Below are 57124 nucleotides of genomic sequence, written 5' to 3'. Positions count from 1 at the left end.
CCTGGACGAACGTGATGCCGTCGTTGTCGACGAGGCTTCTGACCGCCGACCGCAGCCGGTCCAGCCCGCCACGCCCCCGCTCCGACACGCATTCGGCGAGGTCTTGCCATGCGGGGCGGATGTTGCCTCCCGCGTCGACGAACTCGTCGTAACCGGTGGCCGCGCCGCCCCTGACGTCGAACAACGCCTCCTGCGCGCGTGCCGAGCGGTAGCCGGCCAGCACGTCGTCGGCGTCGCCGACCGCAGGGGGCGGCTCGGGTGAGCCGCTAGCGCGAAGAATCATCAACGCAGAACGGTACGCACCCGGCGCAGGTCCAAGATCCCCGGCGCGCCCACATCGGTGGACTGGCGGGCCTGCTTCTCGCGGATGTCGGACATGTCGACCTGTCCCGGGGTGAAACCGGCGGCTTCGAAACGCCTGCCGCGGCGGGACTCGGCCTCGACGGCGTTGACGGGCGGCGTCTCGTATGACCGTCCGCCGGGATGGGATACGTGGTAGGTACATCCGCCGCGGGACACGCCGTTGGCGGTGTCGACGAGTTCGAATCGCAGCGGCCCGTCGACGGTGATGGTCGGATGCAGGGCACTCGGCGGCTGCCACGCGCGGTAGCGCACGCCGCCGACCTGGACGTCGGGGTTGTCCGTGGCCAGCAGTGGGATCGGGTAGCCGTTTGCGGTGACGACGTAGCGGTGCCGGTCGGCGCCGATGAGCCTGACCTGGATGCGCTCCACCGATGAGTCGACGTACCGGGCGGTGCCGCCGGCGGTGGACTCCTCCCCCAGGACGTTCCACGGTTCGATGGCGCCGCGCAGTTCGATCTCCACACCGTCGAACACGGCGGTGCCGATGCGCGGGAAGCGGAACTCGGTGAACGGGTCCAGCCAACTGGTGTCGAAGTTGATTCCGTGCGCCCGCAGGTCTGCGGCGACGTCCGCGATGTCGTGAATGATGAAGTGGGGCAACAGATATCTGCCGTGCAGGTTGGCGCCGTGGCGGATCAGCGGCGCGTGCAGCGGTTCGTCCCAGAACCAGGACACCAGCGCGCGCACCAACAGCGATTGCACCATCGCCATCTGGAAGTGCGGCGGCATCTCGAAGCCGCGCAACTCCAGCAGGCCGAGGCGGCCGCGCGCGCTGTCCGGGCTGTAGAGCTTGTCGATGCAGAACTCGGCGCGGTGGGTGTTGCCGGTGATGTCGGTGAGCAGGTGGCGCAACGCGCGGTCGGTCACCCACGGCTTCGCTGTTCCCGAATCGCGTGTCAGTCTTGCGATCTCGGCAAAGGCGATCTCCAGCTCGTAGAGCGAATCCGACCGGCCCTCGTCGACGCGGGGCGCCTGCGAGGTCGTGCCGATGAAGCGCCCGGAGAACAGGTAGGACAACGCGGGGTGACGCTGCCAGTAGGTCAGCATCGAGACCAGCAGGTCGGGTCGGCGCAGCAGCGGCGACTCGGCAGGAGTGGTGCCGCCCAGCGTGATGTGGTTGCCGCCGCCGGTGCCGCCGTGCGTGCCGTCGAAGTCGAACGATTCCGTCGACAGCCGGGACAGGCGGGCCTCCTCGTAGAGCGTCTCCAGCTGCTGGCGCTGCTCGGCGAAGCTGGCCGTTGGCGCGACGTTGACCTCGATGACGCCCGGGTCCGGGGTGACGGACATGGCCACCAGGCGGGGATCGGGCGGCGGGCCGTAACCCTCGACGACCACCGGGCAATCCGCCTTGGCGGCCGCGGCCTCGATCCGGGTGACGAGGTCCACGAAGTGCTCGAGTTCCTCTGTGGGGGGAAGGAATACATACAGCACACCGTCTCGGACCTCGGCGACCATCGCCGTCGGGGGCGCGCCGTCGGCATCCTCGACCGGCGCGGTCGCATCCTCGGATCCCGCATCCGAGGACGGCATCAGCGCGCCACGGCGTCTCGAGGGGTCGGCGTCGAACGAGGGGCGCGGTGGCCGCCAGCTGACCGACTTCAGCGGCAGCCGAAGGCCGGCAGGCGAGTCGCCGTCGAGCAGGACCAGCCGTCCGCGGCGCAGCCGCCAGTCCGCGCTCGCCCACCCCGTGTCGTCGTCACGCCGGTGCAGCGGCAGCACGTAAGCCGCAGCCTCACCGACGGTCTCGTCCAGGCGCGCCAGCAGCCCGGCCCGCGCGTCGGCGGTGTCGGCCGCCAGATCCTCGTCCGCTGCAACCGGGTCGCCGGCCGGTTGCCGCACCGAGTCGGCGAGCCGGCTCAGCGCGTCCTCGTAGGCTGGGCGCACCTGGCTGGCGGGCAGCCCGAGGCCGTCCGCGAGGTAGCCGAGGAGTCGCCGTCCGGCGTCGGACGGCGCTTCGACGGTCTGCGAATCGGTCGACCATGGGTCGGCGAGCAGAGCTGCGTTGGTCCACAGGGGTGATCCGTCGGCGCGCCAGTACAGACCAATCTGCCAGCGGGGCAACGGTTCCCCGGGATACCACTTGCCCTGGTTGCGCTGCACCAGCCCCTGCGGTGCCCATTGCGCCTTCAGTCGCGCGGCCAGCGCTGACGCCCGTTCCCGTTTGAGTGGGCCGTCGGCGTCGGTGGTCCACTCCGGATCGACCTGGTTGTCGATGGAGACGAACGTCGGCTCGCCTCCCACGGTGAGGCGGACGTCATTGGCCGCCATCCGCTCGTCGACCCGGGCGCCCAGGGACTGGATGGCGTCCCAGGCAGCGTCGGTGTAGGGCAGTGTCACCCTGGGGTCCTCATGTACCCGGGTCACCAGGTTGGAGAAGTCCAGCGTGGTCTCGCACGGCTCCGTCGCACCGGTGATGGGCGCCGAGGACGCCGGGTGCGGCGTCGCCGACAGGGGAATGTGCCCTTCCCCGGCGAACAGTCCAGAGGTCGGATCGAGCCCGATCCAGCCGGCTCCAGGGATGTACACCTCGGTCCAGGCATGGAGGTCGGTGAAGTCCGCGGTGGGACCCGACGGTCCGTCGAGCGCCCGCACGTCCGAGGTGAGCTGGACCAGGTATCCCGACACGAACCGGGCGGCGAGGCCCATCTGACGCAGGATCGAGACGAGCAACCAGGCCGAGTCGCGGCAGGATCCGATGCCACTGCGCAGCGTGAAGTCGGGGGTCTGCACGCCTGGTTCCATGCGCACGCTGTAGCCGACGTCGCCGTTGACCGCCCGGTTGAGGGCGACCAGGAAGTCGATCGTGCGGGTGCCTGATGCAACCGAGAAGTCCTTCACCCACGCCTGCGCCAAGTCGCCCGGCCCTGTCCCCTCGTCGGCCTCGTCGACCGGCCGCAGATACGGCTTGAGGTCCTCTGCCAGCGCCTTCGGGTACTCGAAACCGATCCGCTCGGCGTACTCCTCGATGAAGAAGTCGAAGGGGTTGATCACCTTGAGGTCGGCGATCAGGCCGACGGTGATGGTGAGGCTACGTGTGCGCGACGGGAACACCAGCCGGGCCATGAAGTTCCCGAATGCGTCCTGCTGCCAGTTGACGAAGTGGTCCGCAGGTTCGACGGTCAGCGAGTAGGCCTCGATCGGGGTACGCGAGTGCGGGGCCGGGCGCAGCCGGACGACATGGGGATACACCTCCACCAGTCGGTCGAACGTGTAGCTGGTGCGATGCTCCAGCGCCACCTTGATACCCATGGGTTGATCCCATCACAACCGATATGAAACCGCGCACCGCAGCGGGGTTACGTCCGGTGCGCGCGGCGGTGAACCCAGAGCACCACCACCCCAGCCACCACGATGCCGACCAGGTTGACCGCCAGCTGCGCGGCCGACTTGGCGGCCACGTCCCACTCGCCGATCGTCGCGGCGACCACGGCGAACCCTGCGGCGGGCACGGTGGTGACCGAGATGAAGACCCCAACCAGCGCTGCGGATTTCGAGGAAACCAGTGACAGCATCCCAGCGGCGCCTGCGAACATCGCGACCACGAACGACAGCGGACCGACCTGGAAGATGAAGTCGACCTCGTTGAGTTCCCGCGTGCTGTTGAGGTCTATCCAGCCGACGGCCTCGCCGGCCAGCACGCCGATGCCGGTGACGAGCATCGCAACGGGAAAACCGACCAACAGGGCGATATACGCACGACGGGCGAGGTAGAGCCGGCGGCGGACGAGTGCCACTGCGAGTGCGGCCAACGGCCCGAACTCGGGACCGACCACCATCGCTCCGACCACGGTCACCGGTGAGTCGGTGACCACGCCCACCGCGGCGATCAGGCACGCCAGGCAGAGGAACATCAGGAACGTGACGTTGAGCGTGGCCTCCTCGCGGGTCCGCGCGGCGAGTTCGTCCCAGATGACGGCGTCGGCGGGATCCCCTTCGGCCTCGTCCTCGGCACGGAAGGCCGCGGTCGACAACACCGTGTCGACGACGTCGAGTGTGATCGCTCCGCGTTCGCGCACACCGAGCTGCTTGAGCCGCTCCACGATGTCGTTGCCGGCCTCCCTGGCGATGTCGGCGGTGATCTCGTCGCCGCGGGGTTCCAGCGCGGCATCGCGGTGAAAGACGAGATGAGTCACGCCCGCGTGGCCCGTCAGAAGTTCGATCACCGGCTCACGCAAGTCCGCCGGAGCGATGACCCGTAAGTGCAGCACGCGCGCACGTTAGCGCTTCGCGGCGCGGTCACCGAGAAAGTGGTGACAAGTGTGGACGTTCCACACCAGTGTGTTGTAAATTCACACTCAGCGCGTTGATTACCCGCAGCGTTGCCCGAACGGCAAACCATATTTGTGAATTTTCCACACGATTGGTGGTTCTGAGCGTGGACGCGAAGACCCGCAGGGACCGCATCGAGCAGCGCGTCCGGGCCGACCGCGAAGTCGGCTACGCCGAACTCGCCGCGGAATTCGACGTCTCCGAGATGACGATCCGTCGGGATGTCGAGGCACTGGAGACCCTCGGCGTGGTCCGACGGGTGGTCGGTGGCGCGATCGCCTTGAAGGGCAAGGACACCGAACCCTCGTTCGCGACCAGGGTCGCCGACGCCGCGGACGAGAAGCGCCACATCGCCGACGAGGTCGCCGACCTGATCGGGCCCGCGGAGACCCTCATCCTCGACTCCGGAAGCACCGCGCTCGCCGTGGCCCAGTCGCTGCGTGGCCGCCGGCTGGGACTCACCGTCGTGACCCCTAGCGTGCTGGTGGCCCTGGCACTGATCGACGAAACGGACACCACCGTCGTCCTGACCGGCGGCGAGTTGCGGCCGGGGGAATTGAGCCTGATCGGTCCTGCCGCCGTCGACACGCTGGCCAACTACAACTGCGACACCTTCGTCATGGGCGTCGCCGGCATCGACGGCGAGCGCGGCATCTCCGACTACCACCAGGCGGAGAGCGCTGTGAAGCGGGCGGCGAGCCGACGCGCCGACCGGGTGATCGTCGCCGCCGACAAGAGCAAACTCGGCCGCGTCACGTTCGTCAGCATCGCTGCGCTGGCGCAGATCGACGCGATCGTCACCGACGGCGAACCCGACCACCCCACGCTGGTTGCCGCACGCAACGCCGGTGTCGACGTCATCTGCGTCGGCCACGCCTCGACGCCGGAGGTGGAATCGCTGTGAGCACCCACACCATCGGCGTCGACGTCGGTACCACCGGCACCAAGACGGTGCTGTTCAACACGGCGCGCGGCATCATCGCGCAGGCTTCCCGCGAGACGGTGCTGCACTCCTCGGCACCGGGCTTCGCCGAGGCCGATACCGACCAGTGGCACACCGGAGTCGTCGAATCCATCCGGGAAGTGCTGTGCGCCAGCGGTATCGACGGCGCGGCCGTCGGCGCCGTCGCGGTGTCCGGGATGGTACCTGCCGTGGTGCCGCTCGACCGGAGCGGAAAACCGCTGCGCCGCGCCATTCTTCAGAACGATGCCAGGGCGCATCAGGAGGTCGGGAAACTGGCGGCGGCTCTGGCGAGCGTCGACCTGGTCGCGATGACCGGTTCGGCACTGACCCAGCAATCGGTTGCCCCCACCGCGATGTGGCTGCGCGAACACGAGCCGGACGTCTACGCGCGCACGGCCCACTACGTCGGGTCCTACGACTGGGTGCTGACGGCGCTGGGTGCCGACGTCCACGTCGAACAGAACTGGGCCCTGGAGTCCGGCCTGTTCACCATCGACGGCGAGATCGCCGAGCAGGTGCTGTCGGCCGCCGGCCTCGACGCCGCCACGCTGCCGCCCGTCCACCGGCCGGGATCGCGGGTCGGCGACCTGAGCCGGGAGGCGGCCGAGGCGACCGGCCTGGCGGCAGGCACCGCGCTGATCGTCGGCGGCGCCGACCACGTGCTGTCCGCCTTTGCCGCGGGAGTGAACGCAGCGGGCGACGCCTTGGTGAAACTCGGTGGCGCAGGCGACATTCTGGTCGCCAGCGACACCAAGGTGGTCGACGAGCGGCTCTACCTCGACGCCCATCCCATGCCCGGGCACTGGCTGCCGAACGGCTGCATGGCCACCAGCGGCAGCCTGATCCGCTGGTTCCAAGCGCTGATCGGGGGCGAGGAACTGATTCGGCTCGACGACGAAGCGGAGGCTTCCGCACCGGCCGAAGTGCTGTGCCTGCCGTACTTCCTCGGCGAGAAGAGCCCATTGCACGACCCGGACCTGCGCGGCGTCTTCGCCGGGATGCACCTCGGGCACACCAGGGCGGATGTGTATCGCTCCGTGCTGGAGGCCATCGCGTTCGGCTTCCGGCATCACGTCGACGTGTTCACCGACATCGGCATCCGGCCCAGCCGGGTGATGATTACCAACGGCGGATCCAAGTCCACGCTGTGGAAGCAGATTCACGCCGACGTGCTCGGCATCGAGATGCGGCCCGTCCGTGGCCATCCTGGCGCCTCGCTGGGCGCGGCAGTGATCGCGGCCATCGGGATCGGCGCGCTCGACGACTGGTCGGATGCTGCCCGGTTCGTCGCACTCGACCCACCCGTCGTGCCCGACCCGACACGGCGGTCGATCTACGACGACGCCTACCGGACCTGGCGCGACCTCGGCGACGCGGTGACGCCGATTTCGCACGCGATGGCCAGAAACTCCAGGGAGATCCACGTCAAGTGAAAGGAACAGTGCCGCAATGACATCCACGACACCCCGGCGGAGGCGGCCATTCCTCGTCCGCCCCGTAGTCCCACTGCTCGCCGTGCTGGCGTTGCTGATCGGCGCCTGTGCGGGCAGCGGCGGCCCCGAACAGACCGAGGCGACCGGAACCGGAACGGTCCCCAAAGACGTCTCGGGCACGGTGCGCATCCTGATGGAGAACGTGCCCGACACCGACATCGTCAAGGCCATGGTTCCCGAGTTCAACAAGGACTATCCAAACGTCAAGGTCGACATCGAGACGCTCACCTACGACCAGATGCGCGACAAACTGGTGTCGTCGTTCCAGTCGCCGTCGGCGACCTACGACCTGATCATCGTCGACAACCCGTGGATGGTGGACTTCGCGAAGGCGAAGTTCCTCCAGCCGCTGGACGCCCGCATCGACAGCACACCGGATTACGACGCGGCGGACTTCTTCCCGTCGCTCACGCAGATCACCACCGTGGACGACGTCCACTACGGCGTGCCGTTCTACAACTACGCACTCGGATACCTCTACAACACCGACGATCTGGCGCAGGCCAAGCTCGAAGTGCCCAAGACCCTCGACGAGTTGGTCAGCACGTCGAAGGCGTTGAAGGTGGGTGACCGCGCAGGCATCGCGATGCAGCCGCAGCGCGGATACAAGATCTTCGAGGAGTGGGGCAACTGGCTGTTCGCCGCGGGCGGTTCCATCTACGACGCCGACGGCAAGCCCACCCTGAACACCCCGCAGGCCAAGCAGGCGCTGAACGCCTACATCGACACCTACCGCACGGCCGCTCCCCCGAACAGCCTCAACTGGGCCTTCGACGAAGCGTTCCGGTCGGTGTCCAGCGGCCAGGCAGCGTCGATGATCAGCTACAACTGGAACCTGCCCGCACTCAACGAGCCGGGCTCGGGGCCATCGGCAGGCAAGTACAAGCTGGCCGAAATCCCCGGCGGCAAGCAGGTTTTGGGCTCATGGAGCTGGGCCATCCCCACCAATTCCGGCGCCTCCGACGCGGCATGGGCGTTCGCGTCATGGCTCACCTCGAAGGCGCATGACGTTCAGCGCACCGAGAAGGGCGGCGCCGCGATCCGGCAGAGCACGTTGAAGGATCCGGCCGTACTCGGCGGACCGCTCGGCGCGGACTACTACAGGACCGTTGAGAAACTCCTCGCCAATGCTGCGCCGCTGAGCCAGGGCCCAAGCGGCGAAGAGATGATCCAGGCCGTCGGAACCGAACTGAACGAGGCGGTGGCGGGCACCAAGAGCGTCGACGACGCATTGGCTGCCGCGCAGGCCGCCGCAGAGAAGATTCAGGGCTAACCGCATGAAGCCGACCACCCCGCGAAGGGAGCGAAGACCATGGTGAAGTTTCACCACGGCATGGTCGCCCCCCTCATCGCACTCTTCGTCGGGGTGGTCGGTTTCCCGCTGGCATACGCGTTCTACCTCAGCATCACCGACTACAAGCTGACCAGTCACGGCACACCCAAACTGGTCGGCTCGGACAACTACGTCGCGACGCTGCAGAACGGCGCATTCTGGCAGGCGTTCGGCACCACCGCGACGTTCGTGGCCGTGGCGGTCGGCCTGGAGCTGTTGATCGGGCTTGCCATCGCGCTGGCGTTGCAAAAGCAGCGCTGGGCACGCGATCTCACGCGTTCGATGCTGCTGGCACCGATGTTCATCACCCCGATCGCGGTCGGGTTGATCTTCCGTTTCCTGCTCAACGATCAGATCGGCGCCATCCCGCACCTGCTACGGGCGCTCGGTGTCGACTACGACTTCTTCGGCCCGGGTCGGGCGCTGTTCACGCTGGCGTTCATCGACGTCTGGCAGTGGACGCCGTTCATGGTGCTGCTGTTGCTCGCCGGTCTGGAGTCCATCCCCCGCGAGCCGCTCGAGGCGGCCAGGGTCGACGGCGCCCGCGGCTGGTACGTGTTGCGCCGGGTGACGCTGCCCCTGCTCGCGCCGGTACTCGTCGTGGCCATTCTGCTGCGCAGTCTCGACGCCATGAAGGTGTTCGAGTACGTCTTCGCCACTACCCGTGGCGGACCTGGCACCGAGACCCAGACGCTGCAATACTTCGTGTACCAGACGGGGATTCAGTTCTTCCGCCTCGGCTCGGCGTCGTCGATGGCGTTCATCGTCCTGCTTCTCGTGTTGACGATCATCGTGGTCGCGTTCCGCCGGCTCGAGAAGGCGAAGCAGTCGTGAAGGACTCCCGGACGCTCACCGCCTGCCGCATCGCGCTGCTGTGGGCGGCAGGCATCGCGGTGTTCTTCCCCGTGCTGTGGATCGCACTCGCCAGCCTGAAAAGCCCTGAGCAGCTTGGTGATCCGTTCCTCCTGCAGTTCACACCCCGCCTCGACGCCTGGCGCAATGTGCTGACCTCCGGCATTCTCGCGGCCGCGGGTCGCAGCGCCGTCGTGGCGTTGACGACGGTCGCCGTCAGCGTCGTCGTCGGCAGCATGGGCGCCTACGCGATCGCCCGCTACCGGGCCGGTGGCACCGCCACCCGGTTCGGCATGCTCGCCGCCCAGGTGCTGCCGCCCGCGGTGCTGGTGTTCCCGTTCCTGACCATGGCCTACGCGCTGCGGCTCACCGACACGCTGGTTCCGGTGATCTTCGCGCATCTGAGTTTCGTTCTGCCCGTGGTCACCTGGTTCCTCATCGGATTCTTCGAGGCGGTCCCCCGCTCGCTCGAGGAGCAGGCGCAGGTGGACGGTTTCACTCGATTCCAGGCGTTCCGGCTGGTGGTCCTGCCCCAGGTCCTGCCCGGCATCGGGGCGGCGGCCATCTTCGGTTTCACGTTGTCCTGGAACGACTTGTTCTACGGGCTGATCCTGGCGCCGGGCAAGGCTGCCATCCTGCCCGTGGCCATCGCCGGTTTCAACACCTTCCGCGGCGTGCAGATCGGCTCGATGAGCGCAGCCATCCTGATCGCCGTCGTGCCCGTCGTCGTCGCAAGCTTCTTCATTCAACGCAGGCTGGTGCAGGGCATCAGCGGCGGCGCGGTCAAGTTCTAGAAAGTTGGTGATGCACCGCCCATGGCCACCGTTCGCTTCTCAGGCGTGAACAAGTCCTACGGCCCGATATCCGTCGTCGACGACCTGAACCTGGAACTGCCCGACGGGTCGTTCACGGTGCTGGTGGGTCCGTCCGGCTGCGGCAAGTCGACGTCGTTGCGGATGCTCGCCGGCCTCGACTCGGTGACCTCCGGGACCATCACGATCGGTGATCGGGACGTCACGCACCTGCAGCCGCGCGACCGCGACGTCGCCATGGTGTTCCAGAACTACGCGCTGTACCCGCATCTGACGGTGCGGGAGAACATCGCCTTCCCGCTGCGCGCCTCCAAGGAACCGCGCACCGAAGCGCTCAAGCGCGCCGACGAAGTCGCCGAATCCCTCGGGCTGGCACAACTATTGGGACGCAAGCCGAAGGACCTCAGCGGTGGTCAGCAACAGCGCGTCGCGATCGGGCGCGCCATCATCCGGCAGCCGTCGGTCTTCCTGTTCGACGAACCGCTGAGCAACCTCGACGCAAAACTGCGCGTCGAGACCCGCACGGAGCTCCTGCAGATCCAGCGCAGGCTGGGCATCACCTGCCTCTACGTCACGCATGATCAGGAGGAGGCGATGACCTTGTCCGACCGCATGGTCGTGATGCGCGAGGGGCGCACCGCCCAGGAGGGCACGCCCGTCGAGGTGTACGACACGCCGCGGGACACGTTCGTCGCGGCCTTCGTCGGCAGCCCCAAGATGAACCTGCTCGACGGCGAGCTCACCGACGGGATATTCACGCTGCCAAGCGGATTCACCGTGAGCGTCGAACGGGTGAAGGCCAGCGGCACGGTCACCGTCGGCATCCGGCCCGACGACCTGGTGCCCACACCGGCCGCGGACGCCGACGCGCGGGTGAAGCTGATTGAACTGCTCGGCCCGAGGGCGATCGTCACCATCGACGCCCGCGGCACCGAACTCACCAGCGTCGTCGAAGCGGCGCGGCTCACCGGCATGGCCGAGGGCACCCCCGTCGTGCTCTCGGCCCGACCTGGCGCCGTCCACGTCTTCGACGCACAGACCGGCCAACGCGTCGTTGGCGCCATCGATGAGAACGAGACGAAGAGGAACGAAGTTCACTGATGACCAAGACAGTGGTGGTTACGGGCGCGGGTTCCGGCATCGGCCGGGCGATCGCGATGACACTGGCGCAACGGCAGTGGCGGGTGGTCGTCACCGACGTCGACGGTGACGCGGCACGTGCCGTCGCCGCGGCGCTCCCGGCGGATGACGGTGCCCAGCACGAATCCGCTGTGCTCAACGTCAGTTCGCCCGCCGACGCGACCTCGGTGGCGTTCGACGTCACCGATCGGCTCGGTCTCGACGCCTGGGTCAGCAATGCCGGCATCTCGTTCATGCACCGGTTCCTCGACGCCCCGATCGAGCGCTACGACCAGACGATGGACGTCAACCTCAAGGGCGTGTTCGTGTGCGGGCAGGCCGCAGCACGCGCCATGGTGCGCAGCGGCACGGCGGGGGCGATCGTCAACACCGCCTCCATGGCAGGCAAGCAGGGCCGGGTGCCGTTCCTGTCGGACTACGTGGCGTCGAAGTTCGGCGTCGTCGGCCTCACCCAGGCCATGGCGTACGAGCTCGGCGAGCACGGCATCACCGTCAACTGCGTGTGTCCCGGCTACGTCGAAACTCCCATGCAGTCACGGGAACTCGAGTGGGAGGCGACGTTGCGCGGCACCACCACCGATGGCGTGCGCGCGATGATGATCGACGACACCCCGCTGCGACGCCTCGAACAGCCCGAGGACGTCGCGCTCTCGGTCGCGTTCCTGCTGTCCCCCGACGCCCGCTTCATCACCGGTGAAGCCCTCGCCGTCAACGGCGGCGCCTACATGGACTAGTCCGCGAATCCGACTGTCCCACACCACACCCGAGAAAGGCACACCGTGACCACCACCTGGCTCGACGAGGTCTTCAATACCCGCAAGCCCGTCATCGCCATGCTGCACCTCAACGCCCTGCCCGGCGACCCCGGATACGACGGCGCGGGAGGAATCGCTGCCGTCGTCGATCGCGCCCGCGAGGAACTGGACGCCCTGCAATCGGGCGGCGTGGACGGCGTGATGATCTCCAACGAATTCAGCCTGCCGTACCTGACCAAAACCGAACCGATCACCGCGATCACGATGGCGAGGATCATCGGCGAACTCTTGCCGGAACTGCAGGTGCCCTACGGCGTCAATGTGCTGTGGGACGGCCGGGCCTCGATCGACCTGGCCGTCGCCACGGGTGCGAAGTTCGTCCGGGAGATCTTCACCGGGGTGTACGCCAGCGACTTCGGGCTGTGGGACACCAACGTCGGCGAAGTGGCGCGGCACCGCGTCCGGGTCGGCGGTGCGGGCGTGAAGTTGTTCTTCAACATCGTTCCCGAGTCGGCCACCTATCTCGCGGCGCGCGACCTCGGGTCCATCACCCGCACGACGGTCTTCGCGACGCTTCCCGACGCGATCTGCGTATCGGGTGCAACCGCGGGCGCACCGACGGATGCCGACGCACTGCGCGTGGTCAAGGCAGCCGCGGGCGACGTGCCGGTGTTCGTGAACACGGGCGTGCGGGCCGAGAACGTGGCCGACCAACTCGACATCGCCGACGGCGCGATCGTGGGCACGTACTTCAAACGGGACGGCGTGTTCGAGAATCCCGCGCAGCGCTCGCGCGTGGAAGAGCTGATGGCACAGGCGCGAAAGTTCCGCGAGCAGCTAACCTGACGGCGTCGCCAGGAGCGCCAACACGGTGGCACATTTGCCATTTAGGGGCGGCAGCGCAAATAGCGTCCCGAGCGGGGAATGACGGGCATACGCTCGCCCCATGATTGCGCGACACTAGGGGGAAATCATGGCTGCAATTGGCTTCGTGGTTCCGGTCCTGCCTGGAAAGGCTCAAGCAGATCGTGACTGGTTGGCAGAGATGGGGGAAGCCCGCCGGGCGGAATACGAGGCGGTCTGGAAGAAACACGGCTTGACCCGGCACATGGTGTGGCAGCAGGAAACACCCAACGGGACCGTCGACGTCGTGTTCTTGGAGGCCGACGACATACCGACGGCCATGCAGGGCATCACGTCATCCGACGACGAGTTCAGTCAGTGGTTCCGCGACCGGGTGAAGGACGTCCACGGCATCGATCTGAAGTCGGATCCAACGCCGGTGTCCACACAGATCCACGACCACGGCTTCTAGCGGCGCGTTCGGCGGCCGGGCTACTGCGCGCGGCGAGTCCGTTCGTACCGGACGGCCAGTTCGTCGAGCGGCACGCGATGGCCTTCCGCGCAACGGATCTCGACGGTTGCCTCGGCTCCACAGTCCTGGTGGGTCAGCCGCAGCTTGGTGTCGTTGAGGTGCTTGCGGCCCCACTCGAACATGGCCCACACCACCGGCATGAAGTCGGTTCCTTCGTCGGTGAGCACATACTCGTCGCGGCTGCGCTGCCCGGGCTCGCGGTAGGGCCGCTTCGCCAGCAGACCGGCCTCGACCAGTTCGGACAGCCGGGCGGACGTGGCCGCCTTGGTGATGCCGACGCGGCGCGCGAAGTCGTCGAATCGCGTGGTGCCGTAGTACGCCTCGCGCATGATCAACATCGCCGACTTGGTGCCCACCAGCGCCATCGTCTTCTCGACCGGGCAGTGGCCGACGGCGGACCAGGTGGTGCGATCGGCGAGGGCGCCCTGCAGGACTGTCATGTAGATCACTCCATCGCTGGGTTGTTGTCACTAGACCTAGGTGTTACATCTAAGTATATAGGGCAGTACTCAGCGACGAGTTCCAGGAGGATTCCATGGCCGAATATTCGGACCGCGACGCCGTCATAGTTGGCGCCGTACGCACCCCCGTCGGGAAGGGCAAGGCCAACGGAGCGCTGCACGACGTGCTGCCCGCCGACCTGCTCGCCCACAGTCTGCGCGAGATCATCGCCCGCACCGGCGTCGACCCTGCGAAGGTCGACGACGTCATCGCCGGCGCCGTCACTCAGGTCGGCGACCAGTCGGTGAACATCGCGCGCAATGCGGTGCTCGGCGCCGGGTTCCCGGAGACGGTGCCCGGTACGACCGTCGACCGCCAGTGCGGAAGCAGCCAGCAGGCAATCAGTTTCGCCGCCCAAGGTGTCCTCGCGGGCTCCTACGACATCGTCATCGCGGCGGGTGTGGAGTCGATGTCGCGGGTGCCGATGGGCAGCGCGGTATTGCCGGGCAGCGACCCGTTCGGCAAGGCGTTCGGCGAGCGATACTCCGAGGGCCTGGTGCCGCAGGGCATCAGCGCCGAGCTGATCACCGCCAAGTGGGGCCTGTCGCGCACCGAGCTCGACGAGTTCTCCGCGGCCAGCCACGAGAAGGCCGCCCGCGCGACCAAGGAGGGCCTGTTCGACAACGAGCTGGCGCCGATCGCAGGCCTGTCCACCGACGAGACCATCCGTCCCGGCACCACCGTCGAGGCGCTCGCCGGACTGCGGCCCGCCTTCTTCAACGAGGCGTACGCGGCGCGGTTCCCGCAGATCAAGTGGGACATCACGCCGGGCAACAGCTCGCCGCTGTCCGACGGCAGCGCCGCGGTGATGATCACGAGCGGAGCGGTGGCCCGCAACCTCGGACTGAAGCCGCTGGCGCGCATTCACACCATGACGGTGACGGGGTCGGACCCGCTGTACATGCTGACCGGCGTCATCCCGGCGACGGAGAAGGTGCTGGCCCGCGCCGGCCTGACACTCGCCGACATCGACCTGTTCGAGGTCAACGAGGCGTTCGCTCCCGTCGTGCTGGCCTGGGCGAAGGACACCGGCGCCGATCTTTCGAAGACCAACGTCAACGGTGGCGCCATCGCGATCGGACATCCGTTGGGGGCCAGCGGTGCCCGCATCATGACGACCATGGTCAACGCGCTCGAACAGCGTGGCGGACGGTACGCATTGCAGACGATGTGTGAGGCCGGCGGCATGGCCAACGCCACCATCATCGAGCGGCTGTAGAGCAGCGATTTCGGCGTGTTCCGTCAACCTCAGCGTTACGGAACACGCCGAAATCGCAGGGGGTTAGGCGCGGTTCAGCTCGAACAGCGGAATGACCCGGCTCGTCTTGACCTGATACTCACCGAACGCCGGCGCCGCTGCGGCGACCTTCGGGAAGACCTCTTCGCGCTCGCCCGCCTGCAGCTCACGGGCGATGACGTCGTAGTCCTCCGTGCCCAATTCGATGTGCGCCTGCGAGTTGGCCCGCAGATTGTGCACCCAATCCGGGTGTGTATCGGCACCGCCCTTCGAGCCGACGATGATGATCTTGCCGTCGATCGTCAGGTACGCCAGCGGCGACACCCGCGGTTGACCCGACTTGGCGCCGGTCGTCGTCAACAACAACAGGGTCATGCCCTCGAACGGGCCGCCAACCTTGCCGCCATTGGCGCGAAACTCGTCGGCGACGCCAGCGTTGAACGCCTTGAAGTCTGATATCTCGGTCATGGCCCGATCAACCCGCCCCGGCCCGTCGCCTATTCCGGCGCCGCCAGCGACCGCAACGCGGGCAGCAGCCCATCGGCGATCATTTCAGGGCGCGGGCCCAGCGAGCCGACCCTCAGGATCAGGTGTTGTGCGCCGGCATCGACGTAGTGCCCCAGCCAGTCGAGGCACTCCTGCACGGAGCCGCCGCGGATCGCCTGCACGTGGCGCATCACGTCGAGAGGATGGCCGTAGTACGCACGCAGATACGCATCGAGTTCGTTGTCCGCGCTTGCCTTGTCGTCGGTGATGTTGACGGTGGCATATAGCGCTGGCGTGATCTCGCGCGCGGCGGCAGAGCGGATTTGGTCCCACGCGCGGCCGTACTCATCGGCGTCGGGCAGATACGGTAACCAGCCGTCATAGGTGCTCGCCACGCGCTCGATGACCTTTGCGGAGGCGCCGCCGGCCAGCCACACCGGCGGCCCACCCGACCGCGCCGGGGGCAACGCGTCGGCGAATTCTCCTTGGCCGTCCCACGTCCGCCGCCACAGGGCAACTGCCTCGTCCAGGCGGGCGCTGCGACCGCCGAATGGCATTCCCACCGCGTCGAATTCGCGGCGACTTTCCGGTAGCGGCGCTCCGGCTCCCAGCCCGAGGATCAGCCGACCGCCGGACAACTGATCGACCGTTGCAGCCTGCGCCGCGGCGAGCAACGGGTGACGCAGCGGCGCGATCATCGCGGCCGTCCCCAGCGTCACGCGTTCGGTGACCGCGGCGACGGCGGCGAGGATCGACAACGGCTCGGCACGCGTACGCGCCAACAGCGAATCACCGATCCACACGGAGTCGAATCCGGCGGCTTCCGCGGTCCTGGCGAAGTCGACGAGACCGCGCGCGTCGTGCCTGCCCGTCATCGCGGTCTCCCGGCTGGGCAACATGATCCCCACGCGCAGCGGGACTGTCATCGCTCGACGCGCTCCAGTTCGAAGATCGGGATGACGCGGCTGGTCTTCGCCTGAAATTCCGCGAAGCCGGAGACGGCCGCGACCTTCGGAATAAAGTCCGCGCGCTCCTCGGGCGACAATTCGCGCGCCGTCACGTCAAACGACTCACGGGCCAACTCCACGTGCGCATCAGGGTTCACGCGCAGGTTGTACACCCACGCCGGGTTGACGTCCGCGCCGCCGAACCCGGCGATGACGAACAGCTTGCCGTCGATCCGCCGGCAGGACAGCGGCGACATCCGCGGCTCACCGGACTTCGCGCCGGTGGTCGTCAGCAGCAGTATCTCGCCACCGCCGAACGCGCCGACCTTGCCGTCGTTGGTGCGGAACTCCTCGACGATTCTGGCATTGAACGTCTTGATGGCCTCGGGGTCGGGTCGTTCGGTCATGCCTCTTCAAGCTGCTTCGACATGGCGTCTATTCCGGTCAGGCGCGATTGAGCTCGAACAGCGGGATGACCCGGTTGGTGTTGGCCTGATACTCGCCGAAGCCCGGTGCGACGTCGACGACCTGAGCGAACACCGAATCGCGCTCCTCACGTGGCAATTCACGGGCGATGACATCGAAGGCTTCGGTCCCCACCTCGACGTGTGCCTGCGGGTTGGCACGCAGATTGTGCACCCACGCGGGATCGACGTCTGCTCCGCCGTACGACCCGATGATCAGCATCTTGCCCTCGACCGTGAACGACACGAGCGGCGTCATCCGTCGCGTGCCCGTCTTCGCACCGGTTGCGGTCAACAGAACGACGGTGGCGGCCTCGAACGGTCCACTGACGTTGCCGCCGTTGGCGCGGAATTGCGCGACGACGTCCGCGTTCATCGCGTTCAGTTCGTCGAGGTCGGGTTTGTCAGCCACTCATCCTCCGGTCGTCGGCACTGCGTCGGCGTCCTTCTTCGGCTTGGCGTCGATTCCGGATTCCTTGCGCTGCTGCGGGGTGATCGGCGCAGGCGCATCGGTCAACGGATCCACGCCACCACCGGACTTCGGGAATGCGATCACCTCGCGGATCGAGTCGACGCCGGCCAGCAGCGCGGTGATGCGGTCCCAGCCGAACGCGATGCCGCCGTGCGGGGGCGCACCAAAGGTGAACGCGTCCAACAGGAATCCGAACTTGTCCTGCGCTTCGTCGTGGTCGATGCCCATCATCGCGAAGACGCGTTCCTGGACGTCGCGGCGGTGGATGCGGATCGAGCCGCCGCCGATCTCGTTGCCGTTGCAGACGATGTCGTAGGCGTTGGCCAGCGCACTGCCCGGATCGGTGTCGAACGTGGCCTCGGATTCGGGCTTCGGCGCGGTGAACGCGTGGTGCACGGCGGTCCATGCGCCGGAGCCGACGGCGACGTCGCCCGCTTCGGTGGCCTCGTTGGCCGGCTCGAACAGCGGCCAGTTCACCACCCAGGTGAACGCCCATGCCGCCGGATCGATCAGGTCCAGTCGCTTGGCGACCTCGATGCGGGTGGCGCCGAGCAAGGAGCGTCCCGCCTTGGCAGAACCCGCCGCGAAGAAGATGCAGTCCCCCGGCTTTGCGCCGACGTGGGCGGCGAGACCGTCGCGTTCGGTGTCGGTGAGGTTCTTGGCGACCGGCCCGCCGAGCGTGCCGTCCTCGGCGACCAGCACGTAGGCGAGACCCTTGTGGCCGCGCTGCTTGGCGAACTCCTGCCAGCCGTCGAGTGTGCGCCTCGGTTGCGATGCGCCACCCGGCATGACGACGGCACCCACGTACGGCGCCTGAAACACGCGAAACGTGGTGTCGGAGAAGTACTCCGTGCACTCGACGAGCTCGACGCCGAACCGTAGATCGGGTTTGTCGGAGCCGAACCGCCGCATTGCGTCGGCGTAGTCGATGCGCGGGATCGGGGTGGGCAGGTCGTAGCCGACGAGCGCCCACAGCGCCTTGAGCACCTGCTCCGACACGGCGATCACGTCGTCGGAGTCGACGAAGCTCATCTCCATGTCCAGCTGCGTGAACTCGGGCTGACGGTCGGCACGGAAGTCCTCGTCGCGGTAGCACCGCGCGATCTGGTAGTAGCGCTCCATACCCGCCACCATCAGCAGCTGCTTGAACAACTGCGGGCTCTGCGGCAATGCGTAGAACGATCCCGGCTGCAGCCGCGCGGGCACCAGGAAGTCGCGGGCGCCCTCGGGTGTCGACCGGGTCAGTGTCGGCGTCTCGATCTCGACGAAGTCGTGGTCGGCCAGGACACCGCGTGCGGCGGCATTCACCTTGGAGCGCAGTCGCATTGCGTTTCCGGGGCCCTCGCGACGCAGGTCGAGGTAGCGGTATTTCAGCCGCGCTTCCTCACCGGGAGTCTCGTCGAGTTGGAAGGGCAGCGGCGCGCTCTCGCTCAGCACCGTCAGCGACGTCGCGTTGACTTCGATCTCGCCGGTGGCGATGTCGGCGTTGGCATTGCCCTCGGGTCGGGTCTCGACGATGCCGTCCACCGCGATGCAGAACTCAGCACGCAGCCGGTGTGCCTGCTCGAGCACGTCGACCTCGCGGAACACCACCTGCGCCACGCCCTGCCAACTTCCCGGGTCGCTGCGCTCCTGCCCTCCGGAACCGTCGCGGAGGTCGATGAAGATCACGCCGCCGTGGTCGCGCCTGCGCGCCACCCACCCGGCCAACGTCACCTTCTGGCCGGCGTCGGTCGACCGCAACGAACCGGCGGCATGGCTGCGCAACACGAAAACTCCCTGGGAAAGGCCTGAGACGAGGACTGCCACAGTGTAGTGGGGCGGCCTTGGCCGGTATTTTGGCGATCGTGGGTACGAGCATCGCGGTCGTCGGACCGGGCGCGATCGGCGCGACCGTCGCCGCGTTGGTGCACGACGCCGGCTACCCCGTGCTGGTGTGCGGGCGCACGCCCCGTGCGTCGATCGAGGTGAGGCCGGACGACGGCGATCCGATCGTGGTGCCCGGCCAAGTGCGGACCGATCCGAGTGGCGTCGAGGGGCCGGTCGACGTGGTGCTGCTCGCGGTCAAGGACACCCAGACCGCCGACGCGGCGGCGTGGCTGGCTCGACTCTGCGATGCGAACACCGTCGTGTGCGCGCTGCAGAACGGTGTGGAGCAGGTCGAGAGGGTGGGCCGGTACTGCCCCTCGTCGACGGTGGTGCCCTGCGTGGTGTGGTTCTCGGCCGAGACGCAGCCGCAGGGCTGGGTTCGGCTGCGCACGTCGGTGCGGCTCGTACTGCCCGATGACGAGGCGTCCCGGCAGCTGGCGCAGATCCTGCGGGGGCCTCGTCTCGTGGTGGAGAACCATCCGGAGTTCGTCGACGCGGCCTGGCACAAGTTGCTGGTCAATGCCGTCGCCGGGCTGATGGTGCTGACGGGGCGCAAGTCGGGAATGTTCCGCCGCGCCGACGTCGCCCGCCTTGGCCGCGACTACCTCACCGAATGCCTGGCGGTGGCTCGGGCGGAGGGCGCCGGTCTCGACGATGGCACGGTCGACGAGATCCTCGACATGTTCAGCGCGGCGCCCGAGGACCTGACCACGTCGATGCTGACCGACCGCGAGCACGGTCGGCCGCTGGAGTGGGACATCCGCAACGGCGTCATCCGCCGCAAGGCCGCGCAGCACGGGCTGTCGACACCGATCAGCGACGTGCTGGTGCCGCTGCTCGCCGCCGCCGGCGACGGCCCCGGCTGACGGGTAGACACCTGACCCTAGGCTGTCTACCCATGGCGAAGACCCATCCTTGTGAACCCGTCGGCCTCGACTTCATCGACGACGCCCCGTTCCGATTCGTCAGCACGGTGAATCTGGCCATCAGCCCCGAGCAATTGTTTGAGGTGCTCGCGGACGCCGAGTCGTGGCCGCACTGGGCGACGGTCATCACGAAGGTGGTGTGGACCAGCCCGGAGCCACGTGGCGTCGGCACCACCCGCACCGTCAGCATGCGCGGCGGCATCGTCGGCGATGAGGAGTTCCTCGCATGGGAGCCGTTCTCCCACATGGCCTTCCGCTTCAATCAGAGCACGTCTGACGCCATCTCCGCGTTCGCCGAGGACTACCGGGTGGTTCGAACGCCCGGCGGTTGCCACCTGACGTGGGTGATGGCGATCAAGCCCAAGGGTGTGGCCGGCCGGCTCGGGATGACGCTGGGTCGGCCGTTGATGGCCTGGCTCTTTCAACGCTTCCTGCACAACCTGCGGCGGTATGGCCACGAGCGCTACGCCACCAGGGCGGCTGATCAGTAGAGGCCGCCCCACGCCTCACGCCGAGGGGCGTCGGGGTCGGCCACGGTGTCGTCGCGGCTCGATCGGATGACTCGGGTGCGGCGCTGCTCCGCGTCGTAACGCGGCCATTCCGGACCCAACTCCCCCGTGGCGAAGTTCAGCCACGTGCGCTGCATCCGCCGTCCCACCGAGGGCTGCACCCGACGCCCGAGCGGGTGAATCTTGCGGCCCAGATACGACGAGTAGCTGTGCTGAACGTGCACGATCTCACTGCCGTGGGTGGCGCCCAGCCCGAGCACGCGCAGGCTCCACGCCGCGTGGTCGAAGCGATACACGTAGGTCGGGGCGTGCGCGCTGTACGCGTCGGCGAACGCCCAGGCGGGCGCGCAGAACATGGCGTCGGATCCGATGGCCACCAGCGCACTACGCCGCGGATAACCCGGGTAGGCGGCCAACACCCGCGCCTTGGCTTCGGGGGCCGTGCGGGCGAAGTAGGCGTCGATGCTGTCCCGCGTGGTCGGCAACATGGGCGGCTTGCCCCATGCGAACATCGACGCTTCGTGCGTGTTGGCGCCGATGATCAGCGGAATCCGGGACACCGCTCCCGCGCGGGCCGCCTCGATCGGGTGGCGGGGAAGCAGATCGACGCCGTAGGTCAGCCCGTACGCCAGGGTCGGGCTGGTGGCCACGCTGTCGGATTGCAGCTGGCCCGCGGCACGACGTAGCGGGCGCTGCGGCAGCGACTTGATCTCGTCGACACCCACCCCGAGCCGCTCCACGAAGCGTCGGGCCTGCCGGGCGCGGGTCTCGCGGTCGGCGATCAGCGGCAAGGCCGGGCTCTGCGCGATCGCGCGGCTGAACAGGCCCTCGGAGGCGGGGCTCGCCAGCAACGCCAATACCGATGTCGCACCGGCTGATTCGCCGAACACGGTGACGTGGTCCGGGTCACCGCCGAACGCGGAGATGTTGTCGTGCACCCAGCGCAGCGCCGCGAGTTGGTCGCGCAGGCACAGGTTGTCGTCGAAACCGTCGCCGAGGTCGCTGAGCTCGAAACCGCCGAAGACACCGAGCCGGTAGGTCACGTTGACGACGACGACGTTGCCGTTGCGGGCCAACCGGGATCCGTTGTAGAGCTGCAACTGACCCGCGCCGTACACGAAGGCGCCACCGGGAATCCACACCATTACGGGCAACGACCCGGTCGGGTCCGGCGACCACACCGTGACCGTCAGACACGCCTCGTCACGGATCTTCGGATCATCCCTTCCTCCCCCAACGAACGACCGGCCCTGCGGGGGCAACGGCCCGTGTTCGACGGCGTCGCGCACGCCGCGCCATTTTTGCGGCGGCAGCGGCGCCAGGAAGCGGCGCTCTCCGACGGGCTGCTCGGCGTAGGCGACGCCGCGCCACACGTTGACGCCGCCCTCCGTGGTACCCCGCAGCAGTCCGCTGGAGGTCTGCGCGACGGTCGAGAGTTCGGCGGTTTCGCTCGGGGCGGCCACCCTTGAATCGTAGTGTGGGAAGCTGAACCCGGCTGGCGCCCAGCCTTGCGGCGAACTGTCGACGGACGCGGACGGAGCGGCTTGATGACCTTCAACGAGGGTATGCAGATCGACACCAGCACCACGTCGAGCAGCGGCGGAGGCGGTGGCGGAGGCCGCGGGATCGCAATCGGGGGCGGACTCGGTGGACTGCTGATCGTCGTGGTCGCATTGTTCCTCGGCGTCGATCCCAGCACGGTGCTTCCGCAGGAAGGCGCGGGCCAGTACGACTCCCAGGGCGTCGAGGCTCCCGGCTTCGATCTCAGTCAGTGCAAGACGGGCGCGGACGCCAACAACATCGTGCAGTGCCGCGTCGTGGCGACGGGCAACTCCGTCGATGGTGTGTGGTCGCAACTGCTGGACGGCTACACCAGGCCGAAGGTGGAGCTGTTCAGCCAATCGGTCAACACTGCGTGCGGCCCGGCGACGACGGACGTCGGCCCGTTTTATTGCCCTGGCGACAAGACCGCCTACTTCGACACCACGTTCTTCGACACGCTCGTTTCGCAATTCGGTTCCAGCGGTGGGCCATTCGCACAGGAGTACGTCGTTGCGCACGAGTTCGGCCACCACGTCCAAGACCTGCAGGGCGTCCTCGGCCGCGCACAACAGGGCCCCGGCGGCGCCGAGGGCAACGGCGTGCGCACCGAACTGCAGGCCGACTGCTATGCGGGCGTGTGGGCGCATTACGCGGCCATCACCAAGCAGGAGAGCACGGGCGTGCCGTTCCTGGAGCCGTTGTCGGACAAGGACATCGCCGATGCCCTTTCGGCCGCATCCTCCGTCGGCGACGATCGGATCCAGCAGTCCACGACGGGCCGGGTGAACCCCGAATCGTGGACGCACGGTTCGTCAGCCGAGCGTCAGAAGTGGTTCACCACCGGTTACCAGACGGGCGATCCGAACAAGTGCGACACGTTCTCCGCCCGCGACCTCGGCTGAGCCTGGTTCCCGCGCCGCGATGACCAACGAGGACCTGGAACCCGACACCAAGGACTGGACCTGGGTGCTGGACCGACCCTGCCCGGACTGCGGCTTCGACGCCAGTGCGATACACCCGACCGACGTCGCGGAACGCCTCCGCCATGACGCGGCCGACTGGCCCGCGCGGCTGGCGCGCCGCGGGGCGACGGACCGGCCCCGCCCCGGAATCTGGTCGGTCCTGGAGTACGGCTGCCACGTCCGCGACGTACACCGGATCTTCGACCGTCGCGTGCGACTCATGCTCAACGAGGAAGAACCGCTGTTCCCCAACTGGGATCAGGACGAGACGGCCGTGGCCGACGACTACGCCGCCCAGCACCCGGCAACCGTCGCGGCGGAGCTGGTCGCGGCCGCCGACGCCGTGGCCCACACCTATGCGACGGTTCCCGACGACGCCTGGGCGCGGCGCGGCCTGCGCAGCAATGGCAGCGAGTTCACCGTGGCGTCGATCGCGGTCTACCACCTCCACGACGTCGTGCACCACAGCTGGGACGTCACCCCGGCTCGTTGATCCGGTCGCAGGCCACGCCGGCGCGCGTCCTGCCCTTCGGACGAGCCCTGCCGTTCTGGTCGGCTCAACGACGCGACGACGGCATCATCCGATTACCCCGGGGTTCGCTGCCACCTGCGGCGGGCACCTCAGAATGGCCGTCATTGTGAGTTTGCTGACTGTTTCGCTCAGCAATCTTTCAGAACCTCTCGATGCGCATCGCCAGCACTCGGGCACATCAACCGGCCACCTACACCAGCGAACCCATAGAGATCCAACCAGCCCAGTTGGCAACCCGATGAACTGCACAGCCAGCGGAAATAACCGAACTGCAGGCAAACCATATGGCGACCGTCGAATGAACAGATAAATTCACATCGAATCCCTAGAGACACATCCGCACCACGCGTGGTAACTTCTCTGACGTCGGGTACAGAATTGCTGAAGGGAAGAAAATCATGGGCCAGCAGTACAAGAAAACGTCACGCAAGTTCTTCGCCGCAGCCACCATGGCCACCGGCACCGTGGCACTGGGTGCCGCGCTGGCGCTCGGCTCGGCCGGAACGGCGTCGGCCGATCAGAACGTCGTCACGAACACCGGTAACAAGATCACTCCCGGCCTGGTCAACCTGGGCGTCTTCGGAGGCAATGTCTTGAGCGGCCTCGGCGGTTTGCTGGGCACCGCACAGGTCAACGGCGGCACCGTAGGCACCAACGCCATCACTCAGGTCGGCACCGCGATCGGCAACGGGCAGGTCCAGGTTGGCACCGCAGGCACGAACGCCATCACTCAGACCGGCACAGCGGGCACGAACGCGATCTCGCAGACCGGCACCGCGGTCGGCAACGCGATCAATCAGGTCGCCGGAACTCCGTAACGCGGCACGAAGAAGGGACACCCCGCCCGCGAACCGGGTAGCACGTCCCCCCGAACATGGACACCGCCACAGGCGGTGTCCATGTTCGTTTCTCACCCGACCCGCCCATTGACCACTTTGAACACATGTCGCTAATGTGTTCAAATGCGTGCGACGGCGGGTCCACCCGCCAGGGCGGTATCCCCGGCACTGCTTGCCGCCGCCACCGACACGTTGCGGCGCATGGGCCCTCGGCAGTTCAGCCTCACTTCGGTCGCCGAAGCAGCGGGCGTCTCACGGGGCACGGTGCACAACGCCTTCGGAAGCCGCGACCAAGCCATCAAAATCGCGCTCGATCACCTCGCGGCGCAGTTCATCGACGCCATGCGCAACGAGGTCGACAAGGTCGAGAACCTGACCGAAAAGGTCTCCGCCGCTGCGGTCTTGATTTGCGCGCACCGTCAGAACTCGGACTCCGTCCCACCGCGCGGCATCAACGAGAGCATTGTCGTCCTGCTGCTGCGCAACATCGGTGACGACCTCGTCCACCGAGCCATCGAATTGTGGAAGCCGCTCGTACGCAGCGCCCAACGCTCCGGCGAGGTCGGTGCCAACGTCGATCCGGCCAGGGCCAGCGAGTGGATCGTGCGGATACTGCTGAGCTTCGAGTTGTTGCCGCCGGTTGGCGTCAAACTCGACAGTCCGCGATCGGTGAAGCGATTCGTATCCGACCACATCGTGGCCGGGTTGACTGGAATCCGACAGGGAAGGACCACATGAGCCAGCCCGACTACGAGGTCGCGATCATCGGCGCCGGACCCGGTGGCATCGCCGCGGCACACCTGTTGCGGCAGAAGGGCATCGAGGACTTCGTCATCATCGAACGCGGTGACGACTTCGGTGGCACGTGGCGGGACAACCACTATCCCGGCCTGGCCGTGGATATTCCCACGCTGTGGTATCAGCTGTCCTTCGCGCCGAATCCGGACTGGACCCGGTTCTTCGCACCAGGACCCGAGATCCACCGCTATCTGCGCGACACCGCGACCAAGCTCGGCCTCTACGACCGGTTGCAGCCGAATTCCGAAGTAATTCAACAACGGTGGGCCGACGCCGACGGCGTGTGGCGGCTAAAGATCGAGGGTGGGCCCGACGTCACGGCGCGGTTCCTGATCAGCTCGGTGGGTGGCTACGTCAACGCCAAGGAGTCAGTCGACATCGACGGTGTCGAGGACTTCGCGGGCACCATCATGCGACCGAATGCGTGGGACGACACCTACGAAACCGACGGCAAGCGGATCGCAATCGTCGGTACCGGATCCAGCGGCGTGCAGATCGCAGCCGCCCTCTCCGCCGACGCCGCCGTCCTCGAGGTCTACCAGCGCACACCGGCTTGGGTGTTGCCGAAAGTCGACTTCGACATTCCGCCGTTGATGCGCAAGGCATTGCGGCTGCCCGGCGTCGTCGCGGCCGTCAACGTGGCGGGCCGGGCGCTGATGGACGCCGCGATGGTGGCACCCATCGTGCACGTCTTCTCCCGCCTTCCGGAACGCGTGCTGGTTCGGCTCATGCCGTTCTACGACGCGTATTGCCGGGCGCTGTACCGCCTGCTCCTACGTACCGTCGTGCACGACCCCGCCACCCGGCGCGCCCTGGTGCCCCGTTACGGCATCATGGCCAAGCGGCCCGTCATCTCCAGCACGTTCCTTCCCGCTCTGAACAATCCGAACACCCACCTCGTCACCACGCCCATCGAGCGGATCACCTCCGACGGCGTACGAACCGTCGATGGCCGGGATCATCGCGCCGACCTCCTCGTCCTGGCCACCGGGTACGAGCTGTGGACCGACCCCGAGACCTACCGGCCGGGAACCGTGCTGGGCGCCAATGGTTTCGACCTGGCCGAGTACTACCGCGCCCACGGCCTGCACAGCTACGGCGGCTCGGCCCACCCGCGGCTGCCGAACCGCTGGGAGATCGTCGGGCCCCTGGGGTTCGTCGGTTTCGCGTGGCTCGACTACGTCGAGACCACGGCCGCGCATGCCGTGCGGATCATCGACGAGACCCGGCGTCGTGGCGCCGGCGTCGCCGAAGTCAGCCAGGATGCGTTCAACCGGTGGAACGAGACGATGGCACGCCGCGGCAAGACGGCCCATCTGTACTTCACGGAGTGCAGTCTCGGCCTGCGCACGTACTTCATCAACTCGCAGAACGACACCGTGTACCACCGACCCCAGACCATCACCGGGTCGCGGCGCTTCGCCCGCCGCTCACCGCTGTCCGACTACGAGTTCACCCATCGATCCGTGCGCACGACGCCCGTGCCGCTACCCAAGGAGCAACTGGCATGACCGACACCGACACTCCGCTGGCCGGCCGCGTCGCGTATGTGACCGGAGCTGCCCGCGGGCAGGGGCGTTCGCACTGCGTGCGGCTCGCGCGCGCGGGCGCCGACGTCGTCGCGATCGACGCGTGCGGACCGGTCGCGGAGCACAACGGCTACGAGCCGGCGACGCCAGAGGATCTCGCCGAGACGGTGAACCTCGTCGAGGGCGAGGGCCGCAAGATCCTGGCCAGAACCGTCGACGTGCGCGATGCCGCAGGCCAGCAGCGGGTGATCGCCGACGCGATCGAGCAGTTCGGGCGCCTCGACATCGTGGTGGCCAACGCCGGTGTGCTGAATTGGGGTCGACTGTGGGAGATCTCGGCCGAGCAGTGGCAGGAGACCTTGGATACCAACCTCACCGGGCTGTGGCACACCATCAAGGCCGCCGTCCCATCGATGATCGAGGCCGGCAACGGCGGGTCGATCATCACCATCAGTTCAGCGGCGGGCATCAAGGCGGTACCCGGTTGCGGACACTATTGCGCCAGTAAGTTCGGCGTCGTCGGGCTGACCAATTCGCTGGCAGTTGAATTGGGCGAGTTCGGGATTCGGGTCAACTCGGTTCATCCGTACGGTACCGACACGCCGATGGGCAACGACCTGTCGATGTACAAGGTGTTCCAGGATCACCCGCACTACATCCACAGTTACTCCCCCGGCGCCCTGCCGACGGATTCATTGGCCGCGCCCGACCTCATCTCCGACATCGTCGTGTGGCTCGCCAGCGATGCGTCGTCCCTGCTGACCGCGGCTCAAATCCCGGCGGACAAGGGATATTTGAAGATCTGAGCTACAGCCGCGCCGACGCGTCTATCGAGGTGTCCGTGGTGCGCAGCGGACGGATCATGGCGTCCTGAGCGAACGACGCGATGAGCTCACCGGACTCGGTGTGTACCGCGCCGCGCACGTACGACATGCCCGCCCCCACCTGTGTGCTCTCGTGCGTGTACAGGATCCAGCCGTCCCAACCGAAGGGCTCGTGGAAGCTCACCGAGATCGTCATCGGCGCGGTGGACACCGTAAGGTGCGCCTGACTGGTGCCGATGCCCTCGTGCGCACGCATCGTCGTCGAAATACCCAGGTGCCCAGTGAAGTACGCGACCAGTGCCTTGCCAAGGTCATCGCGCGACGGCGTCGGGTCGTAGTGCAGCCAGGCGAACAACTCCGGGGGGCCCACCTCGTCGGGGCTGTTGACGTCGACGACGTCGACGAGGCGCAGTTGGCGCCCGATCATCGGCATCTCGGCGTGGTTGGCGTCGGCTGGCGACGCCACGTCGGGGCGGGGCAGGTGGTGGCGAATCACGTCGCCGGACGGCACGTCGGTGAACACCGTCACGGTGATGCAGCGCTTGCCGTTCTGCACGACCGATACGACCGCGGTCGCCGTCGTGCGGCCCTCGGCGACGACGTCGACGGCGAGTTCGACCGGCGGGCCGACCACGACGGCGCGCGCGAATACCGCGGAGGCAGAACGCACGGACTTCTCCGGAAAGCGCTTGGCCACCGCCACGATGGCCTGCGCCAGCACCTGCGTGCCCTCCACGACCTGACGTTCGTCGGCGGCCGCGATGCCGGTCTGACCGATGAACCGGTCGACGCCGTCGGGTGCTACGTCGAACAGGTCGAGTAGGCCGTCGACGGTCCACTGAAACTGATCGGATTCCGTGGTCATGATGCTGGCACCTCTTTCGGTGAGTGACGTTCGTTGACGTGGTAGCCGCAAGCTCACCACAGCCTCTGCAAAAACGGTAACGTCATTCTCATGGGGAAGCCCACGGGACGCTCGACTGCCGGCGCGGCGGACGGCGGCGCGGTCGACGAGGAGTCCCGCGCCAGCCGGTTCATGCGATCGGCACTGGCGATCCTCGGCGAGACCGGCCGCACCGACTTCACGGTGCTCGAAGTGGTGGAACGCTCGAAGACCTCGTTGCGGTCGTTCTACCAGCACTTCTCCACCAAGGACGAGTTGCTGCTGGCGCTGATCGAGAAGATCATGGCGGAGTCGACGCTGAGTTGGCGCGCGGCCACGGACGGCCTCGACGCCACGACCGCGCTGCAGCGGCTGATCGAGAAGATCAGCGCGCCGGCGTCGACGTCCACGCAGGACAGCATCAATCGCGGCTTGACCTTCTACAACGACCACCTCGCGGAGTCGTTGCCACGCGAATACGCGCGGGTGCTGTCGCCGTTGCACCAGCTCATCGGCGACATCATCACCCGTGGGATCGACGAGGGCACCTTCGTCGCCGACGTGGACGTCGACACCACTGCGGCACTGATCATGCAGACCGTGCTGGGCGCCATGCGCCTGCGCGTACTCGGCGCCGAACTGAACGGGGTGCCCATCGAAGGCGGGCACATCTTCACGTTTTGCATCCGCACACTCGCAAAGTGACCGCGGACCCCCTCTGAACTGCAAGATCACCCTTCCTACCGTGCCTGCATCCAGGGTGGTGACGTCTCTGCACCCAGCGTGGTAACGTCATTACCACTTCCGCACAACACCACTCTCAGGAGGCGCACATGCCATCCCGCGAACTGTCCTATCCCGTATTCGACGCCGACAATCACTTCTACGAGCCCAAGGAAGCGCTGACGCAATTCCTGCCGGACAACCGCAAGGGCGTCATCGACTACATCGACGTCCGCGGCCGGACGAAGATCATGGTTCGCAACGTGGTCAGCGACTACATCCCCAACCCGACGTTCGAGGTCGTCGCCCGACCCGGCGCCCAGGAGGACTACTTCAAGCACGGCAGCGGCGGCAAGAGCTACCGCGAGGTGATGGGCAAGCCGATGAAGGCCATCCCCGCCTTCCGCAACCCGGCCGCACGCCTCGAGGTGCTCGACGGGCTCGGCCTGGACTACACGCTGATGTTCCCGACGCTGGCGAGCCTCGTCGAGGAGCGCCTGAAGGACGACCCCGACCTGATCCTCGACATCGTTCACGCGCTGAACCAGTGGATGTACGAGACGTGGCAGTTCAACTACGAGGACCGCATCTTCTCCACGCCCGTCATCAACCTGGGTGTCGTCGATCGCGCGCTCGAGGAACTGGAGTGGTGCCTGGAGCGTGGCGCCAAGACCGTCCTGGTCCGCCCCGCGCCGGTGCCCGGCTATCGCGGCAGCCGTTCGCTGGGCCTGCCGGAATTCGACCCGTTCTGGGACGCCTGCGTGAAGGCCGGCATCCCGGTCTCCATGCACGCCTCGGACAGCGGCTACTCCCAGTACCTCAACGACTGGGAACCCGGCGACGAATTCAAGCCGTTCGCCCCGACCTCGTTCCGCATGGTCGCGATGGGCAAGCGGCCCATCGAGGACACCATGGCGGCACTGGTCTGTCACGGCGCCCTGACCCGCAACCCCGATCTGCGGATCCTGTCGGTCGAGAACGGCGCGTCCTGGGTGCCGTACCTGTTCTACCAGTTCAAGGACGTCTTCATGAAGATGCCGGACTCGTTCCCCGAGGATCCGATCCAGGCGTTCAAGCGCTGCGTGTACGTTGCGCCGTTCTGGGAGGACGATTTCAAGAAGATGGCCGATCTGTGCGGCATCGACCGCATCATGTTCGGCTCGGACTGGCCGCATCCCGAAGGACTGTCCGACCCGATCAACCTGGTCGACGACCTCGAGCGCAACGGCCTTGACGAGGAGGGCGTCCGAAAGGTGATGGGCGGCAACATGGTCAACCTCTTCAAGGTGCCCAACAAGATCGTCCACAAGCCAGACGTGCCTGCGCTCGTCCTGACCTGAGAACCGCCCGACCGTTGCGAGCGTAGTGGTGGTAGCCACCGGTGCGCTCGCAACGGCGACGGGCCCGATTTCGAAGAGGCTGGCCAATAGCATGACCACCACCGCCGACTCACCCGAACGGTTGTTGTTCGCATCGACCGCGCAAGCCTTCCTGGAGAAGGAGGCCTCACTGAGCAGGGTGCGCGAATTACATTCGGCGGGCGCCTCGTTCGAAGCCGACTGGTGGCAACGCGCCGCCGAGTTGGGCTGGGCCAGCCTGTTGGTGCCCGAGGAGCTCGGTGGCGGCAGTGTTTCCGGCGACGGCGTCGCCGATCTCGCGTTGATCGCCGAATTGGTCGGCAAGACCGTCGCCCAGGGTCCCCTGCACCCGGTGAGCACGGTGCTCGCCGGGCTGGCCGACGCCGAGAATGCCGAAACGCATTCCGGCGTCATCGAATCGCTGGTGTCCGGAGAGCTCGTCGGATCCTGGGCGGTTTACGAGCCCACACGGCCGTGGGCGCCGCTGCAGGCCACGGTCACGGCAACGCGGACGGCGTCCGGCTTCCGGATCGACGGCGTCAAGGACCGGGTCGAAGCCGGCGCCGAGAGCGGCATCTTCCTGGTCGTCGCGCAGTCCGACGGCGTGGTCCGCCAATTCCTCGTTCCGGCAGATGCTTCCGGCGTTTCGATCGAGGCCCAGAACTCCCTCGACCTCGTCAAGCGCTACGCCAGAGTGACTTTCGACGGCGTCGAGGTCGGTGAGGACGCCGTGGTCGGCACCGCGGCCCAGACGGCGGCGCTCATCGAGCGGCAGTCCCAGATCGCCCAAGTGCTGCAGTGCGCCGAGGTGGTCGGCATTCTCGACACCGTGTTCGGCTTCACCGTTCAGTGGGGGCTGGATCGACATTCGTTCGGTCGGCCGCTGGCCTCATATCAGGCGCTCAAGCACAAGTACGCGGACATGAAGATCTGGTTGGAGGCGTGTCGGGCCACCACCGCTGCGGCGGTCGCCGCGGTCGGCGCGCGTGCGGCCAATGCCGAGATGGCGGTCAGCGTCGCCAAGTCCTACATCGGAGAACACGCGCCGGGCATGCTGCAGCTGTGCGTACAGATGCACGGCGGCATCGGCGTCACCTGGGAACACGACCTCCACCTGTACCTACGCCGAGTCACGCTGAACCGCTCGATGTTCGGCACTCCCGAAGACCACAACCTGCGTGTCTACGCGCTCACCGAGAAGCTGGAGTCCGCGTCATGACCGAGACGACGTCAGCGACCGCCACGACCACGGAGACGGTCGCCGAGTTCGCCGCCAGGGCGCGGGTCTGGCTCGCCGCGAACATGCCACGGGTCGATCCGGCGAACCCGCCGGACGCCGACCGCGGCGCCGAGGGCCCCTGGCTGCGCGCGCGTGAATTGCAGAAGAAGCTGTACGAAGGCGGCTTCGCCGGAATCTGCTTCCCGAAGGAGTACGGCGGCCTCGGCCTGCCGATCGCCTACCAGCGCGCGTTCGACGTGGAATCACGCGACTACGAGCTGCCGATCATCCTCAACACGCCGACTTTCACCATCTGCGCCGCGACGATCCTCGACACGGGCAGTGAGGAGCAGAAGCGCGACCGCATCTCGGCGGCCATCCGGGGCGACGAGGTCCTGGTTCAGCTGCTGTCCGAGCCCAGTGGCGGATCGGATCTGGCCGGCGTCATCACCCGGGCCGACCGCCGGGGCGACAAGTGGATCATCAACGGCGCCAAGACATGGAGCACCAGCGCGTTCGCCGCCGACTACGGCTTGCTGCTGGCACGCACCAACTGGGACGTGCCCAAGCACGAGGGACTCACGATGTTCCTGGTGCCCATCAAGAGTCCCGGCATCACCATGCGCAGGATCAAGCAGGTCGACGGCGGCAACGAGTTCTGCGAGGAGTTCTTCGACGACCTCGAACTCGGCGACGACGCCGTCGTCGGCGAGGTCAACGACGGCTGGGCGGTGGCGTCGCGGCAGATGTTCCACGAGCGGCGCGCCGTCGGCGGTGGTTCCGAATTCTCCAGTGGCGTAGGCGCCGAGGGTGAGACGGACCAACCCGTCGACTACGTCGCACTGCTGAACGCGACGGGCCAGACCGACAACGAGCGGGTCCGCGAGATGGCCGGCCGCGCACTGGTGCATCGTGCCGTCCAGGACCAGTTGGTCGACCACGTCTACCACGGCGTCTTGGACGGCTCCCTGCCTCCCGCGGCTGGCTCGATCATCCGGATCACGCACGCGGAGACCGTCCAGTTCGAGATCGACACCGCGCTGGCCATCGCGGCCAGCTCCGGCGTCGTCGACGACGGCAGCGGATTGTTCCGCTACGGCGAGCGCTACCCCTCGCGTCAGACCGCGTCGCTGGGCGGCGGCACCAACGAGATCGCTCGCAACATCATCGGCGAGCGCGTGCTGGGTTTCCCCCGCGAGTACGCCGCGGACCGCGGAGTGCCCTTCAACCAGGTGAAGCGCAACAGCGACTCGGCGCGCTAACCGATTGCCGCAGAGGGCTGCTGGGCGACCTCTGCTCGGGCCCGCCCGCGCAGCCGCGATTCGAACGCGCTCAGGATGTCGTAGTAGTGCGTGGGCGCCAGCCGGGCGAGGGCGTCGAAGAGATAGGCGTCGGGTCCGACGAGGATGCGCGCCTTGCCCTGTTCGACCCCCCGATGGATGATCTCCGCTGCCTTGGCGGGCTCGGTCATGGTGATCGCCGCGAACTCCTGAACGATCTGGTCGTGGCTGCGGCCGCGGCCCTCGGGGTCCTTGCGGAAGCGGGCGTTGCGCACGATGTTGGTGTTGATGCCGCCCGGGTGCACGTTGACGGCCCTGACGCCGGTGCCGCGGAGTTCTTGGCGCAGCGAGTCCGTGAAGCCACGGACGGCGAACTTCGCCGAGCAGTAGGCGCTCTGATTCGGCATGCCGACCAGACCGAACACACTCGAGGTGTTCACGATCGCCCCGGAGTCCTGGGCGACCAGGATCGGCAGGAACGCTCGGGTGCCGTTGACCACGCCGTGGAAGTTGATGTCCCACAACCAGTCGTCGTCCTCGGCGACGGAATCGAGGACGCTCGACGACACCGCGACGCCGGCATTGTTGAACACCGCGCCCAGCGGCGCGGGCGCCCAGTCCCGGACTTCGGCGGCGAAGGCGTACTGCGCCTGCCCGTCCCGGACGTCGAGGATCTTGGTCAGCGTCGGTCCGCCGATGCTCGCCTCGGTCTCCTTCAGTCCCTGCTCGTCGACGTCGGCAATTGCAACGGGGCAACCGTGCGATGAAAGCCGTTGTGCCAGAGCCCGACCGATACCGGAGGCGGCGCCGGTGATGACCACCGTGCGTCCGCTGATCACGTTCGCGGCTGATTTGCTCATGCGGTCTCCTCTGACTGGGCGGTTGAGATGGGCGAACTGTCGAGATGGTCGGCGATCAGGTCGACAATGCGGTCCCATGCGCCGGCAGGCAGGTCGTGGCCCATGCCGACGATCGTCTCCAGCCGTGCACCGGGGATGGCTGCTGCAGTGGCGGCACCACCGGTCGGATGGACCATCCTGTCCCGATCGCCATGGATCACCAGGGTCGGCACGTCGATGTTCCGCAGTTCCGCCGTGCGGTCCCCTGAGGCGAAGATCCCTGCCAACTGCCGTGCCACGCCGTCCGAGGTCGGATCGCGATCCCAAGCCAGACCGGCCTTCTCGCGTACCCAGGCCTCGTCGAACGGGAATCCGTGCGACCCGATGTGACTGAAGATCCGCACCGCGTCGTTCATCGCCTCGAGCCGATTGCGCGGCGGCCTCGCGGTCGCCATCCGCAACCACGTCGACAACGCAGGACGCCCGATGCGAGGCGCACCGGTGTTCGACATGATCGACGTCAGCGTCCGCACCCGTCCCGGATAGTGCGCGGCGACGGTCTGGGCAATCATGCCCCCCATCGAGATGCCGACGAGGTGAGCCTCGCGGTGATCGAGCGCGTCCAGCAGACCGACGGTGTCGCGGGCCATGTCGCCGAGGTGGTACTGCCGCGCGTCGCTGCCGCCGCGCAAGATCGCCAACGGTTTCGGCTTCGGGAAGCTCGCATGCGTCGATCGGCCCACGTCGCGGTTGTCGAACCGAATCACCCGGTATCCCCGGCCGGCGAGCGTCGCGGCGAATTCGTCTGGCCAGCTGTGCAGTTGCTGCCCCAGCCCCGCAATCAACAGGACCGGCGGTGCCGTTTCGTCGCCGAACGCGTCGTAGCACAACTGGATGCCACGCCCGACGGGGATGATCGACTCGCCCGTCACGCCGACACCTGCTCGGCCCCGTCGTGCACCGCACTCAGCGTCCGCGGATGACGGCGGTAGACGACCGCCACCCCGCCCTGACCGGGCGCGGTGGCCACGCCGCGCGAATGCGCCGCCTCGCCTGCCGAATAGGTGGTGCCGAACTCGAACTCCCGCAACAAGATACGCAAGGTGACCATCATCTCCATGTTCGCGAATGAGGCGCCGATGCAGCGCCGGATTCCGCCACCGAACGGAATCCAGGCATGCGTGTCGGGCGGATTGCCGACGAAGCGGTCCGGGTCGAACACCGCGGCGTCGGTGAAGTTGCGCTCAGCGGCGTGGGCCAGCGAGATGCTCACCAGCACCACGTGCCGCTCGGGAATGACCCACTCGCCCAGCCTGATCCGGGCCTTGGTCACGCGCGCAAAGGCGTTGATGACGGGCCGCGTGCGCTGCACCTCGAAGATGGTGGCTTGCAGCAGGTCCGAACCCCCGGCGTCCACTTCCTCAGTGAGCCGGGTGAGCAATCGTGGGTGTCGACGGAGCCGCTCGACGGCCCACGCCAGCGTGGTTGCCGTGGTCTCGTGGCCGGCCGCGAGCAGAGTGAGCAACTCGTCGGCGACGTGGTCGTCGGAGATCGGCGACCCATCGTCGTACCGCGCCTGCAACAGCAGCGCCAGGACGTCGTTGCGTTCGTCGAACGCGGGGTCCCTGCGTGCGTCGGCGATGAGGCCGGCGATGACGGCGTCGTACCGCCGCCGCAGTTTCTGCACGCGGCCCCACGGACTCCACGGGCCGTAGTGTCGGCGCACGGCGGGCGGCATCACCGCCAGTCGCGACGCCTTGAGCACCATCGGCGGCAGGAGTTCGCGCAGTTCCTCCAGGGCGGCCCCGTCGGCTCCGAACACGGCGCGCAGGATGGCGTTGAGGGTGATCCGCATCATCGACGGCAGCGTCGCGAAGCTCTCGCCTTCTGGCCAAGCCGCAATTTCGCGCAATACCTCTTCTTCGATGATGTGCTCGTAACCCTGCATGCGCTTGCCGTGGAACGGCGGCACGAGCAGCTTGCGGCGCTGCCGATGTGCAGTGCCGTCCAGGCTGAACGTCGAACCCGGGCCGAGCACGTCCCCGAGCGTGCCGCCGCGGGCGATCAGGTCGGTGCTCATCGTGAAGAGTTCCTTGACCAGGGCTGGGTCGCTGATCACCACGGCCCTACCGAAGATCGGGAGGTTGAGCGTGAATTCCGAACCGTAGCGACGGCCCACGGCGGCGACCGCCTTGTCGCGCGCCGTCAGAAAGCCGATGCCCTGCACCAACTTCGGGATCCGCGGCGCGGGAGGGAGCCGTACCGGGTCAGTCGTCACCTCACCCATGATGGCGTTCACCCACGAGTCTCTCCCACGCCAGCACCTCCGGTCGGTACGAATAAGTACCGATTACGGTACGTCACGGTACCGATGGATACAAGGCCCCCTTCCACACATGTCCAATAGAGGGCCGGTCCCACCGGGCTCAGCGCTGCCGGACGGGGCGCACCACGATCTCGTTGACGTCGACATCGGCCGGCTGGGCCACCGCGAAGGCAACCGCGTCCGCGATGGCCGGCGCAGGAATGGCATTTCGGCGGTAATCGGCCATGACATCCTTGGCGATCGGGTCGGTGATCGTGTTCGCGAGTTCACTCTCGACGACGCCCGGCGATACCGTCGTGACGCGCACCTCTGGCGGCGACTCCAGTCGCAGCCCTTCGGTGATCGCCCACGCCGCGAACTTCGTTCCGCAGTAGACGGCTGCGGTCGGGCTCACCTCGTGAGCGCCGATCGATGCCATCGTGACGAAGTGGCCGCCGCCCTGCGCAGCGAAATGTCCCTGCACCGAAGCTATTCCGTTGAGCAAGCCACGGATGTTCACGTCGATCATGTGATTCCACTCGTCGACGAGGCCGGCGTCGAGCCGCGACAGTGGCATCACGCCGGCGTTGGCGACGAACACGTCGATCCGGCCGTGCCGCGCGACGGCGGCATCCACCGCGGCGCGCGTCGCATCGAGGTCGGTGACGTCGAGCGCGCACGCCTCGACACCGTCGACCGTCGACGCCAACTCGTCGAGCAGATCGGTGCGCCGGGCGGCGGCCACGACGCGGTGGCCGTCGCGGGCCAGTCGCTGCGTGATGGCATGTCCGATGCCACTGCTGGCACCCGTCACGAATACGACCAATTGGGTGGTGGTCACGTCAGTTCCTCCTCGACGATGGCGGTTTTGCATCGATCACCACGCTCGCATCGTCGTCGTGACCGCGGAAGGCCGGACGTTTCCTGGGTGTGCCACACCCAGGCTGGACGGCGGCGGATTCCGTAGCCTGAATCCATGTCCGACACCGACCTGGGCGCCTTCCTGCGGGCACGACGCGCGCAAGTCACACCCGACCAGGCGGGCCTTGCCGCCGACACCCGGCAACGTCGACGGGTCGACGGATTGCGACGCGAAGAGGTCGCGATGCTGGCGGGTCTGAGCCAGGACTACTACACGCGCCTCGAGCAGGGCCGCGAGCGCAACCCGTCGGCACAGGTCGTCGAGGCGCTGGCAGCGGCCCTCCGACTGGCCGGCGATGCCCGCGACCATCTCTTCCGATTGGCCGGAACGACGCCGGCCACGCCCGTCGGCGCCGTCGGCCGGGTAGACCCGGCGCTGATCGAACTGATGGACGCGTGGCCCGACAACCCGGCATTGATCTACAACCGCGCCTATGACGTGTTGGCGGCCAACATGATCGCCGATGCACTGTTCGGCGGCTGGTCGCATTCACGCAACCTCTTGCGGGTCGTGTTCACCGACCCCGGCGCACGCACCTTCTATCGAGACTGGCCCGACGTGGCAGCCGACGCCGTCGCGGGTTTTCGCCTGGGCCATGGCCAGGATCCCGCCGACGCCCGGGTGCGCGAAGTGCTCTCCACGATGTTGGGCGACTCCGAGGAGTTCGCGACGCTGTGGAGTCGGCACCAGGTGCGCGGAAAGGGATTGCGCCAGAAGACCTTCGTGCATCCGAACGTCGGCGAGGTCACGCTGACGATGCAGACCTTCGACGTCCGCTCGAGCCCCGGGCAGGAACTCGTCGTCTATCACGCCGAGCCGGGATCCCGAAGCGCCGAGGCGCTGGCCCTGCTCGGCTCGCTGGCCGCGACCCTTCGCGAATAGACGCGAATAGCGTTGCCTCAGAACAACGTCAGCTCGGGATCGGGGACGACGGGCGGCGGGGGCGCGGCGCGAAACGACCGCTGGTCGCGGTTCAGGCCGTGTCTGGCGATCAACGGCGCCGCCCGCTCGCGCAACAGGTCGCGGTAGTCGGCCGGCAAATAGGCGCCGCGCCGGTACAACTCGCGGTACGTCGCGACCAACTCTGGATACGCACCCGCCAGCCACGCCATGAACCAACCGCGTGTCGAGCCGCGCAGGTGCAAGCCGAACACCGTCACACTCGAGGCGCCTGCGGCGGCGATCTGACCCAACAGCCCGTCGAGGTGCTCGACGGAGTCGGTCAGGGCGGGCAACACCGGCGCGACCATGACGTGGCAGTCCAGCCCCGCATCACGCACCGCGCGGATCAAGTCCAACCTGGCTCGTGGACTTGGCGTGCCTGGCTCGACCCGACGATGAAGTTCGGGATCGCCGACCGCCAGCGAGATCGCCACGCTGACGTCGAGATGTTCGGCCGCAGCCGTGATCAGCCCCAGATCGCGACGCAGCAGGGTGCCCTTGGTGAGGATCGAGAACGGCGTGCCCGAATCAGCCAGTGCCCCAATGATTCCCGGCATCAGCGCGTAACGTCCCTCGGCACGCTGATAGGGATCGGTGTTGGTGCCCAACGCGACGGTTTCCCTGGTCCACGACGGGCGCGACAGCTCCCGGCGGAGCACCTCGGCGACGTTGGTCTTCACCACGACCTGAGTGTCGAAGTCCGCACCGGGATCGAAGTCGAGGTACTCGTGCGTGGGCCGGGCGAAGCAGTATCGGCACGCGTGACTGCACCCACGGTAACCATTGACCGTGAAGCGGAACGGCAGCATGGACGCAGCAGGCACCTTGTTCAGCGCGGACTTGCACAACACCTCGTGAAACGTGATGCCGTCGAACTGCGGTGCGCGCACCGTCCGGACGAAACCGATGCGCTCCAACCCGGGCAGCGCGCCGTCGTCGACGTTGATGCCCTGACCGTCCCACCTCACCCATTCATTCGAACTCCTGTTCGAGCAGATGTCAAGGCGGCTGGGCCCGGCACGACGAAGGGAAGGCGAACAACGCCTTCCCACTCTCAATCTATAGCCGACTAGGGGGCTTGCGACAAGACCCGGGTCATGCCGCAAAATCGCTGCCTCAAGCCAGAACTCGTGAACCCGAGGTAGTGAAATGCGGATGTTGTTGACGACGTGGGGGTCGCGCGGAGACGTCGAGCCGCTGGCAGGACTGGCGGTGGCGTTGCAGGCGCTCGGCGTGGACGTGCGGATGTGCGCACCCCCGGACGAGGAGTTCAGGGTGCTGTTGCAGCGTGCCGGCGTGCCGATGGTTCCGCTGGGTCCGTCCGTGCGCTCGGTGGTCGCCGGCACGAAGCCGCCAACGGCTCAGGACGCCTTCCGGCTCGCTCCCCAACTGGTCGCCGCGCGGTTCGACACGTTCACCGCGGCCGCAGAGGGGTGCGACGCATTGCTGGCGACCGGCCTGATGCCCGCAGGCGCACGGGATGTCGCCGAGAAGCTGGGCATCCCCTATGTGCTTGTCTGCTTCCACACCCTTGGGCTGCCGTCGCGGCACTTCCCGCCCGGGGCGCGGCCGGGCACGCCATCCCCGCGAGGGGAGACCGACAATCGGGTGCTGTGGAACCAGGACGCCGAGAGGGTGAACGCCTTGTACGCCGAGGCACTCAACAGCCATCGAGCGGCGATCGGTCTGCCACCGGTCGACAACGTGCGTGACTACGTCTTCACCGAACGGCCGTGGCTGGCCACGGACCCGACGCTGTGGCCGTGGCATGACAGAACGGACCTCGACGTCGTGCAGACCGGCGCGTGGATCCTGCCCGACGATCGTCCACTCCCGGCCGATCTGGAGGCGTTCCTCGACGCCGGCTCACCACCGGTGTACGTAGGCTTCGGCAGTATCGCCTCGCACGCGCCGAGGGACGTTGGCCGGGTGGCCATCGAGGCGATCCGAGCGCAGGGCCGCCGCGTGCTCCTGGCCCGCGGCTGGGCCGGCCTGACCGCGATCGACGACCGCGACGACTGCTTCGTCGTCGGCGAGGTCAACCAGCAGGCACTGTTCGGTCGGGTGGCCGCCGTCGTGCACCACGGCGGCGCAGGCACCACGACCACGGCTGCGCTGGCCGGCGCGCCGCAGGTGGTGGTACCACAGATAGCGGACCAGCCGTACTGGGCCGGCCGGGTGGCTACGCTGGGTATCGGCGCCGCGCACGACGGTCCGACCCCCAACTTCGAGTCGCTGTCGGGCGCGCTCGCGACGGCACTGGCGACCGAGACCCGTGCCCGCGCGGCTGCCGTGGCGGGCACGATCCGGACCGACGGGGCGACGGTGGCCGCGAAGCTGCTACGTGACTTGGCAACCCGGACACCACCGGTGCCCGCATGAAGATCGTCGACTTTGGAAAACACTAAGGGGCACATGTCAACTCAGGATTACGACGACGACCTGCGGTCCGAGCGAAGCTACGTGACTGGGCTCTACACGCGGCTCGACGCCGAGCGCGCACGAGTGAAGGATAGATACGGCGCGGCACTGCGGAGTCCCATCGACGTCCAGAATGGCGGGACACTCGTCGATCGGGATGCCGAAGTGCGGGCACTGGCCAACCAGATGAAGCGCCTGGACGTGGCGGACAGCGGGCTGTGCTTTGGTCGGTTGGACACCCTTTCGGGCGAACACTTCTACATCGGCCGGATCGGCCTTCTCGACGACGAGAACGAGTACGAAACCCTATTGCTCGATTGGCGGGCGCCGGCAGCACGCGCCTTCTACGTCGCCACCGCGGCCAATCCCGAGAACATGCGCCGGCGCCGTCAGTTCCACACCCTCGGGCGGCACGTGGTCGACTTCACCGACGAGGTGCTCGGCCGCCCCAGTGGTGGCGAGCGAGGGGACGCTGCGCTGCTCGCAGCGGTCAACGCGCCGCGCGGTGATGGGATGCGCGACATCGTGGCCACCATCCAGGCCGAACAGGACCAGATCATCCGGCTCGATCACCCAGGCGTACTGGTGATCGAGGGCGGCCCGGGCACGGGCAAGACCGTGGTCGCACTGCACCGCGTCGCCTACCTGCTCTACACCCAGCGCGAGCGGATGGAGAGCACCGGTGTGCTCGTGGTCGGGCCAAGCCCGGCCTTCCTGAACCACATCGGCCGCGTACTCCCGTCGCTGGGCGAGACCAACGTGGTGTTCATGACCACGGGCGACCTGGTGCCCGGTTTGCACGTCACCGCGGAGGACACCCCCGACGTCGCGCGCCTGAAGGGCTCACTGGAGATCCTGGACGTGCTCGCGGCGGCGATCGCCGATCGGCAGCGGCTGCCGGAGCAACCACTGCCGATCAAGCTCGCGGACGTCACGGTGCGGATCGACGCCGAGGTCGCTCAGTGGGCCAGGGAGGAGGCGCGCGCAAGCGGACTGCCACACAACAAGGCCCGCGCGGTGTTCATCGACGTCGTCACGTGGGCGCTCACCGAACGAGCGATAGCCCACATCGGCCGGGGCTGGTTGAGTCGGGACGACCGCAACGCATGGGAACACCTGCGGGCCGAGCTACTCGACGAGCTCGAGGACCACGATGGATTCACCGCCGCCCTCGATGAACTCTGGCCGGTCTTGACGCCGGAAGCACTGTTGGCAGCGCTGTATTCGTCGCCCGATCGGCTGAACGCCGCGGGTGTCGATCAGGCCTTCTTGCGCACGGACGGCGACGCCTGGACGGTGGCGGACGTGCCGCTGCTCGACGAACTGGTCGACCTGCTGGGCGCTGACGAGTCCGTTGACCTGGCCGCCGAACAGGCACGGAAGGAGGAGGCCGCGTACGCAGCCGGCGTTCTGGACCTCATGGTCAGCCGTGAAGACCTGATGGACGACGAGGATCGCTTGCTCGCCCAGGACATGATCGGCGGCGAGGACCTGGCGGAACGCTTCGTCGAGCGCGACACCCGGGAGCTCGCCGAACGCGCTGCCGCGGACCGAGACTGGACCTACCGGCACGTCGTGGTCGACGAGGCTCAGGAATTGTCCGACATGGACTGGCGCGCGCTGATGCGCCGCTGCCCGGGCAAGTCCTTCACGGTGGTGGGCGACCTCGCCCAACGCCGGTCCGCCGCCGGAGCCACGTCGTGGGACACGATGCTGAAGCCCTACGTTGCCGACCGCTGGGTCTACCGGTCACTCACGGTGAACTACCGCACCCCGGCGGAGATCATGACCGTCGCCGCCGCGCTACTCGCCGAGTTCGCACCCGGGGTCAAGCCACCGGAGTCGGTTCGTGCGTGTGGCGTCCGGCCATGGTCAAGGCACGTAACCGAGGACGAACTACCAACTGCCATCGAGGAATTCGTTCGCGACGAAGCCGCACGCGTTGGCACCAGCGTCGTGATCGGGCCACCGGGAGTCCCCGGCACCGTACCGCCGTCGGAGACGAAGGGCCTGGAATTCGACGCCGTCCTGGTCGTGGAACCGGAACGAATCCTCGCCGAAGGCCCACGCGGCGCGGCCGAGCTGTACGTGGCCCTCACCCGCGCCACGCAGCGCCTCGGTGTCCTGCACCGGGGGCCACTGCCGCAGGCCCTGACCGGGCTCGTCGAAACCGTCACGCCGTGAAGCGAGTGGGCGGCCAATCGTGTTCGCTACTCCTGGGGTCGCTACGCCGTTCGGAGAGAGGATGCGGGCGGGGGCGGACGCGCTCGGGCCGGAAGCCGTAGCCGATCAGCCGGCCGCGGCGACGCCGATAGCGGAGATTGTCGAATTCGCTAGGCTCACTTAACGTTCGAATGACGTGCTTCACACGTCGAGTCCCGCACTACGAGAACGGGTTCCGTGCGTCGCTGCCCGGCCGGCCCGCCGGAGAGTACGTCGATCAGTAGTCGTACCGCATCTCGCCCCATGTCGAACGGATGCGATTCGATCGAGGTAAGCGGAACGTGTAATTCCGCAGTCAGTGCGATGTTGTTGAAGCCGATCAAGGAAACGTCTGCACCCACCCGTAAACCGTGATTGCGGATTGCGCCAGCGGCACCGATCGCAGCGAAGTCGTTGACGGCGAACATCGCCGTCGGCGGCGCGGACGCGTTCAACATCCGGTCGGCGGCGACGTGACCACCGTTGCTGTCGAGACCTGAATACACCACGTTTTCGTCGGGCACGTCGATGCCCGCCTCGCGAAACCGATCGATGAAACCCGCCGGTCTGTCGATGCCGGTACTGGCATGCGGAAGGCCTGCGATGATCCCAACCCGTCGATGCCCCAGGCTCAGAAGATGTTCGGCTGCCATGCGTCCACCGAGGTAGTTGTCACACGTGGCTGCGGGATACTCTCCAACGCTGCGATTGACGAGGACGAATGGCACCTCGCGTTCGGTGAGCTCCTCGAGCACCGTGTGATCGTCCGAGCGTGCGTCACCGAGGATGAGCCCGTCGACTCGACGGTCGAGCATCATCTCAATCCTATTGCGTTGGCCGGAGATTTCGTCCTGGGTGTTCGCCACGAAGGCCGTCACGCCCAGTTCGGCGGCGGCGGCCTCGATGCCCTCGTAGACCGTCGCCAGCACGATGTCGCTCAGCCGCGGCACCAGAACACCAACCAGGTTGCTGCGTCGGGTTCGCAAGCTGGCAGCGTGCGGATTCGGGCGATAATCGACCTCCGCCGCGCGTTTCCGGATTCGCTCGGCGGTTGCGCCGGACGCCGCTCGCTCTCCTTCCCGCATGCCGTTGAGCACCCGCGCCACGGTCGACACGTGCAGGCCCAGATCGTCGGCGATCGATTGCAATGTCGCCGGGCTTGATCGCCTCACTCCTGCCATCCCTTGTTTGCTGGTTCTCTTCATTCGCTCCGACCCTTGACAGCCCACCGAACCGAGGAGCAGTATAGCCCGAACGTTCGGCCCGAACGTTCGGGCAATCGGGTCGGACGTGTCGAACCACTCAACAACCTGTGCCCCTTCACCGGAAGCGAGAACAACATGCCTGGTCAGAGCCCATCAGCCGACGATCTGCGACACAGCCCGGCACGGGTGGCCGTCGTGCAGTTCAACCCTCAGGTCGGAGTCGAGAACCTCAAGGCCAACGCGGAGGCGGTCTATGAACGCCTCAACAAGGCCGTAGCTGCGGGCGCGAACCTGATCGTGCTCCCAGAGCTCGCCACCACCGGATACACGTTCGAGTCCCGCGAAGAGGCCTATGCCCATGCGGAGCTCGTGCCGTCCGGTGCCACGGTGGCGGGATGGGTCGACTTCGCAGCCACGCACGACGTCTACGTCGTGGGATGTCTGCCAGAACTCGACGGAGTCGAGCTATTCGACACCGCCGTGCTCGTCGGTCCCGATGGCTACATCGGCAAGTACCGCAAGACGCACCTGTGGAACGAGGAGAAGCTGTTCTTCTCCCCCGGCAACCTCGGCTATCCGGTGTTCCCCACCAAGATCGGTCGGATCGGCTTGTTGGTCTGTTGGGATATCTGGTTCCCCGAGACCGCGCGCATCGTTGCCCAACAGGGTGCAGACATCATCTGCATCCCCACCGGCTGGGTATGGACGCCGCCTCCGTTGTACGACGCCAGCGGTACCTGTATGGCCGCATATCTGACCATGACGGCAGCGCATGTCAACAACGTGTTCATCGCAACCGCGGACCGCATCGGCACGGAACGCACCTCCGGGTTCATGGGCAACTCCCTGATCGCCGGAACCACGGGCTGGCCCATCGACCGAATTGCGGGGCCAGACGAGGACACCATTCTCTACGCCGACATCGACGTCGTGGCGTCACGCGGCGCACCGATCTGGAATCAGTTCAACGACCTGCTCCGCGACCGTCGCACCGATCTCTACGATCAGCTGCTCGGCTACCGCGGCGGCGCGGCGCTTCCCCGGTAGGGGGCACCGACATGACAACGGCGTCATCAACCCGCCCACACCTCGCCAGTCTCCCGCTGTGGCCGCTCGTCGTCGCCATCTGCCTCCTCGCGGCCCTGGTCTGGAGCGGCAGCGTCGGCACTGTCGCACCGATGTTGAACGTTATCGCTTCTGCCGCAAGCGAACCCAACTTCTACAGCAGTGCGCTGGCCGGACTCGGTCTGCTTGCCGGCGGGACGGTGGCGCATTGGCGGCAGACCAAACAACGATCGTGGCGAGGGTTCGCACAAGCCTGTGGGTCGGGGTTGTGGGTGCCCATGCTGGCCAGCGCCTTGCTGGGCGTGGCCATCAGCAATCTCGCCTGGGGTTGGACGCTGGCCGATGGAAGCTGGCAGCCACTGTTCGTTCCGCTGGCATCGACATCGCCAGCGGTGGTGCTGATGTTCGGCGCCGAGGCAAAGACCGTGTTGACCGGCGGCGTACTGGGCGGTGTCGTCACTCCGCCGCTGTCGATCCTCGGCGCAGACGTCATCTCTCCCCTGGTCGGCGTACCGCCAGTCGCCGGCGTCACCGGCGGCATGGCGCTCGGCGCCACGATTGCCTTTACCGTCTGCCGGCGCCTGCCGTGGCTGCCCGTCCCGCTGCATCTGCAGCGTCGGTCCGAACAGCCAAGCCCGCCGGCGGATGGCAGGCACGGACCCGTATGGGTGTTACGTCGCGCGTTGGCCGACTTTTCGGAGGCACAGTTCTTCGGCAGCGAATGGGCCAGCCTTGGGCTAATCCTCGGAGTCGCGGTGGCCTATCTGCTCGACCCGGCGCTGCCCGCATACGGCTCGGGCCTGTTGCCGCAGATACTTGCCGCGCAAGTGGCCACCGCGGTCATCGCCGTGGCGCTTTGGCGCGGCCAGTGGGTACGGCGGCCCTTCTACCCGACGTTCGTACCGGTGGTGTCCGTCGCACCGGCCTGTGTGCTCACGTACGGGGGCACTGTGGCGTCCATCGTCGCCGGGGCGGTTCTCGGCGCGGTGTTGTGTCCCCCACTGGCGGCCGCCATCTCGTCCCGGCTACCTGCCGACTTCCATCCCTTCATCGGCAACGTCACCGCCATGGCGATCGCCACGTCGCTGATCATCCCTCCCCTACAACTGATCCCAGGATTTCAACCGTGACCGACATCACCGACACCACACTGCTGACCGGGTACTTCCGCCATCACGACATCCACTCGATCGCCGAGGATCTTCGCAACGGAAGCATCACCAGCGTCGAACTCGTTCAGCACAGCCTCGCGACGATCGAGCGGCTCAATCCGGTTCTCAACGCGTTCACCACCGTTGACGCGCGCGCTGCCATGGCTTCCGCAAGCCAGGCCGACGATGAGCTCGCGCGTGGGCATGACCGTGGCTTCCTCCACGGCATCCCCGTGTCAGTGAAGGACATCATCGACGTCGCGGGCGACGCCACCACGTCCGGATCGGCGATCTATCTGAATCGGCGCGTCCACGTGGATGCGGAGTGCGTCCGCAGATTGCGCAACGCCGCTGCCGTCATCGTAGGCAAGAACGTCCTCCACGAGTTCGCCTATGGCGCCACGGGTGACCGTTCCGTGCACGGTGCATCGCGAAATCCGTGGGATCCCACCAAGATCAGCGGCGGATCGAGTGGCGGCGGCGCCGTTGCCGTCGCGGCCGGAATGGTGCCGCTGGCATTGGGTACCGACACCGCGGGGTCCGTGCGCGTCCCGGCCGCACTGTGTGGGGTCGTCGGGTTCAAACCCGCGTTCGGAGCCGTTCCCACCGAGGGCGTCCATCCGCTCGCCGCGTCACTCGACCACGTCGGCGTGTTCACCCGAACCGCCACCGATGCCGCGCGTGCCTACGCAATCATTGCTGCGGATGCGCTTGCGCGCGACGCCGTACCGGCGCGGGTCGCCTGGCTGGATCCGAACTGCATCGGACCGACCGATCCGGCGGTGATCACGGCCGTCCGAGAGTCCATGGACCGCGCAGGCGTTGCGGTCAGCGGCACAGTGCAATTCACCTTCCCCGTAGGCGAATTGTTCTCGGTGTTGAGCACGTTGCAGTCGAGCGAAGCATATTTCGAGCACGCCGAAGACCTCGTTGATCACCGCGACGACATCGACCCCGAAGTCATCGATCGACTCGAACGCGGCCGAGACACACCGGCATGGCAATACGTTCAAGCCGCCCGCAAGCGCCAGGAATTGCGCGCAGTGACCGCCGAATTGTTCGAGCGATTCGAGGTACTGGTGCTGCCAACGGCGCCGACCGTCGCCACGGACGTCGATCAACGCGCACATGCCATCGACGGGCAAGTGGTCGAGGTTCGTTCGGCACTGCTGTCGCTGACTAGCCCATGGAACCTCACCGGTCATCCGGCGCTCACCGTGCCGGTCGGGACGGTCTCAGGTCTGCCGGTCGGGTTGCAACTGGTCGGCATGCCCGGCCGGGAGCACCTGCTCTTTGATCTGGCCGCCCGCGTGGAGCACGGCCGGCAATGAACGACTTCGCCTACACCCGACTGCTACCCACGGGACCGGACTCCGTGTCGTACCGCAGGATCGACACCGATCCGGGCGCGATCCGCACCGTGCGCGCGGCAGAACGCACGTTCATCGATATCAGCCAGACTGCACTGGAGCAACTGGCATTCGAGGCCTACCGCGACGTATCACATCTGCTGCGTACCAGTCACCTTCGTCAGGTCGCCGCCATCCTCGAAGACCCCGAGTCGTCGCCGAACGACCGCTATGTGGCTACCGAACTATTGCGCAACGCCAACGTCGCCGCCGGTGGAGTGCTGCCGATGTGTCAGGACACCGGGACTGCGATCATCCATGCCCATCGCGGTCGCCACGTGCTCACCGATGGGCACGACGCCGAGCACCTTTCGCGCGGCATCGCTCGGGCGTACACCACCCTCAACCTGCGCTATTCCCAACTCGCACCGTTGACGATGTTCGACGAACGAAACACCGGAACCAATCTGCCCGCACAGATCGAAATCCTTGCCGACGGCGACGACGCCTATCGCTTCCTCTTCATGGCCAAGGGATGCGGTAGCGCGAACAAGAGCTTTCTCTTTCAGCAGACGCCCGCCACCTTGAATCGCACGGAGCTCTTCGACTTCGTCCTTGCCAGGGCCGCCGACATCGGCACGTCGGCGTGCCCGCCTTACCACCTTGCGGTCGTGATCGGCGGCACCAGCGCCGAATTCGCTTTGAAGACGGCGAAATTGGCGTCCGCTCACTATCTCGACACCCTGCCCACGTCCGGATCGGACGCCGGCAATGGCTTCCGTGACATTCGGTTCGAGCAGGATATCCTCGACGCCACAAGGGAACTCGGTATCGGCGCGCAGTTCGGAGGGAAGTACTTCTGCCACGACGTGCGCGTGATTCGTTTACCCCGCCACGGCGGATCGTTGCCGATCGCAATGGCGGTGTCGTGCGCTGCGGATCGCCATGTAGTCGGCAAGATAACGTCCGAAGGAGTGTTCCTCGAGCAGCTCGAAACCGACCCGGCGCAGTTTCTCCCCGACGTCGGCGACGCCGCACTCGACCGAGACGTCGTCCGAATCGAACTCGATCACTCACTGAGTCACACCCGCGAGCAGTTGGCCGGTCATCCGGTGGGCACTCGCCTGTCCTTGACCGGGACCTTGGTCGTGGCTAGGGACTTGGCGCACGCCAAGATCCGCGCCCGACTCGACGCGGGTGAACCAATGCCTGAATATCTGCGCCGCTATCCCGTGTACTACGCGGGACCGGCGAAGACGCCCGATGGCTACCCGTCAGGGTCGTTCGGACCGACCACGGCAGGCCGGATGGATTCGTACGTCGACCAGTTTCAGGCTGCAGGCGGATCGATGGTGATGCTGGCCAAGGGAAACCGGTCGGATGCGGTACGGCGCTCCTGTCAAGAGCACGGCGGGTTCTATCTGGGATCCATCGGCGGACCGGCAGCGCGACTCGCCCATGATTGCATCAAGGCGGTTGAAGTCCTCGAGTACGGCGAGTTGGGCATGGAAGCGGTACTGAAGATCGAGGTTGAGGATTTTCCTGCATTCATCGTCATCGACGACAAGGGCAACGACTTCTACGGACGAAGCAATCAACCTCTGCTGACGATTGGCCGAGCGAACCACGACCGTGCGCTAATCAAGGAAGGAGCGAAGTGACACGTACGCATTCGACGAACTCCGAACTGCTCGAGTTGAATCGGGCTGGCACCGCTCTCAGTGCGCTGCGCCGACCCGGAAAGGGCGCACCCGTCCTGATCGTCCCCGGCGTCATGGCAGACGCGGCGACCTGGCGACCGGTGGTCGACTCGATCGATCTACCCAACCCCGTGGTGACGGTCAACCGCCGCGGACGCGTCCCGAGCGGCCCGCTCGGGTCGGACTACTCGGTGCGTGTCGAGGTCGACGACCTCCGCCACGTGATCGCGTCACTGGGCGGAAGGGTTCACCTCTTCGGATGGAGCTACGGCGCGTTGATCGCGCTCGAGACCGCTTTGGACCACGACGGCATCCTGTCGCTGACCGCCTATGAACCGGTGTCCCGGCCCTTCGGCCAAGATGCGGTGGCGCTGTTGCGTGACGCCATTGCCGCCAACGATCTCGACCGCGCCGTCGAACTGGTCAACACCGTTGTTTCCGGCTTCTCGGCCGACCACGTCGCCGAACTGCGCCGCAGCCCAGTCTGGCCGATACTCCTACCCCTGGCACAACCGCTGGCCGAGGAGTTGGCCGCCATCACCGATTACGAGCCAGCGCTCAGCCGATATCGACGAATCGCCGTGCCAACCACGCTGATCCTCGGCGCGCTCAACGAGGGACATCCGCCGTATGGCACCGCGTTCCCCCCGTTCGCTGCCGCGCTGCCACAGGCCGCGATCGTACGGTTGCCCGGTCAAGGGCATCTCGCGCATGCTCAGGCACCGCAGGATCTCGCACGGGCCATCACCGACGCCGTGAAGCGAGTGGGCGGCTAGCTAGACGTCACCACTGCGACAACTGGCACTGCAGGTTGTACGGAGCGTCCTGCTGCACGGCCACTTGCCCGTCGATGGCGATGTCGCAATGTGGATTCGGCGCGGCCTGCCCGCCGTGCGTGGTGCTGCTCACCGTCAGGATCGCCCACTGCGGGTCCGCGAGCGTCGTCTCGAACACCCACGGCACACCGGCGGCCACGTGCACGTTCTCCCGCTTCACGAACGCATAGGCGTCGGCGTTGTACGCCGCCTTGCTGGGAGGCTGACTCGTCAGATAGAAGAGGTCGAAGTCCCCATCGCCTGCCGAGGTGAGCGTGTACCGCACCTGGTGTCCTGCGGGCTCGGCGCTCGACGTGGCCTGGCTGAACGCCAAACCCGCGGACGCCACCAGCGCCGCCGTCCCGAGAGCCGCCCCGACCTTGCTTGTAGCTGTTCGCATGCCAGTCACATCGAGCGACCGTACCGGAGCGTTACACCGCACGGCATCCGTCACCCCGGAATCCAGAGGTCACAGCTCCAAGAGAACGGTAACGGGACCGTCGTTGACGAGCTCCACTGCCATGTCGGCGCCGAAAACCCCCGTCTGCACGTCGGCGCCGAGCAGCCGGAGGGCAGCGGCGAACTCGTCGACGAGCGGTTCGGCGACCGTGCCGGGCGCTGCCGCGTTCCACGTCGGCCTGCGGCCCTTCGTGGTGTTTGCGTAGAGGGTGAACTGACTGACCACCAGGATCGGGGCTCCCACGTCGGCGGCGCTGGCCTCACCGTCGAGAATCCTTAGCCGCCAAAGCTTTTCGGCCATCCGCTTGGCGACGTCGTGGTCGTCGGTGTGGGTGACACCGACGAGCGCCAGCAGTCCCTGACCGTCGGGCCGGATCTCACCGACGACGTCGCCGTCGACCAGCACCCGCGCCGACGAAACCCGTTGCACCAGAACCCGCACGTTCGCCGATGCTGCCATGTCGCGCGGCGGCCGTGGCAGACTCCCGGGCATGACCGCGCCCGACGAGCCGCGCATCCTCGCCGAGGTCGGTGGACTGGTGGTCGCCGAGCGGGGTCCGCTGGTGGTCGTCTTCGACCGCGGGACCGGGCCATGGGCCACCATCGCCTTCGTGCTGGGGGTGCTGGCACTCGTGTTCGGCGGGTTCGGTGCGGTGACGCTAGCACTGGGCGCAAACGGGGATGGGGGCGTGCCCTGGCAGCTCAGCGCGACGTTCCTCGTCGTCGGCATCGTCTTCGCCGGCGGGGTGTTCGCCGTGGTCGGCCGGATCCGGCGCGCCAAAAGGAAACCGCTCGGCGACTACCGGCCCGTGGCGATCTTCGACCGCGCCCGACGGGTATTGGTCGACGCCGACGGCACCGTGGTGGCTCCGTTGGATCAGGTGCGGTTCTCCAGCCGCACGCAGGTGACGTCGAGTTCCCCGATGCTGGTGGTGGTGACGCCCAGCGGTTCGCGAACCCTCAAGCGCGGCAATCCCTTCAACGGCGGCCTCGGAAACCTGGAGCACGTGCTGTCGGCGGCGGTGTTCGGTGGCGCGCGGTAGGCGCCGTCGGTAGCTGCTATCCGTCGAGCATCACGACACCGTCGCGCCATGCGCCGACGACGTCCTCGACATGCTCGTTCACTTGCGCTCGAGCCGATTCGCGGTCAACACCCGCCATGAGCAGATCGTCGTAGTCGGTGTCGACGTGGCGGACGGAGGCGACGACGGCGAGGAGTACGGCGTTGCGGTCCAGGGCTCGTCCAGCGGCGCTTCGTCCGACCCGGCCGCTACCGCGCGCCGCGGCGTGAAGTGCGATGGCCTCTGCGCGGTCGACCGGACACCCCGGGAATTGCTCGTGGATGGCGGCGGCGAACTCCCCACGGAAGCGCCGGTCCTGGTCGACCCGTCGGCTCTGATCCCGTGTTCGGCGGAGCTCGCGCGCGTCGGCGTCGGACAGGCATTCTCGCGCAGCCTGTTCGACCGCGGCCGGCTCGGCCAGGATGCCTTGGCGCTCAAAACGATTGCGTCGCGTGCTCCAGCGCACCACGACGGCAGATAGTCGGCTGGCCTTCCTGGCGCGCCGGGTGAGCGCGGCGTCGCCGGAAGGCAGAAACTCGAGGTGGCCGAGGTCGGCGCAGTCCAGACACACTGCACCTGCCTTGTCCTCGAGAAGCAAGTCACCGGCGTCGCCACACGATGCGCACGCGAATGCGTTGTGCGGAGAGATCACGGTGATCCCTCGCCGACGTGTTGGGCGCTCGACGACTGCGTCGGCGATCCGTGCCACTCGGGTTTCGATCCTTGCCATAGCGAGGTCGACGTTACGTTGGCGGTGCGACAGATTGGGCCAGCGTCAGGCCAAGCGGGCCAGCACGTCGTCGACCACGGCGTCCGCGGCGACGTCGACCTGCTCCCCCGTCGCCAGATCCTTCACACCGACGGTGCCCGCCTCGATGTCGCGGTCACCGGCCACCAGTGCGACCGACGCGCCGGAGCGGTCGGCAGCGCGCATGGCGCCCTTGAGTCCGCGGTCGCCGTAGGCGAGGTCGGCGCGCACGCCCCTGGCCCGCAGCGCCGAAACCACCTTGACCAGCTCCAGCTTGGCGGCGTCGCCGAGCGGCACAGCGAACACGTCGACGGCACTGGTCGCCCCGACCGTCTTGCCCTCGGCCTTCAGCGCCAGCAGGGTGCGGTCGACGCCGAGCCCGAACCCGATTCCGGACAGGTCCTTGCCGCCGAGTTGGCGCATCAGTCCGTCGTACCGGCCGCCGCCGCCGATCCCCGACTGCGCGCCCAGCCCGTCGTGGACGAACTCGAACGTGGTCTTGGTGTAGTAGTCCAGCCCGCGCACCATCCGGGGGTTGATCACGTACGGCACGGCCAGCGCGTCGAGATGCGCCAGGACGGTGTCGAAGTGCTGCTTGGCAACGTCGGAGAGATGATCGAGCATCACCGGCGCGTCGGCCGTCATCTCGCGGACGTGCGGACGCTTGTCGTCCAGCACCCGCAGCGGGTTGATCTCGGCGCGCTTACGGGTGTCCTCGTCGAGGTCCAGCTTGAACAGGAAGTCCTGCAACAGTTCTCGGTACTGCGGGCGGCACGTGTCGTCGCCCAACGACGTGATTTCGAGGCGGAAGCCGGTCAGGCCCAGCGACCGGAACCCGGCGTCGGCGACGGCGATCACCTCGGCGTCCAACGCGGGGTCGTCGACGCCGATGGCCTCGATGCCGACCTGCTGCAACTGCCGGTAGCGCCCCGCCTGGGGGCGCTCGTAGCGGAAGAAGGGACCCGAGTAGGCGAGCTTCGCCGGCAGCGGCCCACGGTCGATGCCGTGTTCGATCACCGCCCGCATCACCCCGGCCGTGCCCTCCGGCCGCAACGTGACCGACCGCTCGCCGCGGTCGGCGAACGTGTACATCTCCTTGCTCACGACGTCGGTGGACTCGCCCACCCCCCGCGCGAAGAGGGCGGTGTCCTCGAAGATCGGTAGTTCGACGTAGCCGTAGCCCGCCAGCCGCGCAGCCTCGAGAAGGCCGTCACGGACCGCGACGAATTGCGCCGACTCGGGCGGCAGGTAATCCGGGACGCCCTTGGGCGCTTGAAACTCAGTCACTTGGACAAGCCTTCGAGGAACGGGTTGGACCGGCGCTCGGCGCCGATGGTGGTCTTGGGGCCGTGCCCAGGTAGTACCACGGTGTCGTCGTCGAGCACCAACAGTTTTGTCACGATGGAGTCGAGGAGGTCGCGGCCGCTGCCACCCTCGAGGTCGGTACGGCCGACCGACTGCTTGAACAGGGTGTCACCGGTGAAGACCAGCTCGTCGGGTGACTGGGTCACCCGGAACACCACCGAACCCTTGGTGTGACCCGGCGTGTGGTCGACGGTCACCGTGATGCCGCCCAGTTCGATCTTGTCGCCGTCGCGGTCCAGCTCGACGACCTGACGCGGCTCGCGGAACAGTGCCCCCAAGGCGACCTGGGCGAGCCGGGGACCGAAGCCCCTGATCGGATCGACGAGCATGTGACGGTCGTCGGGGTGGACGAACACCGGGCAGCCATAGGCGTCGGCGACCTTCTGTGCCGACCACATGTGGTCGATGTGGCCGTGGGTCAGGAGCACGGCCGCGGGGGTCAGCCGATTCTCGTCGAGGATGCGCCGCAACGGACCGAACGCCCGCTGGCCGGGATCGACGACCAGGGCGTCGGCACCCGCGTGCGGAGCGAGGACGTAGCAGTTGCACTGCAACATCCCCGCAGGAAACCCCGTGAGCAACACGTCGCCCAGTTTCCCACTTCGCATTCCCGTGGGTCGCAGCGCCTACGCTCAGCAATGCCTGGCACACTCGGTGCCGATTGCGAGCATGGTCGCCGTACTGGCGATGGAAGACGATCACGAGGAGGACTGCTGCGGTGCCTACCAACGAGCAGAGGCGGGCGACGGCCAAGCGCAAACTCGAGCGGCAGCTGGAGCGCAGGGCAGCCAAGGCTCGCAGGCGTCGACTCCTCACGATCATCGGCTCCGCCGTCGGCGCCGTACTGGTGATCGCCGCCGTGGTGACCACCATCGTCGTCACCAACAAGGGCCACAACAGCAACACCGCCTCGGCTGAGACCCCCGCGCCGTCCAGCTCGGCCCTGCCGGCACCACCGGCGGACGGAAAGCTCCCGCCGTTCACCGCGCCCGCCGACCTCGGTGCGGACTGCCAGTACCCGGCAGCCGGAGCGGCCAGCAAGAAGGTCAATCCCCCGCGCACCGGCAAGGTGCCGACCGATCCACCGCAGGTCAGCGCCAGCATGTCGACGAACCAGGGCAACATCGGCCTGCAGCTGGACAACGCCAAGGCGCCCTGCACGGTCAACAGCTTCGCGAGCCTGGCTCAGCAGGGTTACTTCAACGACACCCCCTGTCACCGGCTCACCACCGGCGGCCTCGCCGTCCTGCAGTGCGGCGACCCGACCGGTCAGGGCACCGGCGGACCCGGCTACCAGTTCGTCAACGAATACCCGACCAACCAGTACCAGCCGGACAACCCCGCTCTGCAGCAGCCGGTGCTGTACCCGCGCGGCACGCTCGCCATGGCCAACGCCGGACCGGGAACGAACGGCAGCCAGTTCTTCCTGGTGTATCAGGATTCGCAACTGCCGCCGAACTACACCGTGTTCGGCACCATCGATCAGACGGGTCTGGCCACACTGGACAAGATCGCCGCGGCCGGTATCGAAGGCGGCGGCGCGGACGGCAAGCCTGCGCAGCCAGTTCAGGTCAAGTCGATCCTGCTGGACTGACACCACTTCACGCCGTGAGCCTGCCGCCTTCGCCGTACGGCGAGTACCCGCCGCCTCCTCCTGCACCGCCGTACGGCTATTACGGCGAGCCGCAGCCACGGCCCACGAACGGTCTGGCGATCGCGTCGCTGGTCTGCGCGTTCCTGTTCGCACCCCTGGGCATCGTCTTCGGCCACATCTCGTTGTCGCAGATCAAGCGCACCGGCGAAGAGGGCCGCGGGATGGCCATCGCGGGGCTGGTGATCAGCTATCTGGTGACAGTCATCACCGTGTTCGCCGTGGTGGCCGTCATCGCCGTCGCGGCACTGGCGGTCCAGCTGAGCGACAAGCTCGACAGCCCGTACGGGACCTACCCCGGCACGCCCGCAGGCCCCGAGCCGGGCACCCCGCTACCGGCCTTCAAGCCGCCCACCACACTGGGTTCCAACTGCCAGTACCCGGCCACCACCGAGCCGGCCAGCAAGCCCAACACACCGCCGAAGATCGGACGGGTGCCGACCACACCGGCGACGATCGACGCAACGATCGTCACGGGCGACGGCGCGATCGGCGTCCAGCTCGACAACGCCAAGGCACCGTGCACCGTCAACAGCTTCGTCAGCCTCGCGCAGCAGGGTTACTTCGACAAAACCCCGTGCCACCGTCTGACCACGTCGGAAACTCTCGGCGTGCTGCAGTGCGGCGACCCCACCGGTAAGGGCACGGGCGGACCGGGCTACCGGTTCCCAAACGAGTACCCCACCAACCAGTACCGGCTCTCCGATCCCGCGCTAAAGGTGCCGGTGCTCTACCCGCGCGGCACACTCGCCATGGCCAACGCCGGGCCGGGCACCAATGGGAGCCAGTTCTTCGTGGTGTACCGCGACTCGACCCTGCCGCCGACCTACACCGTCTTCGGCACGGTCGACGAGACAGGCTTGGCGGTCGTGGAGAAGATCGCCGCACGCGGGGTGCAGGGCGGCGTGGACGATGGCAAGCCCACGGCGGACGTGACGGTCGAGTCGGTCCGCCTGGACTAGGCCACGCGCTCGCGATCGCGGTGGGACGCGTGCACCGCCCGCTTGGCGCCGACGTCAAATGCGCCGTTCTTCGCTGGTGAAAGCCCTAGTCTGAGGCATCGGGGTGGACGGCCCGAGAGATCGGCGGTGCTCGATGACGGCTGGCGTGGCGTGCGAGTCGTGCGGCACGGGCGTGCGGGACAACGCTCGGTTCTGCGACACATGCGGGTCACAGCTGGTGCCGGTCGATACGGCAGCGAAGTACAAGCAGGTGACGGTGCTCTTTGCCGACGTGGTGCGCTCGATGGACGTCGCGGCTGCCTTGGACATCGAGCGGTTGCGCGAGGTCATGACCGAAGTCGTGGAGCGTTCGGCCGCGGTGATAACCCGCTACGGCGGGACCGTGGAGTACACCGGCGATGGGGTGATGGCTCTGTTCGGCGCCCCAACGGCGTTGGAGGATCACGCCTTTCGGGGATGTCTGGCCGCCCTGGCGATCCAGCAGGAGGCGAACCGGTTGGCGGCCGAGGTGGCGCGCCGCGATGGCATCGACCTCCAAGTGCGGGTGGGCCTGAATTCGGGCCGGGTGATCGCCGGTGACATGGGCTCTGGGTCGCTGGGGTACGCCGCGACCGGCGAGCCGGTCGGGTTCGCCCAGCGGATGGAATCCGTGGCGCCCCCTGGCGGGGTGATGCTGTCCGAGTCGACCGCACGGCTGGTCGAACAC

Annotated in this window: 56 protein-coding genes (1 of these 56 cut by a window edge); 34 read left to right on the top strand and 22 right to left on the bottom strand. The window is 67.2% G+C overall.

The window, feature by feature from the left end:
* The 3 genes in view from N536_RS0129735 to N536_RS0129725 are tightly spaced (at most 47 nt apart) and all read right to left on the bottom strand, a layout consistent with a single transcriptional unit that may run on beyond the window.
* On the bottom strand, positions 1 to 283 hold the start of the coding sequence (locus tag N536_RS0129735) for a circularly permuted type 2 ATP-grasp protein (protein WP_029116951.1). Its footprint begins 2378 nt before the window's first position; 283 of the gene's 2661 nt are visible here — the first part of the coding sequence; it begins with the start codon at positions 281 to 283; its stop codon lies off the left edge, out of view.
* On the bottom strand, positions 283 to 3612 hold the full coding sequence (locus N536_RS0129730; RefSeq protein ID WP_029116950.1) for a DUF2126 domain-containing protein: 3330 nt from the start codon (positions 3610 to 3612) through the stop codon (positions 283 to 285). The genes N536_RS0129735 and N536_RS0129730 overlap by 1 nt, the downstream gene beginning before the upstream one ends.
* Before the next feature lie 47 nt (positions 3613 to 3659).
* Entirely contained in the window at positions 3660 to 4571 is a 912-nt protein-coding gene (locus N536_RS0129725; protein ID WP_029116949.1) for a DUF389 domain-containing protein, read from the bottom strand.
* Between the two features lie 161 nt (positions 4572 to 4732).
* Between N536_RS0129725 and N536_RS0129720 the strand changes: the two genes are divergently transcribed.
* From N536_RS0129720 to N536_RS0129680, 9 genes are all read left to right on the top strand, one after another.
* Complete coding sequence (locus N536_RS0129720; protein WP_155948801.1) at positions 4733 to 5536, top strand: DeoR/GlpR family DNA-binding transcription regulator; 804 nt, start codon at positions 4733 to 4735, stop codon at positions 5534 to 5536.
* A complete protein-coding gene (locus N536_RS0129715; RefSeq protein ID WP_029116947.1) occupies positions 5533 to 7029 on the top strand; it encodes an FGGY-family carbohydrate kinase in 1497 nt (498 codons plus the stop codon). The genes N536_RS0129720 and N536_RS0129715 overlap by 4 nt, the downstream gene beginning before the upstream one ends.
* A gap of 16 nt (positions 7030 to 7045) precedes the next feature.
* On the top strand, positions 7046 to 8362 hold the full coding sequence (locus N536_RS0129710; RefSeq protein ID WP_029116946.1) for a sugar ABC transporter substrate-binding protein: 1317 nt from the start codon (positions 7046 to 7048) through the stop codon (positions 8360 to 8362).
* 42 nt (positions 8363 to 8404) lie between these two features.
* On the top strand, positions 8405 to 9256 hold the full coding sequence (locus N536_RS0129705) for a carbohydrate ABC transporter permease (protein ID WP_029116945.1): 852 nt from the start codon (positions 8405 to 8407) through the stop codon (positions 9254 to 9256).
* Complete coding sequence (locus tag N536_RS0129700; RefSeq protein ID WP_029116944.1) at positions 9253 to 10068, top strand: carbohydrate ABC transporter permease; 816 nt, start codon at positions 9253 to 9255, stop codon at positions 10066 to 10068. Before N536_RS0129705 ends, N536_RS0129700 begins: the two co-directional genes overlap by 4 nt.
* Before the next feature lie 21 nt (positions 10069 to 10089).
* Positions 10090 to 11187 (top strand): ABC transporter ATP-binding protein, encoded by a 1098-nt coding sequence (locus N536_RS39840; RefSeq protein WP_051574855.1) that lies wholly within the window; start codon positions 10090 to 10092, stop codon positions 11185 to 11187.
* Positions 11187 to 11960 (top strand): SDR family NAD(P)-dependent oxidoreductase, encoded by a 774-nt coding sequence (locus N536_RS0129690; protein ID WP_029116943.1) that lies wholly within the window; start codon positions 11187 to 11189, stop codon positions 11958 to 11960. The genes N536_RS39840 and N536_RS0129690 overlap by 1 nt, the downstream gene beginning before the upstream one ends.
* Positions 11961 to 12005: 45 nt before the next feature.
* Positions 12006 to 12827, top strand: a complete 822-nt coding sequence (locus N536_RS0129685; RefSeq protein WP_029116942.1) for a BtpA/SgcQ family protein — start codon at positions 12006 to 12008, stop codon at positions 12825 to 12827.
* A 127-nt stretch (positions 12828 to 12954) separates the two neighbouring features.
* Complete coding sequence (locus tag N536_RS0129680) at positions 12955 to 13296, top strand: hypothetical protein (protein WP_155948794.1); 342 nt, start codon at positions 12955 to 12957, stop codon at positions 13294 to 13296.
* A 20-nt stretch (positions 13297 to 13316) separates the two neighbouring features.
* Here N536_RS0129680 and N536_RS0129675 read toward each other — a convergent pair whose 3' ends face one another.
* Positions 13317 to 13796, bottom strand: coding sequence for a helix-turn-helix domain-containing protein (locus N536_RS0129675; protein WP_036438129.1), 480 nt, complete (start codon positions 13794 to 13796; stop codon positions 13317 to 13319).
* Positions 13797 to 13891: 95 nt separating this feature from the next.
* On the opposite strand from N536_RS0129675, the gene N536_RS0129670 reads away from it, so the two are divergent.
* Positions 13892 to 15076 (top strand): acetyl-CoA C-acyltransferase, encoded by a 1185-nt coding sequence (locus N536_RS0129670; RefSeq protein WP_029116939.1) that lies wholly within the window; start codon positions 13892 to 13894, stop codon positions 15074 to 15076.
* Between the two features lie 63 nt (positions 15077 to 15139).
* Here the strand turns inward: N536_RS0129670 and N536_RS0129665 are convergent, their stop codons facing one another.
* From N536_RS0129665 to aspS, 5 genes are read right to left on the bottom strand one after another with little or no spacing between them, the layout of a single operon-like run.
* Positions 15140 to 15562, bottom strand: a complete 423-nt coding sequence (locus tag N536_RS0129665) for a nitroreductase family deazaflavin-dependent oxidoreductase (protein WP_029116938.1) — start codon at positions 15560 to 15562, stop codon at positions 15140 to 15142.
* Positions 15563 to 15591: 29 nt separating this feature from the next.
* Positions 15592 to 16506, bottom strand: coding sequence for an LLM class flavin-dependent oxidoreductase (locus tag N536_RS0129660; RefSeq protein ID WP_029116937.1), 915 nt, complete (start codon positions 16504 to 16506; stop codon positions 15592 to 15594).
* Positions 16503 to 16934, bottom strand: coding sequence for a nitroreductase/quinone reductase family protein (locus N536_RS0129655; RefSeq protein WP_029116936.1), 432 nt, complete (start codon positions 16932 to 16934; stop codon positions 16503 to 16505). Before N536_RS0129655 ends, N536_RS0129660 begins: the two co-directional genes overlap by 4 nt.
* 37 nt (positions 16935 to 16971) lie before the next feature.
* Positions 16972 to 17403, bottom strand: a complete 432-nt coding sequence (locus N536_RS0129650) for a nitroreductase/quinone reductase family protein (RefSeq protein ID WP_029116935.1) — start codon at positions 17401 to 17403, stop codon at positions 16972 to 16974.
* Positions 17404 to 19233 (bottom strand): aspartate--tRNA ligase, encoded by a 1830-nt coding sequence (gene aspS, locus N536_RS0129645; protein WP_029116934.1) that lies wholly within the window; start codon positions 19231 to 19233, stop codon positions 17404 to 17406.
* 77 nt (positions 19234 to 19310) lie between these two features.
* On the opposite strand from aspS, the gene N536_RS0129640 reads away from it, so the two are divergent.
* Positions 19311 to 20198, top strand: coding sequence for an oxidoreductase (locus N536_RS0129640; protein ID WP_029116933.1), 888 nt, complete (start codon positions 19311 to 19313; stop codon positions 20196 to 20198).
* A gap of 32 nt (positions 20199 to 20230) precedes the next feature.
* Positions 20231 to 20749 (top strand): SRPBCC family protein, encoded by a 519-nt coding sequence (locus tag N536_RS0129635; RefSeq protein WP_029116932.1) that lies wholly within the window; start codon positions 20231 to 20233, stop codon positions 20747 to 20749.
* Here the strand turns inward: N536_RS0129635 and N536_RS0129630 are convergent.
* On the bottom strand, positions 20743 to 22230 hold the full coding sequence (locus N536_RS0129630) for a carboxylesterase/lipase family protein (RefSeq protein WP_029116931.1): 1488 nt from the start codon (positions 22228 to 22230) through the stop codon (positions 20743 to 20745). The two genes, N536_RS0129635 and N536_RS0129630, sit on opposite strands and share 7 nt — an antisense overlap.
* Positions 22231 to 22314: 84 nt before the next feature.
* Here N536_RS0129630 and N536_RS0129625 point away from each other — a divergent pair, with 84 nt between their 5' ends.
* The 6 genes from N536_RS0129625 (at position 22315) to N536_RS0129600 (ending at position 27775) form a co-directional block, all read left to right on the top strand.
* Positions 22315 to 23211, top strand: coding sequence for a neutral zinc metallopeptidase (locus N536_RS0129625; protein WP_029116930.1), 897 nt, complete (start codon positions 22315 to 22317; stop codon positions 23209 to 23211).
* Between the two features lie 19 nt (positions 23212 to 23230).
* Positions 23231 to 23764, top strand: a complete 534-nt coding sequence (locus N536_RS0129620) for a DinB family protein (RefSeq protein WP_029116929.1) — start codon at positions 23231 to 23233, stop codon at positions 23762 to 23764.
* A gap of 437 nt (positions 23765 to 24201) precedes the next feature.
* Positions 24202 to 24621 carry a hypothetical protein gene (locus tag N536_RS0129615; protein ID WP_029116928.1) on the top strand — a complete coding sequence of 140 codons (420 nt, stop codon included), beginning with the start codon at positions 24202 to 24204 and terminating at the stop codon, positions 24619 to 24621.
* 144 nt (positions 24622 to 24765) lie between these two features.
* Positions 24766 to 25380: a TetR/AcrR family transcriptional regulator gene (locus tag N536_RS0129610; RefSeq protein ID WP_036438092.1), complete on the top strand. Its 615-nt coding sequence runs from the start codon at positions 24766 to 24768 to the stop codon at positions 25378 to 25380.
* Positions 25377 to 26951, top strand: coding sequence for an NAD(P)/FAD-dependent oxidoreductase (locus tag N536_RS0129605; RefSeq protein ID WP_029116926.1), 1575 nt, complete (start codon positions 25377 to 25379; stop codon positions 26949 to 26951). The genes N536_RS0129610 and N536_RS0129605 overlap by 4 nt, the downstream gene beginning before the upstream one ends.
* Positions 26948 to 27775, top strand: coding sequence for a mycofactocin-coupled SDR family oxidoreductase (locus N536_RS0129600; RefSeq protein ID WP_029116925.1), 828 nt, complete (start codon positions 26948 to 26950; stop codon positions 27773 to 27775). The genes N536_RS0129605 and N536_RS0129600 overlap by 4 nt, the downstream gene beginning before the upstream one ends.
* A gap of 1 nt (position 27776) precedes the next feature.
* Here the strand turns inward: N536_RS0129600 and N536_RS0129595 are convergent, their stop codons facing one another.
* Positions 27777 to 28658: an acyl-CoA thioesterase II gene (locus N536_RS0129595; RefSeq protein ID WP_029116924.1), complete on the bottom strand. Its 882-nt coding sequence runs from the start codon at positions 28656 to 28658 to the stop codon at positions 27777 to 27779.
* Between the two features lie 90 nt (positions 28659 to 28748).
* On the opposite strand from N536_RS0129595, the gene N536_RS0129590 reads away from it, so the two are divergent.
* The 4 genes from N536_RS0129590 to N536_RS0129575 all read left to right on the top strand — a co-directional run bounded on the left by N536_RS0129590 (position 28749) and on the right by N536_RS0129575 (position 33238).
* Positions 28749 to 29381, top strand: a complete 633-nt coding sequence (locus N536_RS0129590; RefSeq protein WP_029116923.1) for a TetR/AcrR family transcriptional regulator — start codon at positions 28749 to 28751, stop codon at positions 29379 to 29381.
* Positions 29382 to 29509: 128 nt separating this feature from the next.
* Positions 29510 to 30739 carry an amidohydrolase family protein gene (locus tag N536_RS0129585; protein WP_029116922.1) on the top strand — a complete coding sequence of 410 codons (1230 nt, stop codon included), beginning with the start codon at positions 29510 to 29512 and terminating at the stop codon, positions 30737 to 30739.
* A gap of 91 nt (positions 30740 to 30830) precedes the next feature.
* Entirely contained in the window at positions 30831 to 31976 is a 1146-nt protein-coding gene (locus N536_RS0129580) for an acyl-CoA dehydrogenase family protein (protein WP_029116921.1), read from the top strand.
* On the top strand, positions 31973 to 33238 hold the full coding sequence (locus N536_RS0129575) for an acyl-CoA dehydrogenase family protein (protein WP_029116920.1): 1266 nt from the start codon (positions 31973 to 31975) through the stop codon (positions 33236 to 33238). Before N536_RS0129580 ends, N536_RS0129575 begins: the two co-directional genes overlap by 4 nt.
* Here the strand turns inward: N536_RS0129575 and N536_RS0129570 are convergent.
* From N536_RS0129570 to N536_RS0129555, 4 genes are all read right to left on the bottom strand, one after another.
* Positions 33235 to 34116 carry an SDR family oxidoreductase gene (locus N536_RS0129570; protein ID WP_029116919.1) on the bottom strand — a complete coding sequence of 294 codons (882 nt, stop codon included), beginning with the start codon at positions 34114 to 34116 and terminating at the stop codon, positions 33235 to 33237. The two genes, N536_RS0129575 and N536_RS0129570, sit on opposite strands and share 4 nt — an antisense overlap.
* Positions 34113 to 35027, bottom strand: coding sequence for an alpha/beta fold hydrolase (locus tag N536_RS0129565; protein ID WP_029116918.1), 915 nt, complete (start codon positions 35025 to 35027; stop codon positions 34113 to 34115). The genes N536_RS0129570 and N536_RS0129565 overlap by 4 nt, the downstream gene beginning before the upstream one ends.
* Positions 35024 to 36382, bottom strand: coding sequence for a cytochrome P450 (locus tag N536_RS0129560; protein ID WP_029116917.1), 1359 nt, complete (start codon positions 36380 to 36382; stop codon positions 35024 to 35026). The genes N536_RS0129565 and N536_RS0129560 overlap by 4 nt, the downstream gene beginning before the upstream one ends.
* A 139-nt stretch (positions 36383 to 36521) precedes the next feature.
* Positions 36522 to 37241 carry an SDR family oxidoreductase gene (locus N536_RS0129555; protein WP_029116916.1) on the bottom strand — a complete coding sequence of 240 codons (720 nt, stop codon included), beginning with the start codon at positions 37239 to 37241 and terminating at the stop codon, positions 36522 to 36524.
* Between the two features lie 135 nt (positions 37242 to 37376).
* On the opposite strand from N536_RS0129555, the gene N536_RS0129550 reads away from it, so the two are divergent.
* On the top strand, positions 37377 to 38204 hold the full coding sequence (locus tag N536_RS0129550) for a helix-turn-helix domain-containing protein (protein ID WP_029116915.1): 828 nt from the start codon (positions 37377 to 37379) through the stop codon (positions 38202 to 38204).
* Between the two features lie 17 nt (positions 38205 to 38221).
* On the opposite strand, the gene N536_RS0129545 is transcribed toward N536_RS0129550, so the two are convergent.
* A complete protein-coding gene (locus N536_RS0129545) occupies positions 38222 to 39232 on the bottom strand; it encodes an Rv2578c family radical SAM protein (RefSeq protein WP_029116914.1) in 1011 nt (336 codons plus the stop codon).
* A gap of 181 nt (positions 39233 to 39413) precedes the next feature.
* Between N536_RS0129545 and N536_RS0129540 the strand changes: the two genes are divergently transcribed.
* Together N536_RS0129540 and helR are read left to right on the top strand one after the other, a co-directional pair.
* Positions 39414 to 40646, top strand: a complete 1233-nt coding sequence (locus N536_RS0129540; RefSeq protein ID WP_029116913.1) for a glycosyltransferase — start codon at positions 39414 to 39416, stop codon at positions 40644 to 40646.
* 33 nt (positions 40647 to 40679) lie between these two features.
* Positions 40680 to 42869, top strand: a complete 2190-nt coding sequence (gene helR / locus N536_RS0129535) for an RNA polymerase recycling motor ATPase HelR (protein ID WP_029116912.1) — start codon at positions 40680 to 40682, stop codon at positions 42867 to 42869.
* A 155-nt stretch (positions 42870 to 43024) separates the two neighbouring features.
* Here helR and N536_RS0129525 read toward each other — a convergent pair whose 3' ends face one another.
* Positions 43025 to 44059: a substrate-binding domain-containing protein gene (locus N536_RS0129525; protein WP_029116911.1), complete on the bottom strand. Its 1035-nt coding sequence runs from the start codon at positions 44057 to 44059 to the stop codon at positions 43025 to 43027.
* A gap of 168 nt (positions 44060 to 44227) precedes the next feature.
* Here N536_RS0129525 and N536_RS0129520 point away from each other — a divergent pair, with 168 nt between their 5' ends.
* The 5 genes from N536_RS0129520 to N536_RS0129500 are packed head-to-tail and all read left to right on the top strand — an operon-like array spanning position 44228 to position 50133.
* A complete protein-coding gene (locus tag N536_RS0129520) occupies positions 44228 to 45139 on the top strand; it encodes a nitrilase family protein (protein ID WP_036438124.1) in 912 nt (303 codons plus the stop codon).
* A gap of 11 nt (positions 45140 to 45150) precedes the next feature.
* Positions 45151 to 46287 (top strand): hypothetical protein, encoded by a 1137-nt coding sequence (locus N536_RS0129515; RefSeq protein ID WP_029116909.1) that lies wholly within the window; start codon positions 45151 to 45153, stop codon positions 46285 to 46287.
* Entirely contained in the window at positions 46284 to 47639 is a 1356-nt protein-coding gene (locus tag N536_RS0129510; RefSeq protein ID WP_036438088.1) for an amidase, read from the top strand. Before N536_RS0129515 ends, N536_RS0129510 begins: the two co-directional genes overlap by 4 nt.
* Entirely contained in the window at positions 47636 to 49318 is a 1683-nt protein-coding gene (locus tag N536_RS39835) for a FumA C-terminus/TtdB family hydratase beta subunit (RefSeq protein ID WP_051574853.1), read from the top strand. The genes N536_RS0129510 and N536_RS39835 overlap by 4 nt, the downstream gene beginning before the upstream one ends.
* Entirely contained in the window at positions 49315 to 50133 is an 819-nt protein-coding gene (locus N536_RS0129500) for an alpha/beta fold hydrolase (RefSeq protein ID WP_064751599.1), read from the top strand. Before N536_RS39835 ends, N536_RS0129500 begins: the two co-directional genes overlap by 4 nt.
* 7 nt (positions 50134 to 50140) lie before the next feature.
* Here N536_RS0129500 and N536_RS0129495 read toward each other — a convergent pair whose 3' ends face one another.
* A complete protein-coding gene (locus N536_RS0129495) occupies positions 50141 to 50572 on the bottom strand; it encodes a hypothetical protein (RefSeq protein WP_155948793.1) in 432 nt (143 codons plus the stop codon).
* A 69-nt stretch (positions 50573 to 50641) separates the two neighbouring features.
* Entirely contained in the window at positions 50642 to 51073 is a 432-nt protein-coding gene (gene dtd, locus N536_RS0129490; protein ID WP_029116905.1) for a D-aminoacyl-tRNA deacylase, read from the bottom strand.
* Positions 51074 to 51122: 49 nt separating this feature from the next.
* Between dtd and N536_RS42690 the strand changes: the two genes are divergently transcribed.
* Entirely contained in the window at positions 51123 to 51674 is a 552-nt protein-coding gene (locus N536_RS42690; protein WP_029116904.1) for a phage holin family protein, read from the top strand.
* Between the two features lie 16 nt (positions 51675 to 51690).
* Here the strand turns inward: N536_RS42690 and N536_RS0129480 are convergent, their stop codons facing one another.
* From N536_RS0129480 to N536_RS0129470, 3 genes are read right to left on the bottom strand one after another with little or no spacing between them, the layout of a single operon-like run.
* Entirely contained in the window at positions 51691 to 52422 is a 732-nt protein-coding gene (locus tag N536_RS0129480) for a DUF2293 domain-containing protein (RefSeq protein WP_051574852.1), read from the bottom strand.
* 45 nt (positions 52423 to 52467) lie between these two features.
* Positions 52468 to 53727, bottom strand: a complete 1260-nt coding sequence (hisS, locus tag N536_RS0129475) for a histidine--tRNA ligase (protein ID WP_029116902.1) — start codon at positions 53725 to 53727, stop codon at positions 52468 to 52470.
* Positions 53724 to 54389, bottom strand: coding sequence for an MBL fold metallo-hydrolase (locus N536_RS0129470; RefSeq protein WP_029116901.1), 666 nt, complete (start codon positions 54387 to 54389; stop codon positions 53724 to 53726). Before N536_RS0129470 ends, hisS begins: the two co-directional genes overlap by 4 nt.
* A gap of 134 nt (positions 54390 to 54523) precedes the next feature.
* Between N536_RS0129470 and N536_RS0129465 the strand changes: the two genes are divergently transcribed.
* From N536_RS0129465 to N536_RS39825, 3 genes are all read left to right on the top strand, one after another.
* Positions 54524 to 55399 carry a peptidylprolyl isomerase gene (locus N536_RS0129465; protein ID WP_029116900.1) on the top strand — a complete coding sequence of 292 codons (876 nt, stop codon included), beginning with the start codon at positions 54524 to 54526 and terminating at the stop codon, positions 55397 to 55399.
* Positions 55400 to 55413: 14 nt separating this feature from the next.
* Positions 55414 to 56418 carry a peptidylprolyl isomerase gene (locus tag N536_RS0129460; RefSeq protein ID WP_029116899.1) on the top strand — a complete coding sequence of 335 codons (1005 nt, stop codon included), beginning with the start codon at positions 55414 to 55416 and terminating at the stop codon, positions 56416 to 56418.
* 133 nt (positions 56419 to 56551) lie between these two features.
* The coding region (locus N536_RS39825; protein ID WP_036438085.1) for an adenylate/guanylate cyclase domain-containing protein at positions 56552 to 57124 on the top strand (573 nt) is incomplete at its 3' end.

It is taken from the genome of Mycobacterium sp. URHB0044 (assembly GCF_000620625.1).
In the GTDB taxonomy this organism is placed as follows: Bacteria; Actinomycetota; Actinomycetes; order Mycobacteriales; family Mycobacteriaceae; genus Mycobacterium.
This window is presented reverse-complemented; position numbering and strand designations above follow the sequence as displayed.

What these genes read in the sequence shown, in the direction of transcription:
- N536_RS0129730 (WP_029116950.1), bottom strand. Translation starts at nt 3,612, where the DNA reads ATGGGTATCAAGGTGGCGCTGGAGCATCGCACCAGCTACACGTTCGAC.
- N536_RS0129710 (WP_029116946.1), top strand. Translation starts at nt 7,046, where the DNA reads ATGACATCCACGACACCCCGGCGGAGGCGGCCATTCCTCGTCCGCCCC.
- N536_RS39840 (WP_051574855.1), top strand. Translation starts at nt 10,090, where the DNA reads ATGGCCACCGTTCGCTTCTCAGGCGTGAACAAGTCCTACGGCCCGATA.
- N536_RS0129690 (WP_029116943.1), top strand. Translation starts at nt 11,187, where the DNA reads ATGACCAAGACAGTGGTGGTTACGGGCGCGGGTTCCGGCATCGGCCGG.
- N536_RS0129680 (WP_155948794.1), top strand. Translation starts at nt 12,955, where the DNA reads ATGGCTGCAATTGGCTTCGTGGTTCCGGTCCTGCCTGGAAAGGCTCAA.
- N536_RS0129675 (WP_036438129.1), bottom strand. Translation starts at nt 13,796, where the DNA reads ATGACAGTCCTGCAGGGCGCCCTCGCCGATCGCACCACCTGGTCCGCC.
- N536_RS0129670 (WP_029116939.1), top strand. Translation starts at nt 13,892, where the DNA reads ATGGCCGAATATTCGGACCGCGACGCCGTCATAGTTGGCGCCGTACGC.
- N536_RS0129665 (WP_029116938.1), bottom strand. Translation starts at nt 15,562, where the DNA reads ATGACCGAGATATCAGACTTCAAGGCGTTCAACGCTGGCGTCGCCGAC.
- N536_RS0129660 (WP_029116937.1), bottom strand. Translation starts at nt 16,506, where the DNA reads ATGACAGTCCCGCTGCGCGTGGGGATCATGTTGCCCAGCCGGGAGACC.
- N536_RS0129655 (WP_029116936.1), bottom strand. Translation starts at nt 16,934, where the DNA reads ATGACCGAACGACCCGACCCCGAGGCCATCAAGACGTTCAATGCCAGA.
- N536_RS0129635 (WP_029116932.1), top strand. Translation starts at nt 20,231, where the DNA reads ATGGCGAAGACCCATCCTTGTGAACCCGTCGGCCTCGACTTCATCGAC.
- N536_RS0129625 (WP_029116930.1), top strand. Translation starts at nt 22,315, where the DNA reads ATGACCTTCAACGAGGGTATGCAGATCGACACCAGCACCACGTCGAGC.
- N536_RS0129620 (WP_029116929.1), top strand. Translation starts at nt 23,231, where the DNA reads ATGACCAACGAGGACCTGGAACCCGACACCAAGGACTGGACCTGGGTG.
- N536_RS0129615 (WP_029116928.1), top strand. Translation starts at nt 24,202, where the DNA reads ATGGGCCAGCAGTACAAGAAAACGTCACGCAAGTTCTTCGCCGCAGCC.
- N536_RS0129610 (WP_036438092.1), top strand. Translation starts at nt 24,766, where the DNA reads ATGCGTGCGACGGCGGGTCCACCCGCCAGGGCGGTATCCCCGGCACTG.
- N536_RS0129605 (WP_029116926.1), top strand. Translation starts at nt 25,377, where the DNA reads ATGAGCCAGCCCGACTACGAGGTCGCGATCATCGGCGCCGGACCCGGT.
- N536_RS0129600 (WP_029116925.1), top strand. Translation starts at nt 26,948, where the DNA reads ATGACCGACACCGACACTCCGCTGGCCGGCCGCGTCGCGTATGTGACC.
- N536_RS0129595 (WP_029116924.1), bottom strand. Translation starts at nt 28,658, where the DNA reads ATGACCACGGAATCCGATCAGTTTCAGTGGACCGTCGACGGCCTACTC.
- N536_RS0129590 (WP_029116923.1), top strand. Translation starts at nt 28,749, where the DNA reads ATGGGGAAGCCCACGGGACGCTCGACTGCCGGCGCGGCGGACGGCGGC.
- N536_RS0129585 (WP_029116922.1), top strand. Translation starts at nt 29,510, where the DNA reads ATGCCATCCCGCGAACTGTCCTATCCCGTATTCGACGCCGACAATCAC.
- N536_RS0129580 (WP_029116921.1), top strand. Translation starts at nt 30,831, where the DNA reads ATGACCACCACCGCCGACTCACCCGAACGGTTGTTGTTCGCATCGACC.
- N536_RS0129575 (WP_029116920.1), top strand. Translation starts at nt 31,973, where the DNA reads ATGACCGAGACGACGTCAGCGACCGCCACGACCACGGAGACGGTCGCC.
- N536_RS0129570 (WP_029116919.1), bottom strand. Translation starts at nt 34,116, where the DNA reads ATGAGCAAATCAGCCGCGAACGTGATCAGCGGACGCACGGTGGTCATC.
- N536_RS0129560 (WP_029116917.1), bottom strand. Translation starts at nt 36,382, where the DNA reads ATGGGTGAGGTGACGACTGACCCGGTACGGCTCCCTCCCGCGCCGCGG.
- N536_RS0129550 (WP_029116915.1), top strand. Translation starts at nt 37,377, where the DNA reads ATGTCCGACACCGACCTGGGCGCCTTCCTGCGGGCACGACGCGCGCAA.
- N536_RS0129540 (WP_029116913.1), top strand. Translation starts at nt 39,414, where the DNA reads ATGCGGATGTTGTTGACGACGTGGGGGTCGCGCGGAGACGTCGAGCCG.
- helR (WP_029116912.1), top strand. Translation starts at nt 40,680, where the DNA reads ATGTCAACTCAGGATTACGACGACGACCTGCGGTCCGAGCGAAGCTAC.
- N536_RS0129520 (WP_036438124.1), top strand. Translation starts at nt 44,228, where the DNA reads ATGCCTGGTCAGAGCCCATCAGCCGACGATCTGCGACACAGCCCGGCA.
- N536_RS0129515 (WP_029116909.1), top strand. Translation starts at nt 45,151, where the DNA reads ATGACAACGGCGTCATCAACCCGCCCACACCTCGCCAGTCTCCCGCTG.
- N536_RS39835 (WP_051574853.1), top strand. Translation starts at nt 47,636, where the DNA reads ATGAACGACTTCGCCTACACCCGACTGCTACCCACGGGACCGGACTCC.
- N536_RS0129495 (WP_155948793.1), bottom strand. Translation starts at nt 50,572, where the DNA reads ATGCGAACAGCTACAAGCAAGGTCGGGGCGGCTCTCGGGACGGCGGCG.
- N536_RS42690 (WP_029116904.1), top strand. Translation starts at nt 51,123, where the DNA reads ATGACCGCGCCCGACGAGCCGCGCATCCTCGCCGAGGTCGGTGGACTG.
- N536_RS0129480 (WP_051574852.1), bottom strand. Translation starts at nt 52,422, where the DNA reads ATGGCAAGGATCGAAACCCGAGTGGCACGGATCGCCGACGCAGTCGTC.